Here is a 55,932-nt window from a genome sequence, read left to right as displayed (position 1 = left end):
GCGGGGCGCCCGTCGCCAGCATGACCAGCCGGTCGAAGCCGAGCGCGATGCCGCTGGCCTCGGGCATATGGGCGAGCGCGGCGAGGAAATCCTCGTCGAGCGGATAGGTCTCGCCATAGACGCGGGCTTTTTCCGCCATTTCCAGCTCGAAGCGCCGGCGCTGCTCGCCCGCATCGGTCAATTCGCCGAAGGCATTGGCCAGCTCCACCCCGCAGGCATAGAGCTCGAAGCGCTCGGCGACGCGCCGGTCCCGCGCCGCCGGGCGGGCGAGCGCGGCCTCCGCGGTCGGATATTCGCACAGGATGGTGGCGCGGCCGAAACCGAGCTGCGGCTCCACCTTTTCCACCAGCACGCGGCTGAAGAGGTCGGCCCAGGTGTCGTCCTCCGCCACGCGCAGGCCGGCCGCCCGCAGGGATGTGGCAAGGCGCGCGCGATCCGTCGCACCGTCGGGATCGATCGAGCCGAGGAGGTCGATGCCGGCATGGCGCCGGAAGGCCTCCGCCACCGTCAGCCGTTCGGGCGGCAAGGCCGGATCGCAGGTCGCGCCGCGGTAGGCGAGCATCGCGGCTCCCGCCACCCCGGCGGCCAGCGCGAGGATCTCCGCGCAATCCTCCATCAGCACGTCATAGGCCTCGCCCGCACGATACCATTCCAGCATGGTGAATTCCGGGTGGTGCAGCGGCCCGCGCTCGCGGTTGCGATAGACATGGGCGAAGCAGGCGATGCGCCTTTCCCCCGCCGTCAGCAGCTTCTTGCAGGCGAATTCCGGCGAGGTGTGCAGGTAGAGCGGCGTCCTTGCGCCGGAATGGCCGATCGCGGCGGTCTCGAAGGCGTGCAGATGCGCCTCGTTGCCGGGGGAGACCTGCAGCGTCGCGGTGTCGACCTCGATGAAATCGCGCGCGGCGAACCAGCCGCGCAGCGCCGCCTGGATGCGGTTTCGCGCAAGAAGGAACGGCCGGCGATCGGCATGGACATCGGGCGTCCACCAGGGCGAGGGCTTCAGGCTCATGGCGTTCCTGTGGCAGGTTTCTTCGCGCTTGCCGGCGGACAGACTGGTCTTTTGCCGGAATATAGGGTAGTTGCGGCCCCGAAAACACATTTTCGGCACCCGGGGAAGGCGTCTCAAGGCGGTCCTCTACGCCGTGATCCATCCAGTTACAAGGAAGACTTATGGTAAAGATCATCGCCTCTTCCGTCCGCAAGGGCAATGTCCTCGAGGTCGAAGGCAAGCTCTATGTCGTGCTGACGGCGCAGAACTTCCACCCGGGCAAGGGCACGCCGGTCACGCAGATCGACATGCGCCGCATCTCCGACGGCGTGAAGGTTTCCGAACGCTACCGCACGACCGAACAGGTCGAGCGCGCCTTCGTGGAAGACCGCGAGCACAACTTCCTCTACGAGGATGGTGACGGCTACCATTTCATGAACCCGGAGACCTACGACCAGCTGACCATGTCCCACGAGGACATCGGCGACCTGAAGGCCTATCTCCAGGAAGGCATGACGGTCATCCTGTCGGTGCATGAGGGCGTCGCCATCGCCATCGACCTGCCGCGCCACGTCACGCTCGAGATCGTCGAGACCGAACCGGTCGTCAAGGGCCAGACGGCCTCGTCCTCCTACAAGCCGGCGATCCTGTCGAACGGCGTGCGCACGCTGGTGCCGCCGCATATCACCGCCGGCACGCGCGTCGTCATCGCGACGGAAGACGGTTCCTACGTGGAACGCGCCAAGGACTGACCGGTTTTGCGGGAAGCGGCGGGCGATCGGGGTCGATGCACGCCCTGCACCAAGCCCTCCGTCATCCTCGGGCTCGACCCGAGGATCCACAATCCACGGTGGTCGGGTCAGGCCCGACCATGACGAAAGAGAGGCTTGGCGGACTTCGCCAACAATCCAAGCCGCCGCGCCGTTTCCGGCAGGCGGCTTTTTTCCTTCCAGTTTCCGGAAAAACCGTTAAGACCGACTCCCGGCTCTCACCCAACGGAGACGGAACTTTCGCATGACCAAATTCGACGTGCTGACGGTCGGCAATGCCATCGTCGATATCATCGCGCGCTGCGACGAGAACTTCATCACGGACAACGGCATCATCAAGGGCGCGATGAACCTCATCGATGCCGAACGGGCCGAACTGCTCTATTCCCGCATGGGCCCCGCGCTCGAAGCCTCGGGCGGCAGTGCCGGCAACACCGCCTCGGGTGTCGCCAGCTTCGGCGGCAGGGCCGCCTATTTCGGCAAGGTGGCGCACGACCAGCTCGGCGAGATCTTCATCCACGACATTCGCGCCCAGGGCGTGCATTTCGAGACCAAGCCGCTGGCCGGCCCGCCGCCGACCGCCCGCTCGATGATCTTCGTCACGCCCGATGGCGAGCGCTCGATGAACACCTATCTCGGCGCCTGCGTGGAACTCGGGCCGGAGGACGTGGAGGAAAGCGTCGTCGCCGAGGCCAAGGTCACCTATTTCGAAGGCTATCTCTGGGATCCGCCGCGCGCCAAGGACGCGATCCGCGACTGCGCCCGCATCGCCCATGCGAACGGCCGGGAAATGTCGATGACGCTGTCGGACAGCTTCTGCGTGCACCGCTACCGCGACGAGTTCCTCGACCTCATGCGCTCCGGCACGATCGACATCGTCTTCGCCAACAAGGCGGAAGCCCTGGCGCTCTACGAGACCGAGGATTTCGAGGAGGCGCTGTCGCGCATCGCTAAGGATTGCCGGCTGGCGGTGGTGACGATGAGCGAGGAAGGCTCGGTCATCCTGACCGGCGGCGAACGCACCAGGGTGGAGGCGATCAGCATTCCGAGCGTCGTCGACACGACGGGCGCGGGCGATCTCTACGCCGCCGGCTTCCTCTACGGTTATACGGCCGGGCGGTCGCTGGCCGATTGCGGCCGGCTCGGCAGCCTTGCCGCCGGCCTCGTCATCCAGCAGGTCGGCCCCCGCCCGCTGCTCTCGCTGGCGGAAGAGGCCAGGAAGGCCGGCCTTACTTGAAGGCCTCGCCCGGATAGGCGCCCCAGATCTCGTTCTGCGAGACCCAGCCGGCCGTGCCGTCCGCTTCGGCGCGGCACCAGTCGCCGTTGCATTCGCCGACCTTGATGACGACGCCGGGCTGGATCTTCGCGATGACCGTCGAGTTCGACATCGCCTCGCGGCGCATGTTGACGAAGATGCCCTCGCCCTTGCCGCGCATCCATGGCGCGGTGACGGCGGTGCGCTCGCCGGAGAGCAGCGCCTGGTTGACCCAGCCCTCCGTGCCATCCGCGTCGCGGATGCGGCGCCAGTTATCGTATTCCTGGATGATCTCCACCGGGACGCCGGATTTGAGATAGCGCCAGGCGACGGCATAATCGACGCTGGGCCCGACGCGCAGGTTGACGCTTTTCGCCTTGAGGCTGACGAAGCGGGGCAGCGGCAGGCCGCTCGGCCCCTTGGCCGCCTGGGCATGGGCGAGCTGGACGCCGGCAACGGAGACGAGGAGGCCCGCAAGGGCGGCAAGGCTGAGACGCAGGACAAGGTGACGCATGGACGATCCGCACAGATTGGAGGGGGCATGACGCTGCCGAACCGGTGCAAATTGGCAAATCGCAGGAACGCCAAAGAGGGCGGATTGTCTTCGCGACCGGGTCTGGTAGAAAATGCCCCTGATGAAGCAATCCTTGCCCAACTTGGTTAAGGACCCGTCAACAGGACGCCGGAACAGCCCATGACCCAGAAGAAAAAACCGAAGGTCTACATCACCCGCCGCCTGCCCGAGGTCGTGGAGACCCGGATGCGCGAACTGTTCGACGCGGAGCTCAACATCGACGACACGCCGCGCAGCCAGCCCGAGCTCGTCGCCGCCGTCAAATCGGCCGACGTCCTGGTGCCGACGCTGACGGACCGGATCGACGCCGCGCTCATCGAGCAGGCCGGCCCGCAACTGAAGCTGATCGCCTGCTTCTCCAACGGCGTCGACAATGTCGACGTGGAGGCGGCGGCACGGCGCGGCATCACCGTCACCAACACACCGAACGTTCTCACCGAGGACACGGCCGACATGACGATGGCGCTGATCCTCGCCGTCCCCCGCCGGCTGGCGGAAGGGGCGCGCATCCTGACGGACCGCAGGGGCGAATGGGCCGGCTGGTCGCCGACCTGGATGCTCGGCCGGCGCATCTGGGGCAAGCGCCTCGGCATCGTCGGCATGGGGCGCATCGGCACCGCCGTCGCCCGCCGCGCCAAGGCCTTCGGCCTCTCCATCCACTACCACAACCGCCACCGCGTGCGCCCGGACACGGAGGACGCGCTGGAGGCGACCTATTGGGACAGCCTCGACCAGATGCTGGCGCGCGTCGACATCGTCTCGGTCAACTGCCCCTCGACGCCGGCAACCTATCACCTTCTGTCGGCCCGCCGGCTCGAGCTGATGCAGCCGACGAGCTATATCGTCAACACGGCGCGCGGCGGCATCATCGACGAGACGGCGCTGATCAAGTGCCTGCGCGAAGGCAAGATGGCCGGCGCCGGCCTCGACGTCTTCGAGAACGAGCCTTCGGTCAACCCGAAGCTCCTGAAGCTCGCCGCCGAGGGCAAGGTCGTGCTCCTGCCGCATATGAGCTCGGCGACGCTCGAAAGCCGCGTCGACATGGGCGAGAAGGTCGTCATCAACATCCGCACCTTCTTCGACGGCCACCGCCCGCCGGACCGCGTGCTGCCGAACCGGGTCTAGAGCATTTCCGCGTTTCGCATTCCGGACGCAAGACCGCTTCGTCGCTGCTGTCCCCTTCTCCCCCGCGGGGAGAAGGTGGCCCGAAGGGTCGGATGAGGGGGTAGCGCAGGAGAGGGTAGGAGACGTTTGCAGCATCCCCCTCATCCCGCTGCCGCGACTTTCTCCCCGCGGGGGAGAAGGAGCAAGTGGAGAGCTATTTCTCCTAACACGGAGGGTTTACGCGTTCCGCCGCCTGTATTTCAGCGTTTCGAACCGCGCCGCCAGCCCGTCGTAAAGCAGCAGCCGCCCGACCAGCGGGTCGCCGGCGCCCGTGACGAGCTTGATCACCTCCATCGCCATCAGCGTGCCGACGACGCCGGTCAGCGCGCCGACGATGCCGGCTTCGGCGCAGGCCGGAACGACGCCGGGCGGTGGGGCCGTGGGGAAGAGGTCACGGTAGCCGGGGTGAAGCGTGCCGTCCGGCCCGGCCTCATAGGGTTTCAGCACGGTCAGCGAACCGTCGAAGCGGCCGACGGCGCCGGTGACGAGCGGAATGCGCGCAGCCTCCGCCGCATCGGCGGAGGCATAGCGCGTGTCGAAATTGTCCGAACCGTCGACGAGGAGGTCGTAACCGGCAAGAAGGCGCGCGGCCGTTCCGGCCGTCAGCCGCTCGGCGATGCCGGTGAAGGCGACATGCGGGTTGAGGCGGGCGACGGCGGCCTCGGCGCTCGCGATCTTCGGCGTGCCGAGGCCGGCCGTGTCGTGGATCACCTGGCGCTGGAGGTTGGAGAGGGAGACCGTGTCGTCGTCGAGAACGCCGATATGGCCGATGCCGGCGGCGGCGAGATACTGGATGACCGGCGCGCCGAGGCCACCGGCGCCGACGATCAGCACATGCGCCTGCTTCAGCTTCTGCTGGCCCGCGCCGCCGATCTCGGCGAGCACGATATGCCGGCGGTAGCGGTCGATCTCTTCGGGGCTGAGCGGATCGGTCATGGCACGATGCCTCCATGCGAGACGGTGAGGAACTGCGCGCGCTCGCCGAGCGCGTCGAACATCGACCGGTCGGTGCCGGTCATGAAGGCCTGGCCGCCGAGCGCATCGACCCGGTCGAACAGCGCGGCCCGGCGGCCCGCGTCGAGATGGGCGGCGATCTCGTCGAGCAGCAGCACCGGCGCATGGCCGGTCATGCCCCCGACGAGGCCGGCATGGGCGAGGATGAGGCCGACGAGCAGCGCCTTCTGCTCGCCCGTCGAGCAGCGCTCGGCCTCCATGTCCTTCTCGCGGTGGCGGATCATGAGATCGGCGCGGTGCGGGCCGTCCAGCGTGCGGCCGGCGGCGGCGTCCCGGTAGCGGCCGTCCTGCAGCATGCCGAGATAGATGTCCTCGATCTCGTAGGCCGGGCGCTGCCATTCCCCGTCGAGGAAGCCGGAAAGGCGCATGGTGGCCGAGGGGAACGGCCCGTCGTCGCGCGCCGCCTCCACGAGGCCGGAAAGGAGGCCGACGAGCTCGTGGCGGGCATGCGCCATGGCGATGCCGAGCTCCGCCATCTGCCGCTCCAGCGCCGTCAGCCAGGCGGGATCTGGCCGCGGCTCGGAGAGCAGCCGGTTGCGGCCGCGCATCGCCTTCTCGAAATCCGCCGCCCGGCGGCCGTGCTCGGGATCGAGCGACAGCACCAGCCGGTCGAGGAAACGGCGGCGATCGGCGGAGGGACCGGTGAAGAGGCCGTCCATGGACGGCGTCAGCCAGACGACGCGCAGATGGTCGAGCAGTTCGTCGACGGTGCGGGCGGGCGTGCCGTTCAGCCGGAGTTTTCGCGCCTGGCCCTCGTCGCCGCCCTCGGTACCCGTGCCGATGTCGACCTCGCCCATCATGCCGTCGAGCGTTGCGAAGACGGAAAAGCCGCCGCTTGCGCCGGCGCGCACGACATCGCCATAGGGCGCGCGGCGCAGGCCCCGGCCCGGCGACAGCAGGGAGACGGCCTCCATCAGGTTGGTCTTGCCCGCGCCGTTCTGCCCCGTCAGCACGACATGCCGGCCGTCGAGCGGCAGCGACAGGCCCGCATAGTTGCGGAAATCCGTGAGCTTGAGGCGGGAAAGGGAAACCTTGTGCGGCATGGGGTGAGAGCTAGAGCATTTTGCCGCCAAGGGGAATCACCCTGCGGCGCATAAATCGGGCAACAACAGAAAGATGGGCAGGCGCCGGGCGCCGCACAAGCCGCCCCGGCCCGCAGGGGCAGACTATCGCATATGGAGTTCGGCCCTGCCGCTCTCCCCTTCTCCTCGCGGGGAGAAGGGAATGTGGCAGCGGCTTGCTTCCATAGGCGATGGCTCTTGGGGAGAGATGCCGGCAGGCAGAGGGATCTTTGCAGCCGATCGCGCTACGCTAGCCGGAAGATGAGCCCCTGGCGACGCCGGGCCGGTTGCCTGCATGATGCGGAGCAGGTAAGCCAGAACCTCCCGCCGTGCCTTGCATTCTCCCCCTCCCAGCCCGCAGGTCCTCCGCCTTGTCCTCCTTCCTTCCCGTCTTCGACCGTTCATTCTCCGCCTTCCTCTTCGACATGGACGGCACGATCATCAACTCCATTCCGGCCACAGAGCGCGTCTGGACGCGCTGGGCGCTGAAGCACGGGCTGGACGTGGCGACCTTCCTGCCGACCATGCATGGCGTGCGCGGCATCGACACGATCACGCGGCTCGGCCTGCCGGGCGTCGATCCCGTCGCCGAGGCCAAGGAGGTCGAGCGCGAGGAGATGGAGGATGTCGAGGGCGTGCTGCCGATCCCGGGCGCGATCGCCTTCCTTTCCGCGCTGCCGGCCGGCCGCTGGGGCATCGTCACCTCGGCGCCGGTGGCGCTCGCCCATCGCCGCCTCGCCGCCGCCGGCATTCCGCTGCCCGCGGTCATCGTGACGGCCGACGACGTGACGCGCGGCAAGCCGGCACCGGACGGCTACCGGATGGGCGCCGAGCGGCTCGGCTTCGACCCGGCCGATTGCCTCGTCTTCGAGGACGTGCCGGCGGGCATTCTTGCCGGCGAGGGCGCCGGCGCCCATGTCGTGGTGATGACCGCGACGCACCATCACCCCATCGAGACTGGCCATCCGACGCTGCAGAGCTACGAGGGCATCACCACGCAAGCCGATGCGGACGGCCGGTTGACGCTGCTGCGGGCGGCGGGCTGACACGCGGGCTCCCGTTTCACGAAACAGGAAAGCCGGGATGTCTCCATCCCGGCTTCCGGCTGCTGATAACATCCGCCAAGTTCTCCTCCGTCATGGCCGTCCATAACCCATTGAAGAATGGATCCTCGGGCCAATCCCGAGGATGACGGAGCGCTTGGGGCGATGTTTTTTCACGAGAGCGGTCAGCCCTCGAAGAACTCCTTCATCCGCGCGAAGAAGCCGGCGGATTCCGGGTTGTTGTCCTTCGAGGAGATCTCCTCGAATTCCTTGAGCAGCTCGCGCTGGCGCTTGGTCAGCTTCTGCGGCGTCTCGATCTGGATCTGGATGTAGAGATCGCCGACCTGCGTGGAGCGCAGCACCGGCATGCCCTTGCCCTTGAGGCGGAACTGGCGGCCGGCCTGGGTGCCCTCGGGCACCGAGACGCGTGACTTGGTGCCGTCGAGCGTCGCCACGTCGAAGGTGCCGCCGAGCGCCGCCGTCGTCATGGAGATGGGCACGGTGCAGTAGAGGTCCGCCCCGTCGCGCTGGTAGAATTCATGCGGCTTTACCGACAGGAAGATGTAGAGATCGCCCGCAGGCCCCCCGCGCACGCCCGCCTCGCCCTCGCCGGAGAGCCGGATGCGCGTGCCGTCCTCGATGCCGGCCGGGATGTTGACCGACAGCGAGCGCTCTTCCGTGACGCGGCCATGGCCGTGGCACTTGGTGCAGGGATCGCTGATCGTCTGGCCGCGGCCATGGCAGGTCGGGCAGGTGCGCTCGATCGAGAAGAAGCCCTGTGCGGCGCGCACGCGGCCGGAGCCCTGGCAGGTGGCGCAGGTCTTCGGGCTGGTGCCGGGCTTGGCGCCGGACCCGGAACAGACGTCGCAGGTGATCGACGTCGGCACGCGGATCTGCGCCGTCTTGCCGGCATAGGCCTCTTCCAGCGAGATCTCCATGTTGTAGCGCAGGTCGCCGCCGCGCTCGCGGCCGCCGGCCGAGCGCCGCTGACGCCCGCCGCCCATCATCTCGCCGAAAATGTCCTCGAAGATGTCGGAGAAGCCGCCGCCCTGGAAACCGCCGCCGCCGAAGCCGCCGCCCATGCCGCCCTGCTCGAAGGCCGCATGGCCGTAACGGTCGTAGGCCGCGCGCTTCTGCGGGTCCTTGAGCGTGTCATACGCCTCGTTGACGTCCTTGAACTTCTGCTCGGCGGAGGCATCGCCCGGATTCTTGTCCGGGTGGTACTTCATCGCCATCTTGCGGAAGGCGCTCTTCAGCTCCTTCTCGTCGGCGCTCTTGGAAACACCCAGCGTCTCGTAAAAATCAGCTTTTGCCATTCGGGTTCACGTCCGTTTCGTGGGAACGGTCTTCTTGTTATGGACCTGGAAGCTTGCCTTAGCCTGCATGCCTGAAAAGCGCGCATGCAAAAGGCGGAAGCCGGAGCGAAGGAAAAGCCAAGACATCGTCGCCGCGGTAAACGGGAGTGATCATCTTGTCTTTTTCCCTTCGCGCTGACTTCCGCCTTCTCGCTATCCGTTGCACCGGCCGCGAGAGAGCGCGGCCGGCAGTTCAGGAGGCTCAGGCCGACTTCTTGCGGTCGTCCTCGTCCTTGACTTCCTCGTAGTCGGCATCGACGACATTGTCGCCGGCCTCGCCCGAGGCAGAAGAGGCGTTCTCCTCGGCCTGCTGGGCCTCGTAGATCGCCTGACCGAGCTTCATGGAGACTTCCATGAGCGTGTTGGTCTTCGCCTTGATGTCGTCCGCATCGGGCTCGGAAGCCTCGACGGCGGTCTTCAGCGCGGCGATGGCGTCCTCGATGGCCTTGCGGTCGGCCTCGGAAACCTTGTCGCCATATTCCTTCAGCGACTTTTCCGAGGAGTGGATCAGGCTTTCGGCCTGGTTCTTCGCCTCGACGCCCTCGCGGCGCTTCTTGTCGGCCTCGGCATTGGCCTCGGCGTCCTTGACCATCTTCTCGATGTCGGCGTCGGAAAGACCGCCGGAGGCCTGGATGCGGATCTGGTGCTCCTTGCCGGTGCCCTTGTCCTTGGCCGAGACCTGCACGATGCCGTTGGCGTCGATGTCGAAGGTGACTTCGATCTGCGGCATGCCGCGCGGGGCCGGCGGAATGCCGACGAGGTCGAACTGGCCGAGCAGCTTGTTGTCCGCCGCCATTTCGCGCTCGCCCTGCGAGACGCGGATGGTCACGGCCGACTGGTTGTCCTCGGCGGTCGAGAAGGTCTGGCTCTTCTTCGTCGGGATCGTCGTGTTGCGCTCGATCAGACGGGTGAAGACGCCGCCCAGCGTTTCGATGCCGAGAGACAGCGGGGTCACGTCGAGGAGCAGGACGTCCTTGACGTCGCCCTGCAGAACGCCGGCCTGGATGGCGGCGCCCATGGCGACCACTTCATCCGGGTTGACGCCCTTGTGCGGCTCCTTGCCGAACAGCTGCTTGACGGTTTCCTGCACCTTCGGCATGCGGCTCATGCCGCCGACGAGAACGACCTCGTCGATCTCGGCTGCCGAAACGCCGGCATCCTTGAGGGCTGCCTTGCAGGGCGCGACGGTGCGCTGGATGAGGTCGTCGACGAGCGCTTCGAACTTGGCGCGGGTCAGCTTCATCGTCAGGTGCTTCGGACCGGTCGCATCCGCCGTGATGAACGGCAGGTTGATCTCGGTCTGCTGCGAGGACGAGAGTTCGATCTTGGCCTTCTCGGCGGCTTCCTTGAGGCGCTGAAGGGCGAGCTTGTCGTTCTTCAGGTCGACGCCCTGGTCCTTCTTGAACTCGTCGGCGAGGTAGTTGACCAGACGCATGTCGAAGTCTTCACCGCCGAGGAAGGTGTCGCCGTTCGTCGACTTCACCTCGAAGACGCCGTCGCCGATTTCCAGCACCGAGATGTCGAACGTGCCGCCGCCAAGGTCGTAGACGGCGATGGTCTTGCCGTCCTTCTTGTCGAGGCCGTAGGCGAGCGCGGCGGCCGTCGGCTCGTTGATGATGCGCAGCACTTCAAGACCCGCGATCTTGCCGGCATCCTTGGTCGCCTGGCGCTGCGCGTCGTTGAAATAGGCCGGAACCGTGATGACGGCCTGGGTGACGGTCTCGCCGAGATAGGATTCGGCCGTTTCCTTCATCTTCTGCAGGATCATCGCGGAGATCTGCGAGGGGGAATAGCCCTTGCCGCGGGCATCGACCCAGGCATCGCCATTGTCGCCCTTGACGATCTTGTAGGGAACGAGGCCCTTGTCCTTCTCGACGAGCTTGTCATCGTAGCGGCGGCCGATGAGGCGCTTGACGGCGAAGAGGGTGTTTTCCGGGTTGGTGACCGCCTGGCGCTTGGCCGGCTGGCCGGTCAGCCGCTCACCGTCTTCGGTGAAGGCGACCATGGAAGGCGTCGTGCGCGCGCCTTCTGCATTTTCGATAACTTTCGCGTCCTTGCCATCCATGACGGCGACGCAGGAATTGGTCGTCCCGAGGTCGATACCGATTACTTTAGCCATGTCATTCTCTCCTTGAAGCGAACTGCCGGAACCCATTCAGGCATTCGATTGGCAGCCCCTAATGGTATGGTCTTCACGAAAGCATGGGCCGCAGCCCTGCCTTGCGGCGTATATAAGGAGCCCTCCAGACGACTGCAAGACATTGCCGGGCCGCAAAGCTCGCAAAATCAGCGCGTCCGATGGACTTGGTGTACCGCCCTCGCAACCCGCAATCAACCACAATCCTCTCCGGTGTTTCAAGCAACGGCTCGAGGTCTTGGCGGCTTCCGGAGAGATGGGATCTTAAGACCCGGAAATGTAGAACATCCGGCATGGACGGAGGTGTCGGATAGAGAGCGACGGAAGGAAACATATAATATTTTCCTTCACTTGTACGCAGTGTAAAATTTTTCTCCAGGTAAATTTATTCCCGTCTTCGACAACGCGCACACACCGCAAGTATACGAAACGGTTGAGGGACTGATACGGGCCAACGAAGCAACGGCACAGGAGGCGATGCTCCGAGCGCTCCAGTTAAAATTACCTCGGACCGGTATCGGGCCGTTTGCAAAGGAGTGGATTGCCGCACCAGCAACCAATAAGCGGCTTACCAGAGCGGAACAGGCGGATATTGATCGCATAGGCCGGGCGTACGGATGTCATTGGTGTGGTACAAAGAGGTCGGGAACGCCCACTGCTGGTGGTGCAGCAAATCACAAGGCGGCTTGATATCAAAGGGAAGTCATTGAGGTCATGTCTGTTGAAACGCTTACAATCGCTCCAGAATATCTAGTATCTATATCGCCGGTCGCACCGGTGTCGATATTCCAATGCACATGGATCGACAGGGAATCTTTGCATCGCCTCAGTGTATAAACGTTCCTGCCTATGACTGGAAGCATGGAGACACGAATGTCACTTTCGGCCCGTTCGATGAGCTGAATGAAACAGCCGAACCGGCATTTGATGGATTTCTCGAAACTTCACACAAGCGGCTTATTGTTTTTGGCGTAACAGTATCTGAGTACGCCAGCACAACAGTTCCATCAACAAAAACGCGAATCCGCATTTGGCTCGATCATCCAATTGAGTCTTCAAATGTCGTTATTGCTTGTGGATAAGAAATATATTAGTGTTCTGAGGCGCTAATATTGCAAATTACATTTAATCTATATAATATTTTTATAAATGGCACGACGTTATGACTGCATATAACCATAACATGTTTATTATCTCCTGGAGACAGAAAGGCACGCTTGGCGAGAAGATGCTGCTCAAAGGAGGCGGGACACCCTAGAATAGCTACTCTTCGCTTCAGCATCACTGCCTTAATACAGCAGAATTTATCTGGCAAACCGGGATATACGCGACATTCCTTACAATCTCAGGGAAAAAATTCATTCCATCGACTCCTGACTGCATCATGATGGCGACACCAGTTTTTCCGTTGGAGAAGCTTCGGAAATAACCATGTCGACGCCCCCGACATTCGACGGGTTTCTCGACACGCCCGACAAGAGGCTTGTCTTCTTCGATGCCAACGAGCCGGAGTTTGCCAGCGTATCGGTGCCCACCGTCAAAACGCGCATTCGGATCTGGATCGATCACCCGAGGGAGCCGGAAAATGTCGTCATCGCCTTCGGATAAACGCGACCGTCAGCCCCCCAGCAGCACGTCGAAAAGCGTCGTCCGGCGCGTGCCGGTCTGTCCCTGCTGGCCGACGTCTGCGGGCGGCGTAAGGCCGTCGTCGAGCGGAACGGCGCCCGCCTCGCCGTTCGCCATCGCCTGCCCGTCGCGGGCGGGCTCGTTGCCCAGCGTGCGGGAGATGATGTCGAAGAGCTGATCGCCTTCCGGGGCCGGTTCCGTCCCGTCCACGGCAGGCTCGCCGCCGGCCGTGCCGAAGAGCGGCGAAGGCGCAAGGCCCTCATGGGCGGCGGTCATGAACTGGCTCCAGGCCTTCGCGGGGAGCCCGCCGCCCGTCACCTTCTTCATCGACTTGCCGTCGTCGTTGCCGAACCAGACGCCGGTCGTCAGGTTGCTGGTGTAGCCGACGAAGAGCGCGTCGCGGAAGGACTGCGTCGTGCCCGACTTGCCGGCCGCCGGCCAGCCGGGAATGCGGGCGTTCTTGCCGGTGCCCTCGGTGATGACGCGCATCATCATGCCGTTCATCTGGGAGACGACGCCGGGTTCCAACACGCGCGGCGGATTGTCGTAGGTGTTCTCGTAGAGCACCCGGCCGTCGGCCGTCGAAATGCGGCGGATGATGTGCGGCGTCGCCTTGTAGCCGCCGTTCATGAAGGGCGCGTAGGCGGCGGTCAGCTCGACCAGCGTCACCTCCGACGTGCCGAGCGCGATCGAGGCGTTCGACTGAAGCTCCGATTCGATGCCGAGCCTGCGGGCGAGTTTTATAACGTCGTCCGGGCCGACCTCCATGACGAGCTGCGCGGCAATCGTGTTCAGCGACTGGGCGAGCGCAGAGGAGAGCGTCACCTCGCCGCGATATTTCTGGTCGTAGTTCTCCGGCGTCCACTTGCCGATCCTGACCGGCGCGTCGTTGCGCACGGAAAGCGGCGAGCGGCCGGCTTCCAGCGCCGCCGCATAGACGAAGGGCTTGAAGGCCGAGCCCGGCTGGCGCTTGGCCTTGGAGGCGCGGTCGAACTGGCTTTCCGCATAGTCCCGCCCGCCGACGAGGGCCCGGATGGCGCCGGTGCCGTCGATCGAGACGAGGGCGGCCTGCGAGGCGTTCGACTTTTCGCCCTCCTTGTCGAGGAGCGCGGTGATCGCCTCGTCGGCCTTCTTCTCGAGGTCGAGGTCGATCGTCGTGTCGATGACGAGGTCCTCGGTGATGTCGCCGATCATGCCCGGCAGCTGGGCCATGACCATGTCGGCGGCATAATGCTGGGCGCCGGACCAGTAGCTCTTCGCCCGCGCCGGCGTCTGCGACATGGCGGTCTTGATCTCGGTGTCGGTGACGAAGCCCTCTTCGCGCATCGCGCCGAGCACGATCTGCGCACGCGCTTCCGCCGCCTCCGGATCGCGCGCCGGGGAGAGGCGCGAGGGCGCCTTCAGGAGGCCGGCGAGAAGGGCGGCCTCGCCGAGATTGACGTCCCGCGCCGACTTGTTGAAGTAGCGCCGCGCGGCGGCCTCGACGCCGTAGGAATTCGAGCCGAAGAAGACGCGGTTGAGATACATCGCCAGGATCTGGTCCTTGGAATATTTGTGCTCCAGCCAGAAGGCGAGCAGAACTTCCTGAACCTTGCGCTCCAGCGTGCGCTCCGGCGAGAGGAACATGTTCTTGGCGAGCTGCTGGGTCAGCGTCGAGCCGCCCTGCACCATGCGGCCGGTGGTGATGTTGGTCAGCATCGCGCGGGCGAGGCCGAGCGGATCGATGCCGAAATGCGAATAGAAGCGCCGGTCCTCGATGGCGATGACGGCCTGCGGGATATAGGGCGACATGTTCTCCAGCGACAGCGCCTCGCCGCCGGTCACGCCGCGATTGGCGATGATGTCGCCGCTGACGGCGAGGATCTTCAGGTTCGGCGGCCGGTCGGGGATCGACCAGCTCGTGGCGCTCGGCATGCGCGCGCCGTAGTAGAGGACGAGGCCGCCGACACCGATGGCGCCCCAGATGCCGAGCACGACGCACCAGTAGAAGAGCCGGCGGAAAAGGCCGAAGAAACCGCCGCCGGCCGCCCGCCGGCGCCCGCCGGAGCCGCGCCCCGGCCGCTCGGCCCTCGGTGGCTTGCCGCGCCCCTTGCGGCCGCCGCCTGCCACGCGATCTCCCGCGCCGACATGGAAATCATCCTCGTCGTCGTGCCCACCCGATCCCCGGAAGGACGGTTCGATGCGCTGGGATTTGCGATTGGCTGCCATAAGCGGTCGGATACACCTCGAAAACGTCGCCGTCCGGTGGACCTTAAATGCGGCGATTTAAGGGGTCGTTAAGAAGCGGTGAACGCGCAGGCGACAGTTTGAGGGGGATTTGAGAGAAGATCGGGCGGCCTTGCGGGCCGCCCGGGATATCGCGTTCCGGTCCTGCGTCGTTGCCGGCGCAGACCGTTCAGGCACGTTTACCTTGCTCAATAGTAAGGCGAGAGGCACTCGCGGCGGCCGCCATAGTTGGGCTGGAACGTGTTGTCGTAGGCCCGGTACGAGCGGTAGCGCGCATAGCACCATTCGGTGTGGCGCGGATTGATGCCCTCGTAGCGCGGCCGGGCATAGCCGTCATTGGCGATCGCGCCGCCGATGATCGCACCCGCACCGAAGGCGGCCAGCGGATACCACCAGCCATCCGAATGGCGGCGATAGCCGCGACGTTCGTAGCGATAGCCGCGATGGCCATTGTGCCAGCCGCGGCGCTCGCGCCACTGGACCTGCTGGACATCGCTCGCCTGAGAAGCGCCGACCTTCGGCATCGGCACGGCAAAGGCCGGTGCGGATACGAATGTCGTGGCGAACATGGCGACGGCCATGGCAGCGGCAATGCCGCCCTTGATCGTTGTCTTCATGTCGGTCTCCCTTGGATTGTCACTGTTTCACAGTGATCAAGACGGATGACAGCATGAAACAATTCGACTGAATGCAGGATGAACCGAACTTCTCCATCGCCTCAGTCCTCGCCGTTGCCCAGCCGGCTGAGGAAACGCTGCCGCTCGAAGACGAGGATGACCACCAGCGCCATGATGAAGGGGATGATCAGGTAGAACAGCCGGAAGACGGCGAGCGCGGCCAGCACCGCCGCCGGATCCATGTCCGGCAGGCCGGCGATGAAGACGAGCTCCAGGACGCCGATGCCGCCCGGCGCATGGGACAGCAGCGCCACCGAGAAGGAGGCGAGGAAGATGCCGAGCACGACGAAGAAGCCCGGATTGCCCTCCGCCGGCAGCACGAAATAGATGATCGCCGCCGCGCCGATCAGCTCGATCGGCGCGATGATGAGCTGGCGGAAGACCAACGAGGGCTTGGGATATTCCAGCTTCAGCCAGCGCGTATTGATCGGCCGGAAGCCGACGAGACTGCCCACCACGTAGAGCACGACCAGCGCCAGGATGAAGACACCGGTCGAGAACGCCGCCTCGATCGGCAGGAATTCGGCGAACCGCCCGACGATCTCCGGCTCCAGCACCAGCACCAGGCCGAACAGCATGACCGTGCCGAGCGCGAAGGTGAAGGAGCAGAAGGCGACGAGGACGCCCACCTCCGATCCGGTCAGCCCCTTCGACGTATAGGCGCGGTAGCGCACCAGCGCGCCGGAGAACACCGAGGCGCCGATATTGTGCGACAGCGCATAGGTGGTGAAGGAGGTGATGGTGATGAACCACAGCGAGATGCGATGGCCGAGATGCTCGAGCGCCAGGTGGTCGTAGGCGGCGAGCGCCGCATAGGCGACGAGCGTGGCGCCGCAGGCCAGCAGCCAGCCGGAGACCGGAATGGCATGGAGGCTCGCCATGAACTCGTCGAGCGACAGGCCGCGGAGATCCTTGTAGAGGATATAGACCGACAGGATGATCGCGGCGGTGCTGACGAGCGGCCAGAAGAACTTTTTCAGCCGCTTCATCCCGCCTTCCCCCCTGCTGCCGGCGCCCCACAGCCCGGGCAGCGAGGTGTTCTCGCAATCTTTCCTGACGCCATTCTCACCCTTTCCCCATGTCCGGGCCGTCGTCGCCTGTCCGCGCGCGGTCCTTGTCTTTTGAGGAAACCAGCATTTCCGTTCCGTCCGGTTAATGCTGGCCTCCCATGTCATCACATCTGTGTCAGCGCGCCGCGAGCGCCGAAAGAATGCGCACCCACGAGCGGATGCCCTTTTCGAAGGAGCGCAACTCGTATTTCTCGTTCGGCGAATGGATGCGGTCGTCCGACAGCGCAAAGCCGACAAGCAAGGATTCCATGCCGAGCATCTTCTGGAAATCGCCAACGATCGGGATGGAGCCGCCCATGCCGATGACGACGGCGGGCTTCGGCCATTCGTCCGACAGCGCGCTCTTCGCCTTGCCGAGCAGCGCGGAATCGTAGGGAAGCTGGATGGCCGGCGAGCCGCCATGGGCATGGAACGTCACCGAGCAGTCCGCCGGGACGCGCGCCCGCACATAGGCGCGGAACGCATCGCGGATCTTCGCCGGATCCTGCTTGCCGACGAGGCGGAAGGAGACCTTTGCCGAGGCTTCGGCGGCGATCACCGTCTTGAAGCCCTCGCCCGTATAGCCGCCAGTGATGCCGTTGACCTCGGCGGTCGGGCGCGCCCAGGTGAGCTCCAGCACGGAGCGGCCCTTTTCCCCCGAGGGGATCGACAGGCCGATCTCGCCGAGGAAGCTCTCGGCCGTCTTGCCGAGCGTTTCCCACGCCGCCTTGATCTGGCTCGGCGTTTCCTCGACGCCGTCATAGAAGCCGTCGAGCGTCACGCGGCCGGTCTCGTCGTGCAGGCCGGCGAGGATATTCGACAGGATATGGATCGGGTTTGCCGCAGCCCCGCCGAAATAGCCCGAATGCAGGTCCCGGTCGGCCGCCTTGATGACGATCTCCTCGCCGACGAGGCCGCGCAGGCCCGCGGAGATGGCCGGCGTGTCGGCATCCCACATGCTGGTATCGCAGACGAGGGCGAAATCGGCCGTCAGCTCGGCAGCATTGGCCTCGAGGAACGGCTTGAGCGAGGGCGAGCCGGATTCCTCCTCGCCCTCGAAGAGGATGGTGACGCGGCAGGGCAGGCTGCCCGCCGTTTCCTTGTAGGCGCGGCAGGCTTCCACGAAGGTCAGGAGCTGGCCCTTGTCGTCCGACGTGCCGCGGCCGGTGATGATGCGCCGGCCCTTGCCGGCATCGCGCACCGCTGGCTCGAAGGGATCGTGGTCCCACAGGTTCAGCGGGTCGACCGGCTGGACGTCGTAGTGGCCGTAGAAGAGCACATGCGGCGCATCGGGCTTCGCGCCGTCGTGATGGGCGACCACCATCGGATGGCCGGGCGTGTCGCGCACCGTCGCATCGAAGCCGAGCGAGCGCAGCTCCTTGACCAGCCATTCGGCCGCCCGCCGGCACTCCGCCTTGAAGGCCGGATCGGTGGAGATGGACTTGATGCGCACCAGCTCGAACAGGCGTTCGAGGCTGGCCGGAACGCCGGCGCTGGCGCGATCGAGAACGGGCAGGATGTTGGTCATGGATGAACCCCCAGGACATGGTGCGGGCGCGCTCTTGCGGTGCAACATGCAGCAAATCAAATGAATTTCGGCGCGACATTAGACCGATCGGCTCGGTCAGGGCAAATCGTATGACGATCAGAGGCGCGGATCGCGGCCGAGATTGGCGAGCACCATGCGCATATACTCCAGGAGCAGCTCCCGCTCGAAGCGCCGGAAGCCCCGGAAGAGCGCGTCCTCGGTGGCCAAGGCCGCCGCCATCGCGGTCTCGCGCAGCGCCTTGCCGCGGCTCGTCAGGAAGACGAGCTGGGCCCGCCTGTCCTTCGGGTGGCGCCGGCGGGAGATGAGCCCGTCGCGCTGCATGCGGGCGAGCGTGCTGGCCATGGTCGCCTGTTCGATGTCGAGCCGGTCGAGAAGCTCGCGCTGGGTGAGGCCGTCGCCGCTCCACAGCTCCAGGAGGACCGGGAACTGGCCGGGCGCGAAACCGGCCCCGTCCGCCCGCGCCTGAAGGGCGCGGGACGCCGCCTTCGCCAGGAGATTGGCGAGGTACGCTGCCGACTCCTTCCGGTCAAATTCCATGAAGCGAAAGCTAAGCCGGTTTTGGGCGGAAGACAATGGATCGCAGGCGATGCTTTGGCGAGCGGGAGAGCTCCCAGCCTTTCTCCCTGCACTCGCCCCATTCAGCGACGCGGCCCCAGAAACGAGAAGCCGCCGACGACAGGAGGCTTGTCGCGGCGGCTTCTTCGAATGATGGACAAAGGCCCGGAGAGGGGGATGAGGCCTTTGTCCTTTGTCTGGCGCGGCGGGGGACAGGCCGGGTGCCAGACAACGGCTTTGATCAGGTGCCGATGAACAATATCTGTGGGTTCGAATGTGGCTTTTCAAGGGTTTCAAGCGCCCGGGAAAATTACAAATCGGTAACGTTCGTGTGAGGCTTCCCGGCCCCTGGAAAGGCCTGTTTGCCCGCAATGAAAGATGGACGCGGAAAGCCGCCCGCGCTATCCATTCACCCCATGAAAAAAGGTGATCATCTCTTCCTCGTCGACGGCTCCGGCTTCATCTTCCGCGCCTTCCACGCCATCCCGCCGCTCAACCGCAAATCGGACGGGCTGCCGGTCAATGCCGTCTCGGGTTTCTGCAACATGCTGTGGAAGCTCCTGAAGGATGCGCGCAACACCGATGTGGGCGTGACGCCGACCCATTTCGCGGTCATCTTCGACTATTCCTCGAAGACCTTCCGCAACGACCTCTACGACCTCTACAAGGCGAACCGCACGGCACCGCCCGAGGACCTGATCCCGCAGTTCGGCCTTATCCGCCACGCGACGCGCGCCTTCAACCTGCCCTGCATCGAGAAGGAAGGCTTTGAGGCCGACGACCTGATCGCCACCTATGCCCGCCTTGCGGAGGCGGACGGCGCGGATGTCACCATCGTCTCCTCCGACAAGGACCTCATGCAGCTCGTGACTGAGAACGTCTCAATGTATGACGGCATGAAGGACAAGCAGATCTCCATTCCGGAAGTCGTCGAGAAATGGGGTGTGCCGCCGGCAAAGATGATCGACCTCCAGTCGCTGACCGGCGATTCGACCGACAACATCCCGGGCGTTCCCGGCATCGGCCCGAAGACCGCCGCGCAGCTCCTCGAGGAATATGGCGACCTCGACACGCTGCTTGCCCGCGCCGAGGAGATCAAGCAGGTCAAGCGCCGCGAGAACATCATCGCCAACCGCGAGCTCGTGCTGCTCTCCCGCCAGCTCGTGACACTGAAGACCGATACGCCGCTCGACACGCCGCTCGACGACCTGATCCTGCATCCGCAGGACGGGCCGCGGCTGATCGCCTTCCTGAAGGCGATGGAATTCACCACGCTGACGCGCCGTGTCGCCGAAGCCTGCGATTGCGACGCGGGCGCCATCGCGCCGGCGGACGTGCCGGTCGAATGGGGCGCCGAGGCGCATGGCCCGGACCTCGACAAGGGCGACGTCGCCGGCCCCACCCTCGTGCTCGACGGCAAGGAGACGGCGGCCGAGGCCGCCGCGACGCTGCTGCCCACCGCCGGCGTGGATGGCGACACGCCCTCGGCGCTCGCCAGGGCCCGCGCCGAACGCTTTTCGGCCGCGCCCATCGACCATGCCGGCTACGAGACCGTGCGGGATATCGAGACGCTGGACCGCTGGATCGCCGCCGCGCGCGAGACCGGCCTCGTCGGCTTCGACACCGAGACGACCTCGCTCGACGCCATGCAGGCGGAGCTTTGCGGCTTCTCCCTTGCGATCGCCGACAATGCCAAGGACCCGACGGGCACCGTCATCCGCGCCTGCTACGTGCCGCTCAACCACAAGAACGGCGTCGGCGACCTGCTCGGCGGCGGCCTTGCCGAGGGGCAGATCCCGATCCGGCCGGCGCTGGAACGGCTGAAAAGCCTGCTGGAGGACCCTTCCGTCCTGAAGGTCGCGCAGAACCTCAAATACGATTACCTCGTCATGCGCCGCCACGGCATCACCGTTCAGGGTTTCGACGATACGATGCTGATGTCCTACGCGCTCGACGCGGGTGCCGGCACGCACGGCATGGACACGCTCTCCGAACGCTGGCTCGGCCACAAGCCGATTTCCTACAAGGACGTCGCCGGCTCGGGCAAGGGCGCGCAGACCTTCGACATGGTGGATATTTCCCGCGCCACGGCCTATGCGGCGGAAGACGCCGACGTGACGCTGCGCCTCTGGCACGTCTTGAAGCCGCGGCTCGCCGCCAACCGCATGACCACCGTCTACGAGCGGCTGGAGCGCCCGCTGGTGCCGGTGCTCGCCCGCATGGAGGAGCGCGGCATCACCATCGACCGCCAGGTGCTGTCCCGCCTTTCCGGCGAACTCGCGCAGGGCGCCGCCGGCCTTGAGGAGGAGATCTACGACCTTGCCGGCGAACGCTTCAACATCGGCTCGCCGAAACAGCTCGGCGACATCCTGTTCGGCAAGATGGGCCTGCCCGGCGCCTCCAAGACGAAGACCGGCCAGTGGTCGACCTCCGCACAGGTGCTGGAGGACCTCGCCGCCCAGGGCATTCCGCTGCCGCGCAAGATCGTCGACTGGCGCCAGCTCACCAAGCTGAAATCCACCTACACGGACGCCCTGCCCGGCTTCGTGCATCCCGACACGAAGCGCGTGCACACGTCCTACGCGCTCGCCGCCACGACGACCGGCCGCCTCTCCTCCTCCGATCCGAACCTGCAGAACATCCCGGTGCGCACGGCGGAAGGCCGCAAGATCCGCACGGCCTTCATCTCGACGCCCGGCCACAAGCTGGTCTCGGCCGACTACAGCCAGATCGAACTGCGCGTGCTCGCCCATGTCGCCGACATCCCGCAGCTGAAACAGGCCTTTGCCGACGGCATCGACATCCACGCCATGACGGCGTCCGAAATGTTCGGCGTCCCGGTGGACGGCATGCCCCCGGAGGTCCGCCGCCGCGCCAAGGCGATCAATTTCGGCATCATCTACGGCATCTCGGCCTTCGGCCTTGCCAACCAGCTCTCCATCGAGCGCTCGGAGGCCGGCGACTACATCAAGAAATATTTCGAGCGCTTCCCGGGCATCAAGGACTACATGGACCAGACCAAGGCCTTCGCCCGCGAGAACGGTTATGTCGAAACCATCTTCGGCCGCCGCGCGCATTACCCGGAGATCAAGTCGTCCAATCCCTCGGTGCGCGCCTTCAACGAACGCGCCGCGATCAACGCCCCGATCCAGGGCTCGGCCGCCGACATCATCCGCCGCGCCATGGTCAAGATGGAGCCGGCGCTCACCGCCGCCGGCCTTTCCGCCCGCATGCTGCTGCAGGTGCATGACGAACTGATCTTCGAGGTCGAGGACGGCGAGGTGGAAAAGGCGATCCCCGTCATCATCGGCGTGATGGAAAACGCCTCCCTGCCGGCGCTCGCGATGAAGGTGCCGTTGAAGGTGGATGCACGGGCGGCGCACAATTGGGACGAGGCGCACTGAGGGCAGCGAACGGCCCCTCATCCGCCTGCCGGCACCTTCTCCCCGCAGGCGGGGAGAAGGGATCGAGGAGCAAAGCTTCCTTCCCAAGGGCATTGTTTCGGGAAACCCGTGCGACATACCCCTTCTCCCCGCGGGGAGAAGGGAACACCGGCAACGTCGAATCCTATCTGCGATTGCCCTTCGGACTTCGGAAAGAAAGTCCCAGCAGCGAAATGAGGAACCCCTACGCCTCCGCGATCTCCGCATGTCCCGTCTGGATGTTCCAGAGATTGCGATAAAGCCCCGGCCGCTCCACAAGCGCGCCGTGCGAGCCCGACTGGATCACCCGGCCCGCCTCCATCACATGGATGGCGTCGGCATGCACCACCGTGCTCAGCCGGTGCGCGACGAGGATGACCGTGCGCTTGCCCTTCATCCTGGCGAGCGAGCGCTGGATCGCCGCCTCCGTCTCGTTGTCGACGGCGCTCGTCGCCTCGTCGAGGATGAGGATCGCCGGATCGATCAGCAGCGCGCGGGCGAGCGCGATGCGCTGGCGCTGGCCGCCCGAGAGCTTCTGGCCGTATTCGCCGATCTGGCTTTCGTAGCCGTCCGGAAGGTCGCGAATGAAGCCGTCGGCCTCCGCCATGCGCGCGGCGGCCTCGACCTCCTCGCGGCTCGCGCCGGGCCGGCCATAGGCGATGTTGTCGGCGATCGAGCCGGAAAACAGCGTCACCTCCTGCGGCACCCAGGCCATGCTCTTGCGCAGACATTCGCCGGACCAGTCGGCGAGCGGCACGCCGTCGAGGAGGATGCGGCCCTTCTGCGGGCGGATGAAGAGGCCGAGCAGCTTGATCAGCGTCGACTTGCCGCTGCCCGTGGGCCCGACGAGGGCGACCGTCTCGCCCGCCTTGATGGCGAGGTTGATGTCGGTGACGCCGCCGGGGCTCGTCGCATAGCGGAAGGTGACGCCGTCGACCTCGAAGCGGCCGGAGACCTTTGCCTCGTGCGTGCCGTGCGGTTCGCCGCGCGGCTCGTCGAGCAGGCGCAGGATGCGGCGCGTCGAGGCCATGGCGCGCTCGTAGAGGTCGGCGATCTCGGCAAGGCCGGTCATCGGCCAGAGCAGGCGCTGGGTGAGGAAGACGAGCAGGCCATAGGCGCCGACCTGCATCTCACCGTTCAGCGTCAGCCAGCCGCCGATCAGGAAGGTGGCGAGGAAGCCGGACAGGATCGCCATGCGGATGATCGGGATGAAGGCGGAGGAGACGCGGATCGCCGCCCGGTTCGCCTCGACATAGCCGCGGCTTTCCGCCGTCAGCGCCGCCGTCTCGCGCGCCTCCGCCCCGAAGGCGCGGATGGTCTGGAGGCCCTGCAGGTTGGTGGTGAGCCGCGCGCCGAGCCCGCCGGCCCGCGCCCGCACCGCATCGTAGCGCGCCTGCGCCCGGCGCTGGAACCAGAAGGCGCCGGCGATGATCGCCGGCACCGGCGTGAAGGCGATGACGGCGATCAGCGGGCTGACGATGAAGAACACCGCACCGACGAGGATGACGGCGGAAAAGGTCTGGATCAGCTCGTTCGCACCGCGGTCGAGGAAACGCTCCAGCTGGTTGATGTCGTCGTTCAGCACGGCGACGAGGTCGCCGGAGCGGTTCTCCTCGTAGAAGCTCGTCGGCAGGTGCTGGGCGTGGTCGTAACAGAGGATGCGCAGGCGATGCTGCACGTCCTGCGCCAGGCCCCGCCAGAGGATCTGGTAGAAATATTCAAACAGCGATTCGCCGAACCAGATGAGGAAGGTGGCGATGCCGAGCAGGGTGAGCTGGTGCACGGGATCGGTGATGCCGACCTGCGCCACGAAGGAATCCTTGCCGCGCACCACCACGTCGAGCGCGATGCCGATCAGGATCTCCGGCATGACGTCGAAGATCTTGTTGATGACCGACGAGGCGACCGCCCGCATCACGCGGCCCTTCTCGTCGCTGACGAGCGACAGGAGAACACGCAGCGGATGGCGCTTGCCGGAGGAAAGGGGAGCGGACGTCTCGGGAGCGGGCATGGAAGGAACCTGTTGTCGGGGCCGGCCGATCCATCGGACGGCCCTCCGCCTCTAGAACATTTTGCAGCGGAGTGGAATCGCCCGGGCCGCATGCCTGGGCGGATGCAGGCCGAAACGGCACCGGGACGTCGTATTCTCTCAATTCATTCCACGAAAAGACGGGCCGCCTTAACACCGCCTTAAGATCGTGTGCGTCTTGATCGGCTCCCAAGCACGGGGTGCGATACCCCACGGAACCAACCGGCGCCCGGCCGGAACGGAGGCAGGCGTGCAATCCCTATCCGGCGCGGCGGCGCGCTTTCGACTGGTGGCGGCCATGGCGGCCCTGATTCTTCCCGTTCAGGCGAGCGCGGCATGCCTCAGCGGCGTGAACCTCGCCGGCGCCGAATTCGGCGAGGGGCGCGGCACCTTCGGCAAGGACTATACCTATCCGTCCGCCGAAACGATCGCCTATTTCGCCGGCAAGGGTTTCAATGCCGTGCGCCTCCCCTTCAAATGGGAACGGCTGCAGCCGCGGCTGAACCGCGGCTTCGACAGGGCGGAGCGCAAGCGGCTCACCGACACCGTCAAGGCGCTGCGCGGCGCCGGCATGACCGTCATCCTCGACCCGCACAACTACGCCTATTACGGTGACAAGCAGGTCGGCTCGGCCGAGGTGCCCGACAGCGCCTTCGCCGATTTCTGGCGCCGGCTCGCCGAGGACTACAAGAACGACGGCGGCGTGCAATTCGGCCTGATGAACGAGCCGCACGACGTATCCGCCCCGCAGTGGCTCGCCTCCGCCAATGCGGCGATCGCGGCGATCCGCGATGCGGGCGCGAAGAACCTCGTGCTCGTGCCCGGCACGATCTGGACGGGGGCGCACAGCTGGGAAGAGGAGCGGGAGGGCGGCGCCAACGGCACCGTCATGCTCGGCATCGAGGACCCCGCCGACAACCACGCCTACGAGGTGCACCAGTATCTCGACGCCGATTTTTCCGGCAAGGCGGACACCTGCACGCGGGCGGACGACGCCGTGGCCGCGCTGGAGCGCTTCACCGACTGGCTGAAGCGCAACAACAAGCGCGGCTTCCTCGGCGAGTTCGGCGGCGCGGCGGACAAGGCCTGCCTCGACGGGCTCGCCCGTATGACCGCGCTGGTCGGCAAGGAAAGCGCGGTCTGGACCGGCTGGGCCTATTGGGCGGGCGGCGACTGGTGGCCGGCGACGGAGCCGCTCAACATCCAGCCGACCGCCGACGGCGACCGGCCCCAGCTTGCCGCGCTCATCGCCGGCGGCGGACTGCCGGCCAAGGCCGGCACCTGCGCGGCGCTTCCCTGACCCCCAGCTCCGGCACGATGGCGGAGCGGTCATGTCCCGCTGCCTTTGCCCGACCACAGGAAATCATCGATGATTTCCTGTAGCAGAGACTGTCCTGCCTCAGAAGAAGACGTGCAGCGGCCACTGGACCGGGCGGCGGGAGGAGGAGAGCCGGCTGCCCTCGAGCGGCAGCCTGTCTTCCGTCGCGCGGCCGGCCGTGTCGTCGCTTGCGGATTGCTCGTCCTTCGGCTGGAAGCCGACCGGGTAGAGGTTGAAGTAACCAAGCGTCACGCCGCCGAGATAGATCATGCGGTAGGCTCCCGTTCCGTTTAACGTCCCGGTCAACATCATGGCGGAATCGTGGCACCTGTCAATAGTCTATAGAATTGGTGCTCTATTCCGCCCTTGAAACGCACCGCGCCGAGGGAGTACGAGGCAGCCCGACGCCACCGGGAAGACGCCTTGTACACGCTGGACCAGACAGAGCTGTTCGAAGAGGAAATCCGCAAGAGCCGGTTCCGCGCGATCGCCTGCCCCGTCGAGAGCGAAGCCGAGGCGAAGGCCCGGCTGGCCGAGGTCTCGGACCCCGCGGCCAACCACAATTGCTGGGCCCTGCGCATCGGCCAGACCTACCGCTTCAGCGACGACGGCGAGCCGAGCGGCACGGCCGGAAAGCCGATCCTGCAGGCGATCGACGGCCAGGCGCTCGACCGCACGCTCGTCGTCGTCACCCGCTGGTTCGGCGGCATCCTGCTCGGCAGCGGCGGGCTCATCCGCGCCTATGGCGGGACGGCGGCCGCCTGCCTGCGCGCCGCCGCCAAGACCGAATATGTCGAGCGCGTCGCGCTGTCGGTCTCGCTCGGCTTTTCCGATCTCGCGCTGGTCAAGGCGCGGCTTTCCGCCCTTGCCGGCCTCGTGATGGACGAGGAGACCTTTCACGCGCGGGGCGCGCGCCTTGCCTTCCGCGTGCCGGCGGAAAAGGCGGAGGAGATCGGCCGGATGATCGCGGACCTGACGAGCGGGCGCGCCGGGATCGGCAAGTAGACGGTTCGGGCGCAAACCGCGGCGCTCCCTTGCCGGAATGGCGCCGGGGCCGGAAATTTGCCCTTCCGGTCAAAAGAAATCCCCTTCCATTTCCCGCCGGCTTCGCGGAACGGTTTGGCGCGTCATCCGCAAGCCGCCGAAAGCCTTCATCCCGCCGGCGCAAAGGGCGCAAAGATGCGCTTCCGCGCGGACGGCAGGCGACGGCGGGCCGCTATAGGCAAGGCGTTTTTTTCGTTCTATCTACCGCCTCGGACATATTTTCGCGGGGGCTATCCTGCGATCCCCGCATGAAAGAGAGGACGATCCCATGAGCCTGCGCATCAACGACATCGCTCCGGACTTCACCGCCGAGACCACCATCGGCCCGGTCAGCTTCCACGACTTTATCGGCGACGGCTGGGCGGTGCTCTTCTCGCACCCCAAGAACTTCACCCCGGTCTGCACCACCGAGCTCGGCGCCATGGCCGGCGTCGAGGGCGAGTTCCGCAAGCGCGGCGTGAAGATCATCGGCATCTCGGTCGATCCGGTCGACAGCCACGCCAAGTGGAAGGACGACATCCGCACCGCCACGGGCTTCGACGTCGAGTACCCGCTGATCGGCGACAAGGACCTGAAGGTGGCGAAGCTCTATGACATGCTGCCGGCCGCCGCCGGCGACACGTCGGAAGGCCGCACGCCCGCCGACAATGCCACCGTGCGCTCCGTCTTCGTCATCGGCCCGGACAAGAAGATCAAGCTGATCCTCACCTACCCGATGACGACGGGCCGCAACTTCGCGGAGATCCTGCGCGCGATCGATTCGATCCAGCTCACCAGCAAACACCAGGTGGCGACGCCCGCCAACTGGCAGCAGGGCGAAGACGTGATCATCACCGCCGCCGTCTCCAACGAGGACGCCATCACCCGCTTCGGCGCCTTCGACACCGTCCTGCCCTACCTGCGCAAGACGAAGCAGCCGGCCGCCTGATCCGGCATTGCGCCTCCGCCCTCCAGGCAGCGGAGGCCCGTGTGAAACGAGGCGTTGCCTCTTGCCCCTTCTCCCCGGCGGGGAGAAGGGAAGAGCGGGGCCGCCGCGCCGTTTCCGGGGCTGAGATGGATGCCTCCTGCCTCAGACCGGCTCCCAGCCGTCCTTCTCGCTGGCGCGGTAGATGGCGTCGATGAGCCTCTGGTTGAGGCGCGAGTTTTCCAGCGATACGACCTCCTCGTCCCCTCCGAGCGCCGCCCGGGTGAAGGCTTCGGCCTCGCGCCTGTACTGGCGGGCATCCTGGAAGCGGAAGAGCTGGCTTTCGCTGTGGCTCTGGTTGGTGAGCTCGATCTCCTCCGCCCCGTAGCGATCGGCATTGAAGGGCGACTTCACCTCGATGAAGCCCCTGTCGCCGTGGAAGACCATGACCTGGCGCTGGGCGAGCTGGGTGGAGACGTAGAAGGAGAGCTCGAAGTCGCCGAAATCGGCGCGCACGCTCGAATAGATGTCCGTGCCGAATTCCGGGTCGCGCTCCGTGCTCGCCTGCACGCGGACCGGCTCCTTGCCGGTGGAAAAGCGCGTGGTGATGGTCGGGTAGACGCCGATGTCGGGCAGGCCGCCGCCGCCGAGCGCCGGCACGTTGCGCATGTTGCCGGGGTCGCGGTTGAAATAGGTGAAGGCGCCCTGCACATGGCGCAGCCGGCCGATCGCGCCTTCGGCAAGCAGCGCGCGGACCTTGCGCCAGACGGGGCTGTAGGTGACCATGAAGGCTTCCGAGATCAGCACCCCGTTGCGGTCGCGCGCGGCGATCAGCGCGTCGATCTCCCCGGCCTTGAGCGCGATCGGCTTTTCGCACAGCACATGTTTTCCCGCATCCGCCGCCTTGATCGACCACTCCACATGCTGGGACGTCGGCAGCGGGATATAGACGGCGTCGATCGTGTCCGAGGCCAGCATCTCCTCGTAGGAGCCGAAGGCATGCGGCACCGAGAAGCGGTCGGCCATGGCGCGGGCCTTGGCGAGGTCACGGCTGGCAATGGCGGTGATGACGCAGTTTTCCGCGTCCTGGATGGCCGGCACGACGAGTTCGCGGCCGATCTTGGCCGTCGACAGGATTCCGAAACGCAGCATGGTGATCTCTCCCTGATTGCGACAGGAGACTAAAGCATGTCGCGCAAAAGTGTGCAGCGGTTTTGCGGCAACGACATGCGAAAAATCAACGACCTAAAGCGCGAGGAGCGAAGCTGAAAGATCGCGACGCGCTTTCGTCGCGAGGTACGTTCCTCGCAAGCGCGGCGGCCGGCAAAAAGTCGGATCCACGGCGTGCAAAGGCGCCGGCCGCGCCCTATGTTGCAGGAAGCTTTTTCAGCACGAACCCCTTGGAGGACCCCATGCAGTTTCGCGCCCTCGGCAAGACCGGCCTTTCGATCGCCCCCCTCGTCTTCGGCGGCAATGTCTTCGGCTGGACGGCCGACGAGAAGACCTCCTTCGACCTGCTCGACGCCTTCACCGGCGCCGGCTTCAACGCCATCGACACGGCCGACGTCTATTCGCGCTGGGCGCCGGGCAACCAGGGCGGCGAATCCGAGACGATCATCGGCAAGTGGCTGAAGCGCTCCGGCATCGCCCGCGACAGGGTGGTGGTCATCACCAAGGTCGGCTCCGACATGGGCCAGGGACGCCGGGACCTGCGCAGGCGCTGGATCGTCGAGGCGGTCGAGAACTCGCTGAAGCGACTCCAGACCGATCATATCGACCTCTATCTCTCGCACTGGCCGGATCCGCAGACGCCCTACGAGGAGACGCTGGAGGCCCATGCAGGCCTCGTGAAGGCCGGCAAGGTGCGCGCCTTCGGCGCCTCGAACCTCGATGCCGGCCAGTTGCAGGCCTCCTTCGAGGCCGCCGACAAGGCCGGCCTGCCGCGCTACGGCGCGCTGCAGCCGGAATACAATCTCTATGACCGCGCCGGTTTCGAGGGCGCGCTGGCCGACCTCTGCCGGAAGGAGGACCTCGGCGTCATCACCTATTACAGCCTCGCCTCCGGCTTCCTGACCGGCAAGTACCGCACGAAGGCGGACACCGAGGGCAAGGCCCGCGGCGAGGGCGTCGTGCGCTATCTCGACGACAAGGGCCTGCGCATCCTCGCCGCCCTCGACAAGGTGGCCGCCGAGACCGGCGCGACGCCGGCCGAAATCGCGCTCGCCTGGCTGATGGCCAAGCCTGCGGTCACCGCGCCGATCGCCAGCGCGACCAGCCTCGGCCAGCTCGCAAGCCTGATGAAGGCGGCAGCCCTCACGCTGAGCGCGGAGCAGATGGCCGCGCTCGACACGGCGGGGGCGTGAGCCATGGCCATCACCATCCGCGATGCGCTGGAGGGTGACGAGGCGGCCTGGAGAAAGCTCTGGGCCGGCTACCTCGCCTTCTACGAGACCGACGTGCCGGAGGAGGTGACCGCCTTCACCTGGGCACGCATCCTGGATCCCGGCTCGCGCGTCTCGATGCGGCTTGCCGAGGAGGACGGGACGGTGCTGGGCTTTGCCATCCATCACTACCACGATTCCACCTGGGGCATCGCACCGGAAGGCTATCTCGAGGACATGTTCGTCGACGAGGGCACGCGCGGCAGGGGCATCGGCCGGGCGCTGATCGACGACCTCGTCACCATTTCCAGGCGCAACGGCTGGCGCGGCATCTACTGGCACACCCGCCAGGACAATGCGCGCGCCCGCAAGCTCTACGACAGCTATGTCGAGGCCGACGGGCATATCCGCTACCGGCTGAAAACCTGACACAGTTCCGTTGAGCCCGGGTCAGCCGCGGAACCGGAAGAAATCGACGAAGGCGCGCAGCGCCGGGCGCATCTGCCGGCGCGAGGGATAGTAGATCGAAAAGCCGTCGAAGGCCGGGCACCAGTCTTCCAGCACCGGGACGAGCCGGCCGGCCTCGATATCCTCGTCGACGCGCTGGTCGAAGACATAGGCAAGGCCCGCGCCGTCCATCGCGGCCGCGCGCATCAGCCGCTGGTCGGAGACGATCAGCGGGCCGGCGACGTCGACCGTCACCAGCCGCCCGTCCTTTTCCAGCTCCCAGCGATAGATCCGCCCGCTGGAAAAGCGCCGCCGGATGCAGCGGTGCTGCATGAGGTCGCGCGGCTGGAGGGGTTTCGGATGACTCTCGAAATAGGCCGGCGCGCCGACGATGAGGCCGCGCCAGGGGCCGCTCGCCCGGACCGCGATCATGTCCGCCTCCAGATGTTCGCCAAGCCGCAGCCCGGCATCGAAACCCTTCTCGACGATGTCCTCGAAGCGGTCGTCGGTCCGAAGGTCCAGCTCGATCTCCGGATAGGCGGCGAGGAAGGCGCCGAGCCGCGGCATGACGATGTCCTCGGCGGCGATCAGCGGCATGGTGACGCGCAGCGGACCGGCGGGGCGGCCCTGCCGGTCGGCAAGCGCCTCCATGGCCGAACCGATGTCGGAAAGCGCCGGCGCCAGCGTGTCGAGCAGCAGGCGCCCCTCCTCGGTCGGCGCCACGGAGCGGGTGGTGCGCGCGATGAGGCGTACGCCGAGGCTCGCCTCCAGCGCCGAGACCGCATGGCTGACGGCGGAGGGCGCGATGCCGAGTTCGCCCGCGGCCTTGCGAAAGCTGCGCGTCTCCGCGACGATGGCGAGCACGGCGAGCTGGGAAAGCTGGGTCCGGTTCATTGTTCCAACAGATAGAACAAGCCGTTGGCTTTTGCAGCAATTTTCCGATGAGGCGCCGCGTCCTAGATTGGCCTTGCCCGGATGACGGCGGACCGTTCGCCGCCCGGCCGCGCGGACCTGCCTCCCGGGGTCCACAGAAGAAGGATTTCGCCATGAAACACAGACAGCTCGGTATCCTCGACGTTTCCGCCCTCGGCCTCGGCTGCATGGGCATGAGCCATGCCTACGGCCCCTCCAGCGACGAGACGGCGGCCATCGACACGCTGCACCGCGCCGTCGATCTCGGCATCACCCTGTTCGACACGGCCGAGGTCTACGGCCCCTACAGGAACGAGATCCTCCTCGGCAAGGCGCTGAAGCCGGTGCGCGACAAGGTGGTGATCGCCACCAAGTTCGGCTTCCGCATCGATCCCGCCAAACCCTCGGCCGAGATGATCACGGGCACGGACAGCCGGCCGGAAAACGTCAGGGCCGTTGCCGAGGCCGCGCTGAAGCGGCTCGGCATCGAGGTCATCGACCTCTACTACCAGCACCGCGTCGACCCGGACGTGCCGATCGAGGAGACGGTGGGCGCCATGTCGGAGCTGGTGCGCGCGGGCAAGGTGAAGGCGCTCGGCCTTTCGGAAGCCGGCAGCGAGACGATCCGCAAGGCCCATGCCGTGCACCCGATCGCCGCCGTGCAGAGCGAATATTCGCTGTGGACCCGTGACGTCGAGGAAAACGGCGTGCTGGAGACCTGCCGCACGCTCGGCATCGGCTTCGTGCCCTTCAGCCCGCTCGGCCGCGGCGTGCTCACCGGCGCGCTGAAGAAGCTGGACGGCCTTGCCGACGACGATTTCCGCCGCTCGCTGCCGCGCTTCGCCGCGGAGAATTTCGACGCCAACCTCGCGCTGGTCGCCCTCCTGGAGGAGATGGCGGCGGAAAAGGGCGTCGCCCCGGCGCAGCTCGCGCTTGCCTGGGTGCTGGCGCAGGGCGATTTCATCGTGCCCATCCCCGGCGCCAGCAAGGTGCCGCACCTGGAGCAGAACGCCGCCGCCGCAGCTATCGTCCTGACGCCGGAGGAAGCCGCCCGCCTCGGCGACCTCCTGTCGCCGGCCAAGGTGGCCGGCGGACGCTACCCGCAGCGCATGGCCTCGATGGCCAACCGCTAGCGTGTTCACAGCCGCCCCTCATCCCGCTGCCGCGACCTTCTCCCCGCAAGCGGGGAGAAGGAGCAGGAGGCAAAGCTTTCCTTGATTTCTGAAGAACATCGCCTGCGGGAAACCGGCCCGACATCCCCTTCTCCCCGCTTGCGGGGAGAAGGTGGCGGCAGCCGGATGAGGGGCTTTCCCGATGGCAAAGGGTAGCGGATCACTCCCGGCCATGTATTTAGCCGGATTCTCCCAACCCTACTGGATGAGAATGGCCCGGAAATCGTTGACATTGGTACCGGTCGGGCCGGGCACGAAGAGGTCGCCGAGCGCGTCGAAGGCGGTCCAGCTGTCGTTGCGGCCGAGGAATTCGGCGGCATCCTTGCCCTGGTCGGCGAGGCGCGCGACGGTGGTCCCGTCGGCGAAGGCGCCGGCATTGTCCTCCGAACCGTCGATCCCGTCCGTGTCGGCGGCAAGCGCAAAGAGACCCGGCAGGCCATCGATGCCGCAGGCGAGGGACAGGAGGAACTCGCCGTTGCGCCCGCCCTTGCCCTTGCCCCTGATCGTCACGGTCGTCTCGCCGCCCGACAGCACGACGACGGGCTTGCGGAAAGGCCGGTCGCGACGCACCACCTCGGCGGCGATCGCCGCATGCACGCGGCCGACCTCGGCCGCCTCGCCCTCGATGGCGTCGGAAAGGATGACGGCCTCGACGCCCGCCGCGCGCGCCGCTTCGGCGGCGGCCTCCAGCGAGACGGCGGCGGAGGCAACGAGCTTGACCGCATTGCGGGCGAAGGCGGCATCGGACGGCAGCGGCGGCTCGTCCTTGCCGTCGCGGATGTGGCGCATCACGGCTTCGGGCAGGTCGAGGCGGTAGCGCTCGATGAGGCGCAGGGCATCCGCGCGGGTGGTCTCGTCCGCGATGGTCGGGCCGGAGGCGACGAGGGCGGGATTGTCGCCGGGAATGTCGGAGACGACGAGCGAGACGACGCGGGCCGGATGAGCAAGCGCGGCAAGCCGGCCGCCCTTGATGCGCGAGACCTGCTTGCGCACGGCGTTCATGGCGCTGATCGGCGCGCCGGAGGCGAGCAGCGCCTTGTTGACGGCGATCTCGTCGGCAAGCGTCAGGTCGCCGGCCGGCGCCGGCAGCAGGGCCGAACCGCCACCACAGACGAGGGCGACGACGAGGTCGTCCTCCGTGAGGCCCCGCACGGCGGCCATCAGCCGGCCGGAGGCGAGGAGCCCGCTGTCATCCGGCACCGGATGGGCGGCCTCCAGGATCTCGATGCGCTCGCAGGCGACGGCATAGCCGTAGCGCGTGACGACGACGCCGGTGAGCGGGCCGTCCCAGAGGCGCTCGAAGGCGCGCGCCATCTGCGCCGCGCCCTTGCCGGCGCCGATCACCACCGTGCGGCCCTTCGGCTTTTCCGGCAGGTTGGCGGCCAGCACCTTGTCCGGATCGGCGGCGGAGACCGCGACGGAAAAGAGATGTTCGAGAAAGGCGCGCGGATCGGCGATGGGCGGCATGGGTTCCTCCGGGTCACGCTGCGCCGGGCCTCGAAACGAGGGATTCCGGCAGCAGATTCAAAATTCTACAGTGGCCGTCGCCGTTCGCGGGACGCGCGGCGCTTCGGGCCCGGCAATTAAGCACAGCCCCTCACCCGCCCGCCAGCACCTCCCGATGAAAAAGAGCCGCGGCGGGGGATGAGGGGCCGCGCCGCCGCCTCCGGAAGGGGTAGCCGGGCGGGGCTCCCCTCCCCGCCCGGCCAGGCCGTCATGCGACGGCGTGGTTCGCCATGCGCTCCAGCGCCTTGACGAGACCTGAGTGATCGAGGCCGGCCTCGCCATGGGCGGCGCACTGGTTGAAGAGTTCCTGCGTGGACGCGGTGTTGGGCAGGGCGACGCCGAGCGCCTTGGCGCCCTGCAGCGCGAGGTTCAGGTCCTTCTGGTGCAGCGAGATGCGGAAGCCCGGATCGAAGGTGCGCTTGACCATGCGCTCGCCGTGCACTTCGAGAATGCGCGAGGAGGCAAAGCCGCCCATCAGCGCGGCGCGCACGCGCGCCGGATCGGCGCCGGCCTTCGAGGCGAAGACGAGGGCTTCGGACACCGCCTCGATGGTCAGCGCGACGATGATCTGGTTGGCGACCTTCGTCACCTGGCCGTCGCCGCAATCGCCGACGAGGGTGATGTTCTTGCCCATCAGCTGGAAGAGCGGCAGCGCCCGGTCGAAGCTTTCCTGCGAGCCGCCGGCCATGATGGAGAGCGAGGCGTTCCTGGCGCCGACCTCGCCGCCCGAGACCGGGCCATCGACATATTCGGCACCTGTCGCACGGATCTTCCTGGCAAATTCCTTGGTGGCGATCGGCGAGATCGAGCTCATGTCGATGACGAGCTTGCCGGCCGCAAGACCGTAGGAGACGCCGTTCTCGCCGAAGAGCACGTCTTCGACCTCGGGCGTATCGGGCAGCATGAGGATGATCGTGTCGACGGTCTCGGCCAGCACCTTCGGGCTATCGACGATCTTCAGGCCGTTGTCGATGAGTTCCTGACGCGGCGGGATTGCGAATTTTGAGGTGATCACCGTGTGGCCGGCGTCCTGAAGGTGACGCGCCATGGGGGTGCCCATGATGCCGAGGCCGATGAAACCGATATTTGCCATGATCTGAACTCCCAGACTTTCAGCTTTGAATGTGTTGTGTCTTCAGCGGCCGACTTCGGCCAGCCAGCCGAGGCCTTCCTGCGTCGTGGTGCGCGGCTTGTATTCGCAGCCGATCCAGCCGTCGTAGCCGAGCGCGTCGAGCGTCTTGAATACGAAGGGCCAGGCGATCTCGCCGGTGCCCGGTTCGCCCCGGCCCGGATTGTCGGCAAGCTGCACATGGGCGATCTGCGCCTGGTGCTTCCTGAACGTGCCGATCAGCTCGCCCTCGGTGCGCTGCTGGTGGTAGAGGTCGTACTGGATGAACAGGTTGTCGCTGCCCACCTCGGCGATGATGGAGGCCGCCTGGTCCGGGGTGTTGAGGTAGAAGCCCGGAATGTCGAAGCGGTTGATCGGCTCGATCAGAAGCCGGATTCCATGCTTGCCGAGCTCGCCAGCCGCCAGCTTCAGGTTGGCGACGAAGGTGGTGCGCAGCACCTCGTCCGGAACGCCGACCGGGGCGATGCCCGACAGGCAGTTGACCTGCCTGCAGCCGAGCGCCGTCGCATAGTCGATCGCCGAGGCCACGCCGCGGCGGAACTCGTCGACCCGGTCCGGCAGGACCGCGATGCCGCGCTCGCCGCCGGCCCAGTTGCCGGCCGGCAGGTTGTGCAGCACCTGCGTCAGGCCATTGAGATCGAGCGCGGCACGCAGCGCCTCCTTGTCGAAATCGTAGGGGAAGAGATATTCCACCCCTTCGAAGCCGGCCTTGGCGGCCAGCGCGAAGCGCTCGAGGAACGGCGCCTCGTTGAAGAGCATGGTCAGGTTGGCCGCGAATTTCGGCATGGTGTTTTCCTCTCTTCGTCTCAGTCCAGGAGGGCCAGCGTCGCCGTCGGGGCGTCTTCGCCGCGTTCGGCCAGGTCCTCGAATTCGACGACGGCATTGATGTCGGCGCCCATGGCGATGTTGGTGACGCGCTCGAGGATGAACTCGATGACGACGGGGACCTGGTGCTCCTTCATCAGCGCCTGCGCGGTGTTGAAGGCTTCCTGGAACTCGTTCGGGCTGCGCACGCGGATCGCCTTGCAGCCGAGGCCTTCGGCGACGGCGACGTGGTCGACACCATAGCCGGCTTCCGAATCGCCCGATGCATTGATGTTGTCGAAGGCGAGCGAGACCTCGAAGTCCATGTTGAAGCCGCGCTGGGCCTGGCGGATGAGGCCGAGATAGGAATTGTTCACGACCACATGCAGATAGGGCAGCTTGTGCTGGGCGCCGACCGCCAGCTCCTCGATGAGGAACTGGAAGTCATAGTCGCCGGACAGGGCGACGATCGGGCGATCGGGATCGGCGGCGCGCACGCCGAGCGCGGCGGGCAGCGTCCAGCCGAGCGGGCCGGCCTGGCCGCAGTTGATCCAGTTGCGCGGCTTGTAGACATGCAGGAACTGCGCGCCGGCGATCTGGGAAAGACCGATGGTCGAGACGTAGCAGGTGTCGCGGGCAAAGGCCTTGTTCATCTCCTCGTAGACGCGCTGCGGCTTCAGCGGCGTGTGGTCGAAATGGGTCTTGCGCAGCATGGTGCGCTTGCGCTCCTGGCACTCCTCGGCCCAGGCCGACCAGTCGCGCAGCTTGCCGGCGACCTTCCATTCGGTCGCGACGTCGAGGAACATCTTCAGCGCGGCGCCGGCATCCGAGACGATGCCGAAATCCGGCGTGAAGACGCGGCCGATCTGGGTCGGTTCGATATCGACATGGACGAAGGTGCGGCCTTCCGTATAGGTCGGGATATTGCCGGTGTGGCGGTTGGCCCAGCGGTTGCCGACGCCGAGGACGAAGTCGGAGGCGAGCAGCGTCGCGTTGCCGTAGCGGTGCGAGGTCTGCAGGCCGCACATGCCGGCCATCAGCCGGTGGTCGTCCGGGATCGTGCCCCAGCCCATCAGCGTCGGGATGACGGGAACGCCGGTGATCTCGGCGAACTCGACCAGGAGGTCCGAGGCATCCGCGTTGATGATGCCGCCGCCGGCGACGATCAGCGGACGCTCGGCTGCGTTCAGCATGGCGAGGGCCTTTTCGGCCTGGGCCCGGGTGGCGGCCGGCTTGTAGGGTTCGAGCGAGGCATAGGCGTCGATGTCGAACTCGATCTCGGCGAGCTGGACGTCGATCGGCAGGTCGATCAGCACCGGGCCGGGACGGCCGGAGCGCATCGTGTGGAACGCCTTCTGGAAGACATAGGGGACGAGGCCCGGCTCCATGACGGTGACGGCCCATTTTGTGACGGGCGCGGCGATCTTGGCGATATCGACCGCCTGGAAGTCCTCCTTGTCGAGGCGGGCGCGCGGCGCCTGGCCGGTGATGCACAGGATCGGGATCGAATCGGCGGAGGCCGAATAGAGGCCGGTGATCATGTCGGTGCCGGCCGGGCCCGACGTGCCGATGCACAGGCCGATATTGCCGGCGCGGGCCCTTGTATAACCCTCGGCCATGTGGCTTGCGCCCTCGACGTGGCGGGCGAGCACGTGGCGGACCGTGCCGCGCGCCTTCAGCGCCGAATAGAAGGGATTGATCGCAGCGCCCGGAACGCCGAAGGCACAATCGATGCCTTCCTTCTCCAGAACCAGGACCGCTGCATCGACAGCACGCATTTTAGCCATGGGATTTCCTCCGTCTCTTGAGAATGAAGGTAGCGCATCTGTTCCTGCGCGCAATCATAAAATGGAAATCAATCCCATCAGATGGAAATAAACATTTTCAACGAAACTGGAACAATCGCCACGGGCCGGCTATGTCATGGATGGGGTCGACAACGGCAGTCATATCGCAATTCCCCTCATCCGACCCTTCGGGCCACCTTCTCCCCGGAGAAGATGCCGGCAGGCGGACGAGGGGTCTTGCGGCAAGCGGAAGAAGAGGCAGGGCATGGCGGAGCAGCAGGAGAAGACGCGGGGGCGGCCCGGCCGCAAGGCCGGCGAGAATGCGGCACCGTCCTCGGTGCAGGTGCTGGACCGCAGCCTGAGACTTCTCGATCTCGTGGCGCAGGCGGACGGCGCGGCGCTCACCGACCTTGCAGACCAGTCGGCCATGGCGCCCTCCACCGTGCACCGCCTGCTGACCTCGCTCGCCCAGCACGGCATGATCGCCCATGACGCGGAGACCGGCGCCTGGACGATCGGCGTGAAGGCCTTCGAGATCGGCACGGCCTATCTGCGCTTCCGCAAGCTCGGCACGATCAGCCGGCCGTTCCTCAAGCAGCTGATGGAGGGCTGCGGCGAGACCGCCAACATCGCCATCGAGGACGACGGCGACGTGGTCTTCATCTCGCAGGTGGAAAGCCATGCGCCGATGCGCGCCTTCTTCCGCCCCGGCCGACGCGGTCCGATCCACGCCTCCGGCATCGGCAAGGCGATCCTCTCCACCTGGCCGGATGCCCGCATCGAGGCGCTGCTTTCCGGCCGCACGCTGCAGCATTTCACCGACAAGACGCGCGACACGATCCCGACGCTGCTCGAGGATATCGGAAAGATCCGCGCCCGCGGATGGTCTATCGACGACGAGGAGCACACGCTCGGCATGCGCTGCGTGGCCGCACCGATCTTCGACGAATATGGCGAGGCGGTGGCCGGCATTTCCGTATCCGGCCCGGCGGTGCGCCTGCCCGACAGCAAGGTCGACGCCTTCGGCCCGGTCGTCAGGGCGGCGGCGGAGGGGTTGACCAAGGCGATGGGCGGGCGGGTGAGATAAAGCCATCCCGAGCAAACGCCCCCGCCGCATTTCTCCCGAAACCCTCTCCTCCGTCATGCTCGGGCCTGACCCGAGCATCCATGTCACAAGCGAAGAGGCGTCATGTGGATCCTCGGCTCAAGGCCGAGGATGACGATGGCGTGTGCGGCGCCGGCAGGCGAACACGTCCCCGCCATGCCGGATTTCAGGCCGTTTCGAGAACCCGCTTTTCAGAAGCGCCCGCCTTGCCCTTGCCCTTCATCGCCTTGCCGGCGACATAGACCTCGGCGACGCAGCGGTCGTCGCCCATGGTCTGCAGGATGAAGAGCTCCTCCGCCAGCGAGGTGGCGGTGCGCATGCGGTATTCCATCGCCGACTTGCCGGAGGAATCAAGCACGACGATATCCGCATCGGCCCCGGCATGCAGCGAGCCGATATGCTTCTCAAGCCCGAGCGCGCGGGCATTGCCCAGTGTCAGGCGGTAGAAGGAATTGAACGGCGTCAGCTTCTGGCCGTTGAGGTGCAGCACCTTGTAGGCCTCGTCCATCGTTTCCAGCATGGAGAAGCTGGTGCCGGCGCCGACATCCGTCGCCACCGACCAGCGCGCGCCGAGCCGGTCGAACCTGTCGCGGTCGAAGAGGCCCGAGCCGAGGAAGAGGTTGGACGTCGGGCAGAAGACGCCGACGGCGCCCGTCTCGGCGAGCACGGAAACCTCGCGGTCGCTGAGATGGATGCAATGGCCGAGCAGCATGCGGTCGTTCAGCAGGCCGTAACGGGCGTAGATGTCCGTATAGTCCTTCGCCTGCGGGTAGAGCGAGGTGGCGAACGCGATTTCGTCGCGGTTCTCGGAAAGATGCGTCTGCACGAAGCAGGTCGGGTGCTCGGCGACGAGCGCCTGGCTCATCTCCATCTGCCCGGGCGTCGAGGTGATGGCGAAGCGCGGGCTGATCGCGTAGTGCGCGCGGCCGCGGCCGTGCCATTTTTCGATGAGCCGCTTCGTCTCGTCATAGCCCTGCTGCGGCGTGTCGCGCAGGGCGTCGGGCGCGTTGCGGTCCATCATCACCTTGCCGCCGACCATGCGCATGCCGCGCGCCTCGGCCGCAGAGAAATAGGCCTCGACGCTTTCGGGATGCACCGAGCAATAGGCGACGGCGGTCGTCGTGCCGTTCGAGATCAATTCGTCCATGAAGCGGTCCGCCACGGCGACGGCATGGGCGGCCTCGGCGAACTTCTGCTCCTCGACGAAGATATAGGCGTTCAGCCATTCCAGGAGCTGCGCGCCATAGGAGGCAATCGCCTGGGTCTGCGGGAAATGCAGGTGCGTGTCGATGAGGCCCGGCAGCACGAGGTGCGGACGATGGTCGGCGACCGCAACGCCGGGGCCGGCGCGCCTGGAGACCTCGGCATGCTCGCCGATCTCGACGACCTTGCCGCCCCGCACGAAGACCGCGCCGTCCTCGATGTAGCGCCAGGCGGCCGTGTCGTCGATGCCCTGCGGTTCGGAAAGGAAGGTCAGCACGCGGCCGCGGATCAGGAGTTCGCTCATTGGGTCTTCTCCCCGCTGATGGCGCTTTCGTACCAGGCGACGAGCAGGCGGCGCTCCTCGTCGGAGATTTGGGTCACGTTGGCCGGCGGCATGGCGTGCGAGCGGCCGGCCTGCAGGTAGATCTCGCGGGCGTGGTTGGCGATCTCGCCGTCCGTTTCCAGGACGACGCCCTTCGGCGCCGTGATGATGCCCTCCCAGCCCGGCTCCCTGGCATGGCACATGGCGCAGCGGCCGAGAACGGTGTCGCGCACCTTGGGGAAGGCTTCAGCCGTGACGAAGGGCTGCTGGCTGGCCGAGACCTTCGCGTCGGCCGTCTCGCCGGTCAGCACCTTCGGCACGGTGGAGAGCCACATGACGATGACGAAGAGCAGCGCGGTGGCAAGCCAGGTCCAGGTCGGGTTGCCGGCATTGGCATGGGTGGTGTTGAAGTAGTGGCGGATCGTGACGCCCATCAGGAAGACGAGCGAGGCGATGATCCAGTTGAACTCGGTGCCGAAGGCCAGCGGATAGTGGTTCGACAGCATCAGGAACAGCACCGGCAGCGTCAGGTAGTTGTTGTGGGTCGAGCGCTGCTTGGCGATCTTGCCGTATTTCGGATCGGGCGTGCGGCCGGCGATGAGGTCGGCGACGACGATCTTCTGGTTCGGAATGATGATGAAGAACACGTTGGCCGACATGATCGTCGCCGTGAAGGCGCCGAGATGGAGGAACGCGGCGCGGCCGGTGAAGAGCTGTGTATAGCCCCAGGCGACGACGACGAGGATGAAGTAGAGCGCGATCATCAGCCGCGTGTTGTCGTTGCCGAAGGGCGACTTGCAGATCAGGTCGTACATGATCCAGCCGAAGGCGAGCGAGGCCAGCGAAATGCCGATCGCCACCGGTTTGGAGACATCGAGCACGTTCGGATCGATCAGGTAGAGGTCGGCGCCCGCGTAATACAGAAGACAGAGCATGCCGAAGCCGGACAGCCAGGTGACGTAGCTCTCCCATTTGAACCAGACGAGATGCTCCGGCATGTTGGCCGGCGCCACCAGGTATTTCTGGATGTGGTAGAAGCCGCCGCCATGCACCTGCCATTCCTCGCCATGGGCGCCCGGCGGCAGCGCGGGGTGTTTCTTCAGGCCCAGGTCGAGCGCGACGAAATAGAACGACGAGCCGATCCAGGCGATCGCCGTGATGACATGCAGCCAGCGGACGGCGAACATCAACCAATCCCAGGCTATGGCATATTCGTACATAGGGACCTCCTCCCATTTTCCATGGGCTTGTTTGCCATCAAGTGATTTTCACGGAAATCCCGGCGAATCCCGAACACTTTCAAAAAAATCTAAAAGATGGCCGCCTCTTTGCTCGGCACGCCGATGTGGTAGAAAGAGCCATGTCCTATCTCGATAATGTGCGCGTCTTCGTTCGCGTGGTCGAACTCGGTACCCTTTCGGCGGCGGGGCGCGACCAGCGCGTCACCCCCGCGGTCGCCAGCAATCGCATCAAGGAACTGGAGCGCCATCTCGGCGTGCGGCTGTTCAACCGCACGACGCGCAAGCTCTCGCCGACCGAGCACGGCCGCGTGTTCTACGAGGGCGCGGTGAAGATCATCGAGGCGGTGAACGAGGCGGAGGCGGCGATCGCGGACCTGTCGCGCAACCCCAAGGGCTCGCTCCGCATCACCGCGCCGCTCGGCATCGGCCGGCGCCTCATCGCGTCGGGCATTCCGGAATTCCACGACAAGTATCCCGACATCGAGGTGCGGGTGCGCCTGTCGGACCACAATGTCGATATCCTCGCCGAGGGCGTCGACGTCGCCTTCAAGCTCGGCGTGCTGGAGGATTCGAACCTGCGCATGCGCGGCATCCTCAATTGCGAGCGCGTGCTCTGCGCCTCGCCGGCCTATCTTTCCCGCCGCGGCACGCCGAGGACGGCCGATGCGCTGATCGCCGACAAGCACGACTGTCTGCTGCTGCGCTATCCCGGCTCGAAGGAATATTACTGGACGCTGGTGACCGCCGAGGGCGTGCGCAAGTTCGAGGTCGCCGGGCCCTATGACAGCGACGACGGCGACGTGCTGACGCAATGGGCGCTGGAAGGCCGCGGCATCATCAACAAGCCGCTCTTCGAGGTGAAGGCCCATCTTGCCGAGGGCCGCCTGGTGGAGATCCTGAAGGACAGCCCGCCCGCCTCCGTGCAGCTCGCCGCGATCTATCCGCACAAGCGTTTCCAGGATCCCAAGGTGCGGCTGATGATCGATTTCATGGCCGAGCGATGTCAGCGGCTGATCGGCCGGCTGCTCGGAGAGGAGATCGACGGCGGCAAAGCCGAGCCGGTTGAAGCAGACAGCGAGAAATAGTATATTTCTTCCAATAATGTACTAGATGGAGAAGCTCATGTCCTTCGCCTCCATGACCAGCGCCGACTTCAACCAGAATCCGAGCAAGGCGAAGAAGGCGGCAAACGAAGGCCCCCTCGTCATCACCGAGCATGGCGAGGCGCGCTATGTGCTTGTCCGCTACAGCGACTTCAAGGACCATTGGCGAAAGTCGAAAAGCCTGTATGACGCCCTCAACCACAAGGGTTCCAGGTTCGATGACGATTTTGCGCCCGAACGCGCCAGCTTCGAGGGCCGGGACGTCGAATTCTGATGGCATTCCTGCTCGATACGAACGTTGTTTCCGCATCCCGCAGGGCTGGGCGTCAGGCCGCTGAGTTCCAGGAATTTCTCCACGCGTTCGATGTCGAGACCGCTTATCTATCGACGGTAACGATCATGGAGATCGAGTTCGGCATACAACGCGAACGTCTTCGCAATCCCGATTTTGCCGATGACCTTTCCTTGTGGCTGACGGCCGTCGTGCTGCCGGAATTTTCCGCAAGGCTCCTGCCGTTCGATATGCAGGCGGCCTCGATCGCAGGTCGATTGCCGACACCCGGCAGGAGACCGACCGCCGACGGCATGATCGCGGCGACCGCACTCGCCAACGATCTGGTCCTCGTCACACGCAACCTTTCGGACTTCCAGCCGCTCGGCGTCCCATGCCTCAACCCGTGGGAAAAGGCTGCCGGGAAATAGACTGCTTCAATCCCTGACGGGAACCGCATCCTGACGCGCGCCTGCCCAGGTCAGCGCGGCCGTCATGATCTCGGCGGTCGCAAGCGCCGCGATCACCGCCGGGCGCTTGTCCTTCACGAACGTGCCGCCGATCGGGCAGACGAGGCGGGTGAAAAGGTCGGGCTGGCCGATCTCGCGCGACAGCCAGTTGCGGAAGGTGATGCGCTTGGTCTTCGAGCCGATCATGCCGACATAGGCGGCGTCGTTGCGCTTCAGCGCCTCGGCCGTGATCAGGAAATCCAGCGCGTGGTCATGGGTCAAAACGACGAAGCTGCTGCCGGCCGGCGCATCGCGCACCACGGCCTCGGGCATGGCGGTGAGGCAGGTCTCGATGCGCGGCACCGTCGAGGCGACAAGCTCGTCCTCGCGGGTATCCACCAGCACGACGCGCAGCGGGGCGAGCGACAGCGCCATGGCGAGCGCATCGCCGACATGGCCGGCGCCGAAGACGTAGACATGCGGCCTCAGGGCCATCTCGCGGTCGCTGCGGGCGATAAGGTCGCGCGCCAGCGCCGGGTTCATGGCGGTGAAGGACAGGCCGACGCGCCCGCCGCAGCACTGGCCGATCTCCGGGCCGAGCGGCACGCTCATCGGCGCGGCGGCCGCGCCCGAGCGCAGCGCGCGCCTGGCCTGGTCGATCGCCATATATTCGAGCTGCCCGCCGCCGATCGTCGCGAAGATCTCCCGTTCCGAGACCAGCATGAAGGCGTCCGTATCGCGCGGCGTGGACCCTGCCGCGCCCGTCACCTCGACCAGGATCGACCCCGGCGCCCGGCGCAGGAAATCCCGGATGTCTTCGCGCACGGCGGGCATGGCCTCACCCCTTGCTTTCTTTGCCGCAATTCCGGACGGAAAACCGCATCACACTTTTCCTGGAATTGCTCGGGCCGCCTTGAGGCGTTCGATCGCCATCAGCACGCGCTCGGGCGTCGCCGGGGCGTCGAGCCGCGGGCAGATCCTGTGGTCCGCCACGCTCGCCACCGCGTCCGACAGCGCATGCAGCACGGCAAGGCCGAGCGGCAGCGGCGGCTCGCCCACCGCCTTGGAACGGTGGATCGTCGGCTCATAGGCTTCCGACCAGTCGGTCAGCGCCACGTTGAAGATCTTCGGGCGATCCGAGGCGAGCGGGATCTTGTAGGTGGAGGGTGCGTGGGTGCGAAGCCGCCCCTTGCCGTCCCACCACAGTTCCTCCGTGGTCAGCCAGCCCATGCCCTGGATGAAGCCGCCCTCGACCTGGCCGATGTCGATGACCTTGTTCAGCGACCGGCCGGTATCGTGCAGGATGTCGGTGCGCTCGACGACATATTCGCCGGTCAGCGTATCGACCGAGACCTCCGAGCAGGCCGCGCCATAGGCGTAGTAGTAGAAGGCGTGGCCCCGGCCCTTCGAGCGGTCCCAGTGGATCTTCGGCGTCTTGTAGAAGCCGGCCGCCGAGAGCTGGACGCGGGCCATGTAGGCCTTCTTCACAAGATCGTTGAAGGCCATCTCGGCATTGCCGATGCGCACCCGGTTCGGCAGGAAGACGACCTGGTCGCGCGGCACCTGATGGCTTTCCGCGGCGAAATCGATCAGCCGGTCCTTGATCTGGCGCGCCGCGTTCTGCGCCGCCATGCCGTTGAGGTCGGCGCCGGACGAAGCCGCCGTCGGCGAGGTATTCGGCACCTTGGCCGTCGTCGTCGCCGTGATCTTCACCCGGTCGAGGTCGATCTGGAACTCTTCCGCCACCACCTGCGCCACCTTCAGGTGCAGGCCTTGGCCCATTTCCGTGCCGCCATGGTTCATGTGCACGGAACCGTCCGTGTAGACATGCACCAGCGCGCCGGCCTGGTTGGATTCCGTCTTGGTGAAGGAGATGCCGAACTTGACCGGCGTCAGCGCGAGGCCGCGCTTGACGATGCGGCTCTTCGCGTTGAACGCGCGGATCGCCTCGCGCCGGCCGGCATAGTCGGCGCTTTCCTCAAGCTCCGCGACGATACGCTGGATGATGCAGTCCTCCACCTTCTGGTGGTAGGGCGTGAGGTTGCGGGTCCCCTCGACGCCCATCGCGTCGTAGAAGTTCAGCTTGCGGATCTCGAGCGGGTCCTTGCCGACGGCGAAGGCCACCTCGTCGATGACGCGCTCGGCGCCCACCATGCCCTGCGGGCCGCCGAAGCCGCGGAAGGCGGTGTTCGAGACGGTGTTGGTGTGCAGGAGCGCCGTCCTGGCGTGCACATGCGGGAAGAAATAGGCATTGTCGCAGTGGAACAGCGCGCGGTCGCCCACCGGACCGGAGAGGTCCGCCGAAAAACCGGCCCGGAGCGCGAAGGTGTAGTCGATGCCGAGGATGCGGCCCTCGTCGTCGAAGCCGACATCGTAATCGATGGCGAAATCGTGCCGCTTGCCGGTCGCCACCATGTCCTCGTCGCGGTCGAGCCGGAGCTTGACGGCGCGGCCCAGCTTCTTGGCGGCGATGGCGGCGAGCGCGGCGCACTGGTTGGCCTGGGTCTCCTTGCCGCCGAAGCCGCCGCCCATGCGGCGCACCTCCACGGTCACGGCATGGCTCGGCACGCCGAGCGCGTGGGCGACGAGGTGCTGCGTCTCGCTCGGCCCCTGGGTGGAGCAGTAGACGGTGACCTCGTCGTCCTCGCCGGGCACGGCGAGCGAGACCTGGCCTTCGAGATAGAAATGGTCCTGTCCGCCGAGCCGCATGCGGCCCTTCACCCGGCGCGGCGCGCTATCGAGGGCGGCGGCGGCATCGCCGCGCTTCAGCGTCAGCGGCGGAAAGACCTGCCGGTGCGTCTTCTGGTCGAGGTCCCAGATGTCGATATTGGCGGGAAGCTCCTCGTATTCGACCCTGGCGAGGCGCGCGGCGCGGCGGGCCTCCTCGCGTGTCTCAGCGATGACGCAGAAGATCGGCTGGCCGTGGAACTCCACCTTGCCGGCGGCGAGCACGGGATCGTCGTGCATGCCGGAGGGCGAGATGTCGTTGTCGCCGGGAATGTCCTCGTGGGTCAGCACGTCGACGACGCCGGGGGCGGCGCGCACGGCCGAAAGGTCGAGGGATTTCACGGCGCCATGGGCGACGGTGGAAAGGCCGAGGCCGGCATGCAGCGTGCCGGCGGGCTCGGTGATGTCGTCGATATAGACGGCCGTGCCGGCGACGTGCTTGTGCGCGGAATCGTGGCGCGGGCTCGCATGCACGCCGCCGGTGATCTTTTCCGCCTTGAGGTCTGGAGTGTGCTTGTTCATGGCTTACGCAGCCTCGTATCTGGACACCTGCGCGGCTTCCCCGCTGGTCGTCGTTTCCACATAGAACCGCAGGAGCAGGTTCCTGGCCACCAGCGCGCGGTATTCCGCGGTCGCGCGCATGTCGGTCAGCGGCGTGTAGTCCTCGGCATATTTCGCCATGGCCGCTTCCACCGTCGCCTCGGTCCAGCTCTGGCCGAGCAGCGCCTTCTCGACGGCGAAGGCGCGCTTCGGCGTCGCCGCCATGCCGCCATAGGCGATGGTGATGGCGGCGACCGTGCCGTCGGCGGCAAGCGCCAGGCGGAAGGCGCCGAGCGTTGCGGTAATGTCCTCGTCGCGGCGCTTGGTCACCTTGTAGACGGCGAACTTTTCCGCCGCGGGAGGAACGGGCACCTTAAGGGATTCCACGAATTCGCCGGGCTGGCGGTCCTGCTTGCCATAGGCGATGAAGAAATCCTCGAGCGGGATGGTGCGCCGTTCCGCGCCCTTGCGCAAGGTCACCGACGCGCCGAGCGCGATCAGCGCCGGCGGCGTGTCGCCGATCGGCGAGCCGTTGGCGACATTGCCGCCGATCGTGCCCATGTTGCGCACCTGCTGGCCGCCGATGCGGGTGATGAGCGGGCCGAGCGCCGGAATGTGCCGCGAGAGCGTCGCGATGGCCTCGCTATAGGTAACGCCCGCGCCAAGGGTGATCACATCGTCCTTTACCGTGATCGCCTTCATCTCCTGGAGGCCGGCGATGAAGACGACCGGCGTGATGTCGCGCATGTGCTTGGTGACCCACAGGCCGACATCGGTGGAGCCGGCCACCACCGTGGCGGCGGGTTCGGCCTCCAGCACGGCGGCGAAATCATCGAGGTTCGCCGGCACGACGAACCGCTTCCTGCCCTCGCCGATCTCGACGCGCGCGCCGTCGGCAAGCGCCTTGAGGCGCGCGATCATCGCCTGGCGTTCGGCAAGCAACGGGTCCTTCTCCGTGCCGCCATAGCTGGAGATGGCGCGGGCGGCGCGCAGGATCGGCTCGTAGCCGGTGCAGCGACAGAGATTGCCCTGCAGCGCCGTCTCGATCTCCTGGTCGGTCGGGTTGGGCGACTGCATCCACAGCGCATAGAGCGACATGACGAAGCCCGGCGTGCAGAAGCCGCATTGCGAGCCGTGGTAATCCACCATGGCCTGCTGCACGGGGTGCAGGCGGCCGTCGCCGGCGGCGAGATGCTCGACGGTGACGACATGACAGCCGTCCAGCGAGCCGAGGAAGCGGATGCAGGCATTGACGCCCTCGTAGACAAGGCCGCCCTCGGGCGTCAGCCGGCCCACCAGCACCGTGCAGGCGCCGCAGTCGCCCTCGGCGCACCCTTCCTTGGTGCCCTTGAGCAGGCGCGCGAGGCGCAGCCAGTCGAGCAGCGTCTGGTCCGGCGCGACGTCGCTGAGCGCGACGTCGCGGCCGTTGAGGATGAAGTGCAGTTCCGAGCGGATGTTGGCGGCCGCCATGGCTTAGCTCCCGCGGTAGGTGGAATAGCTGAAGGGCGAGACGAGCAACGGTACATGGTAGTGCACGCCCTCGTCGGCAAGGCCGAAGCGGATCGGGATGAGGTCGAGGAACATCGGGCCATCCCCCGTGCGGCCGAGATAATCGCCGGCGTGGAAGCGCAGCTCGTAGGTGCCGGCCTTCATCGTCTCGCCGGCCAAGAGCGGCGCATCGCAGCGGCCGTCGTCGTTCGTCTCGGTGGTCTTGAGAAGGTGCAGCGTGTCGCCCTCCACCCTGTAGAGATCGATGCGCAGGCCTTCCGCCGGCTTGCCGCGCGCCGTGTCCAGCACATGGGTCGTGAGGCGGCCGGCCCCTTGCGAATGAGTTTGCATGTTTTTCCTCCCGAACACAGCGCTCCGATAATCACTATCCACCAGCCCCATGCCACTGAAAAGCAGCAGGATCGTTCGAGACTTTCAAAATTTCCGTGGGGAATGGCGCAGCCGATTTGCGGTTAGAAATTCCGCATCGAAAACGTTTGGAGGAGCGTTCCCATGCGATATTGCCGTGACATGCACGGATATGGACAGACACCGCCGGCCGCCCGGTGGCCGGGCGAGGCGCGCGTCGCCGTGCAGTTCGTGCTGAACTACGAGGAGGGCGGCGAGAACTGCGTGCTGCATGGCGATGCGGCATCCGAGGCCTTTCTCTCCGAGATCGTCGGCGCCGCCCAATGGCCGGGCCAGCGCCACTGGAACATGGAATCGATCTACGAATACGGCGCGCGCGCCGGCTTCTGGCGCCTGCACCGGCTTTTGACGGAAAAGAACGTGCCCGTCACGGTCTACGGCGTCGCCACCGCGCTCCGCCGTTCGCCCGCCCAGGTGGCCGCCATGCTGGAGGCCGGCTGGGAGATCGCCTCGCACGGCCTCAAATGGGTCGAGCACAAGGACATGACGGCGGAGGACGAACGCGCCGCCATCGCCGAGGCGATCCGCCTGCACACGCTCGTCACCGGCGAGCGGCCGCGTGGCTGGTATACCGGCCGCTGTTCGGTGAACACCGTCGATCTCGTCGCCGAGGCGGGCGGCTTCGACTATATCTCCGACACCTATTCCGACGACCTGCCCTACTGGTACGAGCACGGCGGCCGGCAGCAGCTCATCATCCCCTATACGCTCGACGCCAACGACATGCGTTTCGCGACGCCCCAGGGCTTCAACAGCGGCGACCAGTTCTTCAGCTACCTGAAGGACAGCTTCGATGCGCTCTATGCGGAAGGCGCCAAGGGCAGCCCGAAAATGATGAGCATCGGCCTGCACTGCCGCCTGATCGGCCGGCCGGGCCGCGTCATGGCGCTCGCCCGCTTCATCGACTATGTGCAGAGCCACGAGAAGGTCTGGATCGCGCGGCGCATCGACATCGCCGAGCACTGGGCGAAGACCCATCCGCCGCAGACGCCGGCCGAGCGCCCCTCGCAGATGACCGAAGAGGCCTTCGTCGCGCGTTTCGGCGGCGTGTTCGAACATTCCGACTGGGTCGCCCGCCGCGCCTTCGCCGACGAACTTTCGCCGGCGAACGACACGGCGACCGGCCTTGCCGCCGCCCTCACCTTCCAGTTCCGCGCGGCCAGCGATGCCGAGCGGCTTCGCGTGCTCGTCGCCCACCCGGACCTTGCCGGCAAGCTGGCCCAGGCGAAACGCCTTACCGCGAGCTCCACCGAGGAACAGGCCTCCGCCGGCCTCGACGCGCTGACCGACGCGGAGCGCGCCCGCTTCACCGAATTGAACGAGGCCTATGTGAGGAAATTCGGCTTCCCGTTCATCATCGCCGTGCGCGACAACACGAAGGCCGGCATCCTCGCCGCCTTCGAGGCCCGCATCGGCAACGACCGCGACACCGAGCTTTCCACCGCCTGCCGGCAGGTGGAGCGCATCGCGCTGCTGCGGCTCAAAGCCATGCTGCCGGCCTGAGAGCGGAACCATGTCGACCGGCGCCCTGCCCGCCTTCACGCGCGGAACGATCAACCTAGCCTCGGCGGGCCTCGGGGCAAGGGCCATCTTCGCGACGGACGAGTTCTTCGGGCCGCTGTCGCGCCTGCTGGCCGATGAACCCGCGGTCTACCGGCCGGGCGTCTACGACGACAACGGCAAATGGATGGACGGCTGGGAAACCCGCCGTCGCCGGGGACCCGGCCACGACCATGCCGTCATCGCGCTGGCAACGCCCGGCCGCATCCGCGGCTTCGACGTCGATACGGCCCATTTCACCGGCAACTTCCCGACGGCCTGCGCCATCGAGGCCTGCCATGCGCCGGAAGGGCCGGATGCACGGACATCCTGGACGGCGGTGCTGGGTCCAAGCCCGCTCGGGCCAGGCGCCCAGCATTTCTTCGACTGCGCCGACGACGGGCTCTACAGCCATGTGCGGCTGCGCATCTATCCCGACGGCGGCGTGGCGCGGCTGCGCGTCTACGGCAAGCCGGTGCTCGACCGGACGGCGATCGGCGGCGAGCCGATCGACCTTGCGGCGGCGCTCGCCGGCGGAGAGGTCCTCGCGCTTTCGAACGGGCATTACGGCCACCAGCGCTTGCTCGCGCCCGGCCGCGGCATCAATATGGGTGACGGCTGGGAGACCAGCCGCCGCCGCGTGCCCGGCCACGAATGGATCGTGGTCAGGCTCGCAGCACGGGCGACGATCGAAAGCATCGTCGTCGATACCGCCCATTTCAAGGGCAACTACCCGGATGCCTGCTCCCTGCAGGCCGCCGACCTGACGGGCGCGACGGGGGACCTCCCCACCCTTGTCACCGCCGCGTCGATGTTCTGGCAGGAGATCCTGCCCGAGCAGAAGCTCGCCGCCGACCGCATCCATACGTTCGGCGGCACTCTCGTGAAACGGGCGGGTGCCGTGACGCATGTCCGCCTGAACATCCATCCGGACGGCGGCGTGAGCCGCCTGCGTGTTTTTGGCCATCCGGCCGAGGGAGGAAAGACATGAAGACCATCGAGATCAAGCCGCTCACCCGCGAGGCCTTCGCGCCCTTCGGCCAGGTGATCGAGCAGGAAGGCGCGCATACCTTCCCGATCAATGCGGGCAAGTGCACCCGTTACCATGACCTCGCCAATATCGAGACGACGGGCGAGAAGGCCCGGCCGATGATCAGCCTCCTGCGCGGCGAGCCCTATCTGCTACCGCTGGAGCTGACGATGGTCGAGCGCCATCCGCTCGGCAGCCAGGCCTTCATTCCGCTCGGCGACGCCTCCTTCCTCGTCGTCGTCGCCGAGGAGACGGAGAACGGCCCCGCCGAGCCGATCGCCTTCCGCACCGCGCCCGGCCAGGGCGTCAATATCGGCCGCAATGTCTGGCACGGCATCCTGACGCCGCTCGACACGGTCTCGGATTTCGCCGTGGTGGACCGCGGCGGCGAGGGCGTGAACCTCGAGGAGCATTTCTACGCCGAACCCTTCCTGATCCGCTGATCCGCCCACCGGGATCACGGATCCGCCGGCCCGCCTCCACGGGCCGGCACTTTTTTATCCTCCTTGACAAATTTTCCTGTCAATGGAATCCTGCCGCATGCTCGATCTCGATATCCTCGACACGCCGGCCGCCGCGGCGCTTGCCCTCGACCCGATCAAGGCGCGCCTGCTCGCCGAGCTTTCCGCTCCCGCCTCCGCGGCGACCCTCGCCGGCCGGGTGGGCCTGACGCGCCAGAAGGTGAACTACCACCTCAAGGCGCTGGAAGACGAGAAGCTGGTGGAACAGGCCGAGGCGCGCCGATGGGGCGGCATCACGGAGCGGCTGATGGTGGCGACGGCGCGCTCCTATGTCGTCTCGCCCGCCGCGCTCGGGCCGGTCGGCGCCGATCCCGGCATTTCCGGCGACCGGTTTTCGGCAAGCTATCTCGTGGCGCTCGCCGCCCGCATCGTGCGCGAGGTCGGTGCGCTCTGGCGCGGCGCCCGCGCCGCGGACAAGCGGCTTGCCACGCTTTCCATCGACGCGACGATCCGCTTCGCCTCCCCCGCCGCGCGCGCCGCCTTCACGGCCGACCTCACCGAGGCGATCGCGACCCTCGTCGCCCGCTACCACGACGAAAAGGCCCCGGGCGGACGGGCGCACCGGCTGGTGGTCGCCGCCTATCCCGCACCGACAAACCAGGAAAGGAAGTCCGATGCCGACGAAATTTGACGCAAGCGGCAAGCGCTGGGTGGAAATGGAGTTTCTCGTCCCCGGCACGCCCGAGGAGGTCTGGCAGGCCATGGCGACCGGGCCCGGCAATGCCGCCTGGTTCACCCGGGCCGAGATCGAGGAGAAGATCGGCGGCCAGCTGACCTTCCACTTCATGCCGGGGGTCACCTCCGGCGGCACGGTCACCGGCTGGGAGCCGCCGCACCGCTTCGGCTATGTGGAGGTGGGCTGGGCGGAGAATGCCCCGCCGGTCGCCACCGAGATCTCCATCATCGCCCGCTCGGGCGACCAGTGCCTCGTGCGCATGGTGCATTCCCTCTTCAGCGCGACGGACGACTGGGACGACCAGATGGAGGGCTTCGAATCCGGCTGGCCCGCCTTCATCGAGGTGCTGCGGCTCTATCTCGCGCACCATGCCGGCCAACCTGCCGCCTCCTTCCAGCTCTCGGCCGAGGCGACGGGCGAGGCCCTCGTCGTCTGGCGCAAGCTGCTCGACGGGCTCGGCCACGAGACGGCCGATGTTGGCGAGAACTGGACCGTCGAAGCCGGCGAGACGTTTTTCGGCGAGGTCGTCGGCGTGCGGCAGGACGACAGGCAGCGTTATGTCCTCGTGCGCATCGACGGCGAGGCGCCCGGTGTCGGCCTTTTCGGCCTCTACCGCTCGGGCGAGACGATCCGCCTCAGCGTCTGCCGCTTCTTCTACGGAAAGAGGGCCGCGGAGATGGCCGCGGCAAGCGAGCCGGTCTGGCAGGCCTGGCTCGACGGCGTCGCCAAATCCTGACATGCAAAACGGGCCGCGTTCATCACGCGGCCCGTTTCCGTCGGAGAAAATCCCCTTACTCCGCGAAAAAGGCGAAGCGGATGACGAAGAGCGCCGCGACGATCGCCGTTGCCGGGTGGATCTGCTTCCACCTGCCGGTGAAGAACTTCAGCACGACATAGCTGACGAAGCCGAAGGCAAGGCCGTTGGCGATCGAATAGGTGAAGGGCATGGCGAGCGCGGTCAGCGCCGCCGGGGCCGCTTCCGTCAGGTCCTCCCACTCGATTTCCGTCAGTTCGCGCATCATCAGGCCGGCGACATAGAGCAGGGCCGGTGCCGTCGCATAGCTCGGCACGGAGCCGGCGAGCGGCGAGATGAAGAGGGCGGCGAGGAAGAGGATGGCGACGGTGAAGGCGGTGAGGCCGGTGCGTCCGCCCGCCTGCACGCCCGAGGCGCTTTCGACATAGGCCGTGGTGCTGCTGGTGCCGATCAGCGAGCCGGCGACGATCGCCGTGCTGTCGGCCAGGAGCGCGCGGCCGAGACGGCTCGGCTTGCCTTCCTGGATGAGGTTGGCGCGCTTGGCGACGCCGATCAGCGTGCCGGTCGCATCGAACACTTCGACGAGCACGAAGACGAGGATGACATGCAGGAGGCCGCCATGCAGCGCGCCGATGATGTCGAGCTGCAGGAAGGTCGGCATGATCGACGGCGGGGCGGAGACGAGGCCGCGGAACTCGCTGACGCCGAAGATCCAGGAGAGGACCGTGACGGCGAGGATGCCGATCAGGATCGCGCCCTTGACGCGCAGCGCATCGAGCACGGCGATGATGAAGAAGCCGAGGATGGCGAGCAGCGGGCCGGTCTGCTTGAGGTCGCCGAGGCCGACGAGCGTCGCCGGATTGTCGACGACGATGCCGGAGCTCTTCAGGGCGATGATGCCGAGGAAGAGGCCGATACCGGCGGCGATCGCGCTCCTCAGCGAATGCGGGATGCCGGCGATCAGCCAGCTGCGCACGCCGGTCACCGTCAGGATGACGAAGATGATCCCGGAAATGAACACCGCGCCCAGCGCCTGCTGCCAGGTGAAGCCGAGCGCCGCCACCACCGTGAAGGCGAAGAAGGCGTTGAGGCCCATGCCGGGCGCCATGCCGATCGGCCAGTTGGCGACGGTCGCCATGACCATGGAGCCGAGCGCGGCGGCAAGACAGGTCGCGACGAAGACGGCGTCCCTGTCCATGCCCGTGGTCGACAGGATGTCCGGATTGACGAAGATGATATAGGACATGGTGAGGAAGGTCGTCAGACCCGCGATCACCTCGGTGCGCACGGTGGTGCCGTGCTCACGCAGCTTGAAAAGCCGTTCGAACATGTTTTCTCCCCCTGGCGTGCGCTCGTCGGCGCCGCCGTGCAAAACTTCCGGGTCGAGTTTGCTCCTCCAGCGACCCGGGACCTGGCGTGACGTTCCGCCATGCGAACCGCCTGCCTCGCGGATGTCCTCCGCGCCCGCGCGCCGCTGTCCGCCGGAAGCCGGCCGCGGTTGATCACAGTTTCGTCATATTGCTTGTTCGAGCGGAATTGCGCCAGCCCGGCATTTCCCCGGATTTGCTTGAAACTCTTTCACGGCGGACAGGAGCAGCGCGCCTTCGCGGTCCTTTCGGCCCTGGAGCATTTCCAGCCGAAGCGAAGTCGCTTCGGCGGGATAATGCGGTAAAAGCAAGCATCTAGAGCATTTCCGATGAATCGGAGTTCACCGGAAATGCCCTAGTCGCAAACGTCGACCCATTCGCCGCGAACGAGCCTTGCCATGCGCTCGGGCGCGATGCGCACCGCCGCATTCGTGGCGCCGGCCGCCGGCACCACCTCGGCAAAGGGTTTCAGCGAGGCGTCGCAATAGACAGGCAGGGGAGAGGGCAGGCCGAAGGGGCAGACGCCGCCGACCGGATGGGAGGTGACGGCGAGGACCTCCTGCGCCTCCAGCATGCGGGGCTTTGCGGCAAAGCGGTCCTTGAACTTTCGGTTGCTGAGCCGGGCGGTGCCGGCGGCCACGAGGAGCACGATCTCCTCGCCGACGCGCAGGCAGATCGTCTTGGCGATCTGCTCGGGCGCCACGCCATGCGCGGCCGCGGCGAGGGGCACGGTCGCGGAACTCTGTTCGGTGACCAGCACGGTGATTTCGGGAGCGTTTTCGCAGAAGAAGGCACGGACGGATTCGAGCGACATGCCGTCTTATAACCACGCCTGCCTTTGTGTTGCAATATTTTGGGGTGTTGGGGGTGGGATGAAGTGCTGTCGGGTTACGGCGAGGCGGCACAGCCCATAAACGCAAAAAGCCCCACGGAGGGGGCTCTTTGGGATCGTTGGTTGCGGGGGCAGGATTTGAACCTGCGGCCTTCAGGTTATGAGCCTGACGAGCTACCGGGCTGCTCCACCCCGCGATATTCCGGTATTTCAAGAAGTGGGGTTTCCGCTTTTGCGGCCCTTGTCGGCCTTGGCCGATTTTTGTTCCGAGAAGATTGTTTCACATTGCCTTTAGCAGACCTGGCAGCGACCTACTCTCCCGCGTCTTGAGACGAAGTACCATTGGCGCTGGGGCGTTTCACGGCCGTGTTCGGAATGGGAACGGGTGCGGCCACCCCGCCATGACCACCAGGTCGGCTAAGGGCAATGTTCATGCC

The 55,932-nt window shown here is 66.3% G+C and carries 48 protein-coding genes, 1 tRNA gene and 1 rRNA gene (1 of these 50 running past the window's edge); 21 read left to right on the top strand and 29 right to left on the bottom strand.

What is annotated here, in order from left to right; all coding sequences use genetic code 11:
- Window positions 1-1,009 carry the 5' portion of an EF-P lysine aminoacylase EpmA gene (epmA, locus tag AABF56_RS19530; protein WP_272807212.1) on the bottom strand. Its footprint begins 47 nt before the window's first position, so the window shows 1,009 of its 1,056 coding nt (coding positions 1-1,009); the start codon lies at window positions 1,007-1,009; its stop codon lies off the left edge, out of view.
- A gap of 161 nt (window positions 1,010-1,170) precedes the next feature.
- Here epmA and efp point away from each other — a divergent pair, with 161 nt between their 5' ends.
- Together efp and AABF56_RS19520 are read left to right on the top strand one after the other, a co-directional pair.
- Complete coding sequence (efp, locus tag AABF56_RS19525; protein WP_064332100.1) at window positions 1,171-1,740, top strand: elongation factor P; 570 nt, start codon at window positions 1,171-1,173, stop codon at window positions 1,738-1,740.
- A 262-nt stretch (window positions 1,741-2,002) separates the two neighbouring features.
- Window positions 2,003-2,995: an adenosine kinase gene (locus AABF56_RS19520; RefSeq protein ID WP_244770407.1), complete on the top strand. Its 993-nt coding sequence runs from the start codon at window positions 2,003-2,005 to the stop codon at window positions 2,993-2,995.
- On the opposite strand, the gene AABF56_RS19515 is transcribed toward AABF56_RS19520, so the two are convergent.
- The gene (locus AABF56_RS19515) at window positions 2,988-3,527 is read right to left on the bottom strand and encodes an SH3 domain-containing protein (protein WP_272807211.1); all 540 of its coding nucleotides are present in this window, start codon (window positions 3,525-3,527) and stop codon (window positions 2,988-2,990) included. The two genes, AABF56_RS19520 and AABF56_RS19515, sit on opposite strands and share 8 nt — an antisense overlap.
- A gap of 180 nt (window positions 3,528-3,707) precedes the next feature.
- Here AABF56_RS19515 and AABF56_RS19510 point away from each other — a divergent pair, with 180 nt between their 5' ends.
- Window positions 3,708-4,712 carry a 2-hydroxyacid dehydrogenase gene (locus tag AABF56_RS19510; RefSeq protein ID WP_244770409.1) on the top strand — a complete coding sequence of 335 codons (1,005 nt, stop codon included), beginning with the start codon at window positions 3,708-3,710 and terminating at the stop codon, window positions 4,710-4,712.
- A gap of 216 nt (window positions 4,713-4,928) precedes the next feature.
- Here AABF56_RS19510 and moeB read toward each other — a convergent pair whose 3' ends face one another.
- Complete coding sequence (moeB, locus tag AABF56_RS19505) at window positions 4,929-5,687, bottom strand: molybdopterin-synthase adenylyltransferase MoeB (RefSeq protein ID WP_272807210.1); 759 nt, start codon at window positions 5,685-5,687, stop codon at window positions 4,929-4,931.
- Window positions 5,684-6,808, bottom strand: a complete 1,125-nt coding sequence (gene recF / locus AABF56_RS19500) for a DNA replication/repair protein RecF (RefSeq protein WP_272807209.1) — start codon at window positions 6,806-6,808, stop codon at window positions 5,684-5,686. The genes moeB and recF overlap by 4 nt, the downstream gene beginning before the upstream one ends.
- Window positions 6,809-7,197: 389 nt before the next feature.
- On the opposite strand from recF, the gene AABF56_RS19495 reads away from it, so the two are divergent.
- Window positions 7,198-7,872 (top strand): HAD-IA family hydrolase, encoded by a 675-nt coding sequence (locus AABF56_RS19495; protein ID WP_336314393.1) that lies wholly within the window; start codon window positions 7,198-7,200, stop codon window positions 7,870-7,872.
- Between the two features lie 182 nt (window positions 7,873-8,054).
- Here AABF56_RS19495 and dnaJ read toward each other — a convergent pair whose 3' ends face one another.
- On the bottom strand, window positions 8,055-9,185 hold the full coding sequence (gene dnaJ / locus AABF56_RS19490; protein ID WP_244770413.1) for a molecular chaperone DnaJ: 1,131 nt from the start codon (window positions 9,183-9,185) through the stop codon (window positions 8,055-8,057).
- Window positions 9,186-9,426: 241 nt separating this feature from the next.
- On the bottom strand, window positions 9,427-11,343 hold the full coding sequence (gene dnaK, locus AABF56_RS19485; protein WP_064332092.1) for a molecular chaperone DnaK: 1,917 nt from the start codon (window positions 11,341-11,343) through the stop codon (window positions 9,427-9,429).
- A 1,449-nt stretch (window positions 11,344-12,792) separates the two neighbouring features.
- On the opposite strand from dnaK, the gene AABF56_RS19480 reads away from it, so the two are divergent.
- On the top strand, window positions 12,793-12,969 hold the full coding sequence (locus tag AABF56_RS19480) for a hypothetical protein (RefSeq protein ID WP_244770415.1): 177 nt from the start codon (window positions 12,793-12,795) through the stop codon (window positions 12,967-12,969).
- A 9-nt stretch (window positions 12,970-12,978) separates the two neighbouring features.
- On the opposite strand, the gene AABF56_RS19475 is transcribed toward AABF56_RS19480, so the two are convergent.
- The 5 genes from AABF56_RS19475 to AABF56_RS19455 form a co-directional block, all read right to left on the bottom strand.
- Window positions 12,979-15,195, bottom strand: coding sequence for a transglycosylase domain-containing protein (locus tag AABF56_RS19475; RefSeq protein ID WP_272807208.1), 2,217 nt, complete (start codon window positions 15,193-15,195; stop codon window positions 12,979-12,981).
- A 206-nt stretch (window positions 15,196-15,401) separates the two neighbouring features.
- On the bottom strand, window positions 15,402-15,830 hold the full coding sequence (locus AABF56_RS19470; RefSeq protein ID WP_398432458.1) for a BA14K family protein: 429 nt from the start codon (window positions 15,828-15,830) through the stop codon (window positions 15,402-15,404).
- A gap of 101 nt (window positions 15,831-15,931) precedes the next feature.
- Window positions 15,932-16,879, bottom strand: coding sequence for a lysylphosphatidylglycerol synthase domain-containing protein (locus AABF56_RS19465; RefSeq protein ID WP_244770417.1), 948 nt, complete (start codon window positions 16,877-16,879; stop codon window positions 15,932-15,934).
- A gap of 196 nt (window positions 16,880-17,075) precedes the next feature.
- Window positions 17,076-18,467, bottom strand: coding sequence for a dipeptidase (locus tag AABF56_RS19460; RefSeq protein ID WP_244770418.1), 1,392 nt, complete (start codon window positions 18,465-18,467; stop codon window positions 17,076-17,078).
- Window positions 18,468-18,584: 117 nt separating this feature from the next.
- A complete protein-coding gene (locus AABF56_RS19455) occupies window positions 18,585-19,025 on the bottom strand; it encodes a MarR family winged helix-turn-helix transcriptional regulator (protein WP_244770419.1) in 441 nt (146 codons plus the stop codon).
- 434 nt (window positions 19,026-19,459) lie between these two features.
- Between AABF56_RS19455 and polA the strand changes: the two genes are divergently transcribed.
- Window positions 19,460-22,447 (top strand): DNA polymerase I, encoded by a 2,988-nt coding sequence (gene polA / locus AABF56_RS19450; protein ID WP_272807207.1) that lies wholly within the window; start codon window positions 19,460-19,462, stop codon window positions 22,445-22,447.
- Window positions 22,448-22,670: 223 nt separating this feature from the next.
- Here polA and AABF56_RS19445 read toward each other — a convergent pair whose 3' ends face one another.
- Entirely contained in the window at window positions 22,671-24,476 is a 1,806-nt protein-coding gene (locus AABF56_RS19445; protein ID WP_272807206.1) for an ABC transporter ATP-binding protein, read from the bottom strand.
- A gap of 316 nt (window positions 24,477-24,792) precedes the next feature.
- On the opposite strand from AABF56_RS19445, the gene AABF56_RS19440 reads away from it, so the two are divergent.
- The gene (locus AABF56_RS19440; protein ID WP_443021165.1) at window positions 24,793-25,794 is read left to right on the top strand and encodes a glycoside hydrolase family 5 protein; all 1,002 of its coding nucleotides are present in this window, start codon (window positions 24,793-24,795) and stop codon (window positions 25,792-25,794) included.
- 99 nt (window positions 25,795-25,893) lie between these two features.
- Here the strand turns inward: AABF56_RS19440 and AABF56_RS19435 are convergent, their stop codons facing one another.
- Window positions 25,894-26,082, bottom strand: a complete 189-nt coding sequence (locus AABF56_RS19435) for a hypothetical protein (RefSeq protein ID WP_244770423.1) — start codon at window positions 26,080-26,082, stop codon at window positions 25,894-25,896.
- Window positions 26,083-26,235: 153 nt separating this feature from the next.
- Between AABF56_RS19435 and AABF56_RS19430 the strand changes: the two genes are divergently transcribed.
- Together AABF56_RS19430 and AABF56_RS19425 are read left to right on the top strand one after the other, a co-directional pair.
- Complete coding sequence (locus tag AABF56_RS19430; protein WP_244770424.1) at window positions 26,236-26,817, top strand: IMPACT family protein; 582 nt, start codon at window positions 26,236-26,238, stop codon at window positions 26,815-26,817.
- 307 nt (window positions 26,818-27,124) lie between these two features.
- A complete protein-coding gene (locus AABF56_RS19425) occupies window positions 27,125-27,784 on the top strand; it encodes a peroxiredoxin (protein ID WP_272807204.1) in 660 nt (219 codons plus the stop codon).
- Between the two features lie 141 nt (window positions 27,785-27,925).
- On the opposite strand, the gene AABF56_RS19420 is transcribed toward AABF56_RS19425, so the two are convergent.
- On the bottom strand, window positions 27,926-28,912 hold the full coding sequence (locus AABF56_RS19420; protein WP_272807203.1) for a Gfo/Idh/MocA family protein: 987 nt from the start codon (window positions 28,910-28,912) through the stop codon (window positions 27,926-27,928).
- Window positions 28,913-29,172: 260 nt separating this feature from the next.
- Between AABF56_RS19420 and AABF56_RS19415 the strand changes: the two genes are divergently transcribed.
- Entirely contained in the window at window positions 29,173-30,123 is a 951-nt protein-coding gene (locus AABF56_RS19415) for an aldo/keto reductase (RefSeq protein WP_272807202.1), read from the top strand.
- 3 nt (window positions 30,124-30,126) lie between these two features.
- Complete coding sequence (locus AABF56_RS19410) at window positions 30,127-30,570, top strand: GNAT family N-acetyltransferase (protein WP_133035507.1); 444 nt, start codon at window positions 30,127-30,129, stop codon at window positions 30,568-30,570.
- 21 nt (window positions 30,571-30,591) lie between these two features.
- Here AABF56_RS19410 and AABF56_RS19405 read toward each other — a convergent pair whose 3' ends face one another.
- Window positions 30,592-31,482 (bottom strand): LysR family transcriptional regulator, encoded by an 891-nt coding sequence (locus AABF56_RS19405; RefSeq protein ID WP_272807201.1) that lies wholly within the window; start codon window positions 31,480-31,482, stop codon window positions 30,592-30,594.
- Between the two features lie 152 nt (window positions 31,483-31,634).
- On the opposite strand from AABF56_RS19405, the gene AABF56_RS19400 reads away from it, so the two are divergent.
- Entirely contained in the window at window positions 31,635-32,633 is a 999-nt protein-coding gene (locus AABF56_RS19400) for an aldo/keto reductase (protein ID WP_272807200.1), read from the top strand.
- 237 nt (window positions 32,634-32,870) lie between these two features.
- Here the strand turns inward: AABF56_RS19400 and AABF56_RS19395 are convergent, their stop codons facing one another.
- From AABF56_RS19395 to gcl, 4 genes are all read right to left on the bottom strand, one after another.
- Window positions 32,871-34,139 carry a glycerate kinase type-2 family protein gene (locus AABF56_RS19395; RefSeq protein ID WP_272807199.1) on the bottom strand — a complete coding sequence of 423 codons (1,269 nt, stop codon included), beginning with the start codon at window positions 34,137-34,139 and terminating at the stop codon, window positions 32,871-32,873.
- Window positions 34,140-34,386: 247 nt separating this feature from the next.
- On the bottom strand, window positions 34,387-35,271 hold the full coding sequence (locus AABF56_RS19390; RefSeq protein ID WP_272807198.1) for a 2-hydroxy-3-oxopropionate reductase: 885 nt from the start codon (window positions 35,269-35,271) through the stop codon (window positions 34,387-34,389).
- A 42-nt stretch (window positions 35,272-35,313) separates the two neighbouring features.
- Window positions 35,314-36,093, bottom strand: a complete 780-nt coding sequence (hyi, locus tag AABF56_RS19385) for a hydroxypyruvate isomerase (RefSeq protein WP_272807197.1) — start codon at window positions 36,091-36,093, stop codon at window positions 35,314-35,316.
- Window positions 36,094-36,113: 20 nt separating this feature from the next.
- Window positions 36,114-37,898, bottom strand: coding sequence for a glyoxylate carboligase (gcl, locus tag AABF56_RS19380; RefSeq protein WP_244770433.1), 1,785 nt, complete (start codon window positions 37,896-37,898; stop codon window positions 36,114-36,116).
- A gap of 265 nt (window positions 37,899-38,163) precedes the next feature.
- Between gcl and bhcR the strand changes: the two genes are divergently transcribed.
- Window positions 38,164-38,985: an HTH-type transcriptional regulator BhcR gene (gene bhcR / locus AABF56_RS19375; protein ID WP_272807196.1), complete on the top strand. Its 822-nt coding sequence runs from the start codon at window positions 38,164-38,166 to the stop codon at window positions 38,983-38,985.
- A 184-nt stretch (window positions 38,986-39,169) separates the two neighbouring features.
- On the opposite strand, the gene guaD is transcribed toward bhcR, so the two are convergent.
- On the bottom strand, window positions 39,170-40,510 hold the full coding sequence (gene guaD, locus AABF56_RS19370) for a guanine deaminase (protein WP_272807195.1): 1,341 nt from the start codon (window positions 40,508-40,510) through the stop codon (window positions 39,170-39,172).
- Entirely contained in the window at window positions 40,507-41,748 is a 1,242-nt protein-coding gene (locus AABF56_RS19365; protein WP_272807194.1) for a urate hydroxylase PuuD, read from the bottom strand. Before AABF56_RS19365 ends, guaD begins: the two co-directional genes overlap by 4 nt.
- A 140-nt stretch (window positions 41,749-41,888) precedes the next feature.
- On the opposite strand from AABF56_RS19365, the gene AABF56_RS19360 reads away from it, so the two are divergent.
- The 3 genes from AABF56_RS19360 to AABF56_RS19350 are packed head-to-tail and all read left to right on the top strand — an operon-like array spanning window position 41,889 to window position 43,574.
- Window positions 41,889-42,854 carry a LysR family transcriptional regulator gene (locus AABF56_RS19360; RefSeq protein WP_272807193.1) on the top strand — a complete coding sequence of 322 codons (966 nt, stop codon included), beginning with the start codon at window positions 41,889-41,891 and terminating at the stop codon, window positions 42,852-42,854.
- Between the two features lie 37 nt (window positions 42,855-42,891).
- Entirely contained in the window at window positions 42,892-43,146 is a 255-nt protein-coding gene (locus AABF56_RS19355; protein ID WP_244770438.1) for a type II toxin-antitoxin system Phd/YefM family antitoxin, read from the top strand.
- On the top strand, window positions 43,146-43,574 hold the full coding sequence (locus AABF56_RS19350) for a type II toxin-antitoxin system VapC family toxin (RefSeq protein WP_272807192.1): 429 nt from the start codon (window positions 43,146-43,148) through the stop codon (window positions 43,572-43,574). Before AABF56_RS19355 ends, AABF56_RS19350 begins: the two co-directional genes overlap by 1 nt.
- A gap of 6 nt (window positions 43,575-43,580) precedes the next feature.
- Here the strand turns inward: AABF56_RS19350 and xdhC are convergent, their stop codons facing one another.
- From xdhC to uraH, 4 genes are read right to left on the bottom strand one after another with little or no spacing between them, the layout of a single operon-like run.
- A complete protein-coding gene (gene xdhC / locus AABF56_RS19345; RefSeq protein WP_272807191.1) occupies window positions 43,581-44,426 on the bottom strand; it encodes a xanthine dehydrogenase accessory protein XdhC in 846 nt (281 codons plus the stop codon).
- Between the two features lie 48 nt (window positions 44,427-44,474).
- Window positions 44,475-46,841 carry a xanthine dehydrogenase molybdopterin binding subunit gene (gene xdhB, locus AABF56_RS19340; protein WP_272807190.1) on the bottom strand — a complete coding sequence of 789 codons (2,367 nt, stop codon included), beginning with the start codon at window positions 46,839-46,841 and terminating at the stop codon, window positions 44,475-44,477.
- A 3-nt stretch (window positions 46,842-46,844) separates the two neighbouring features.
- Window positions 46,845-48,329 (bottom strand): xanthine dehydrogenase small subunit, encoded by a 1,485-nt coding sequence (gene xdhA / locus AABF56_RS19335; protein WP_272807189.1) that lies wholly within the window; start codon window positions 48,327-48,329, stop codon window positions 46,845-46,847.
- Window positions 48,330-48,332: 3 nt separating this feature from the next.
- Window positions 48,333-48,698, bottom strand: a complete 366-nt coding sequence (gene uraH / locus AABF56_RS19330) for a hydroxyisourate hydrolase (RefSeq protein ID WP_272807188.1) — start codon at window positions 48,696-48,698, stop codon at window positions 48,333-48,335.
- A gap of 162 nt (window positions 48,699-48,860) precedes the next feature.
- Between uraH and puuE the strand changes: the two genes are divergently transcribed.
- The 5 genes from puuE to AABF56_RS19305 all read left to right on the top strand — a co-directional run bounded on the left by puuE (window position 48,861) and on the right by AABF56_RS19305 (window position 53,278).
- Window positions 48,861-50,279 (top strand): allantoinase PuuE, encoded by a 1,419-nt coding sequence (gene puuE / locus AABF56_RS19325; RefSeq protein WP_272807187.1) that lies wholly within the window; start codon window positions 48,861-48,863, stop codon window positions 50,277-50,279.
- 10 nt (window positions 50,280-50,289) lie between these two features.
- Complete coding sequence (gene alc / locus AABF56_RS19320) at window positions 50,290-51,306, top strand: allantoicase (protein ID WP_272807186.1); 1,017 nt, start codon at window positions 50,290-50,292, stop codon at window positions 51,304-51,306.
- The gene (locus AABF56_RS19315; protein ID WP_272807185.1) at window positions 51,303-51,788 is read left to right on the top strand and encodes an ureidoglycolate lyase; all 486 of its coding nucleotides are present in this window, start codon (window positions 51,303-51,305) and stop codon (window positions 51,786-51,788) included. Before alc ends, AABF56_RS19315 begins: the two co-directional genes overlap by 4 nt.
- A gap of 97 nt (window positions 51,789-51,885) precedes the next feature.
- Entirely contained in the window at window positions 51,886-52,497 is a 612-nt protein-coding gene (locus AABF56_RS19310) for a helix-turn-helix domain-containing protein (RefSeq protein WP_272807184.1), read from the top strand.
- Entirely contained in the window at window positions 52,481-53,278 is a 798-nt protein-coding gene (locus AABF56_RS19305; RefSeq protein WP_272807183.1) for an SRPBCC family protein, read from the top strand. Before AABF56_RS19310 ends, AABF56_RS19305 begins: the two co-directional genes overlap by 17 nt.
- A 55-nt stretch (window positions 53,279-53,333) precedes the next feature.
- On the opposite strand, the gene AABF56_RS19300 is transcribed toward AABF56_RS19305, so the two are convergent.
- The 4 genes from AABF56_RS19300 to rrf form a co-directional block, all read right to left on the bottom strand.
- The gene (locus AABF56_RS19300) at window positions 53,334-54,626 is read right to left on the bottom strand and encodes an NCS2 family permease (protein WP_272807182.1); all 1,293 of its coding nucleotides are present in this window, start codon (window positions 54,624-54,626) and stop codon (window positions 53,334-53,336) included.
- Window positions 54,627-55,018: 392 nt separating this feature from the next.
- Window positions 55,019-55,477 (bottom strand): YbaK/EbsC family protein, encoded by a 459-nt coding sequence (locus AABF56_RS19295; RefSeq protein ID WP_272807181.1) that lies wholly within the window; start codon window positions 55,475-55,477, stop codon window positions 55,019-55,021.
- A gap of 138 nt (window positions 55,478-55,615) precedes the next feature.
- Window positions 55,616-55,692, bottom strand: a tRNA-Met gene (locus AABF56_RS19290).
- 101 nt (window positions 55,693-55,793) lie between these two features.
- Window positions 55,794-55,908, bottom strand: a 5S ribosomal RNA gene (rrf, locus tag AABF56_RS19285).
- Window positions 55,909-55,932: the final 24 nt, after the last annotated feature.

The sequence above is a fragment of the Shinella sp. WSC3-e genome, from assembly GCF_945994535.1.
Taxonomy (GTDB): Bacteria; Pseudomonadota; Alphaproteobacteria; order Rhizobiales; family Rhizobiaceae; genus Shinella; species Shinella yambaruensis.
This window is presented reverse-complemented; position numbering and strand designations above follow the sequence as displayed.

Bases quoted from the DNA above. Each gene is read 5' to 3' on its own strand.
- AABF56_RS19470 (WP_398432458.1), bottom strand. From the start codon at position 15,830: ATGAAGACAACGATCAAGGGCGGCATTGCCGCTGCCATGGCCGTCGCC.
- polA (WP_272807207.1), top strand. From the start codon at position 19,460: ATGAAAAAAGGTGATCATCTCTTCCTCGTCGACGGCTCCGGCTTCATC.
- efp (WP_064332100.1), top strand. From the start codon at position 1,171: ATGGTAAAGATCATCGCCTCTTCCGTCCGCAAGGGCAATGTCCTCGAG.
- AABF56_RS19435 (WP_244770423.1), bottom strand. From the start codon at position 26,082: ATGATCTATCTCGGCGGCGTGACGCTTGGTTACTTCAACCTCTACCCG.
- AABF56_RS19480 (WP_244770415.1), top strand. From the start codon at position 12,793: ATGTCGACGCCCCCGACATTCGACGGGTTTCTCGACACGCCCGACAAG.
- AABF56_RS19400 (WP_272807200.1), top strand. From the start codon at position 31,635: ATGAAACACAGACAGCTCGGTATCCTCGACGTTTCCGCCCTCGGCCTC.
- guaD (WP_272807195.1), bottom strand. From the start codon at position 40,510: ATGAGCGAACTCCTGATCCGCGGCCGCGTGCTGACCTTCCTTTCCGAA.
- AABF56_RS19355 (WP_244770438.1), top strand. From the start codon at position 42,892: ATGTCCTTCGCCTCCATGACCAGCGCCGACTTCAACCAGAATCCGAGC.
- hyi (WP_272807197.1), bottom strand. From the start codon at position 36,093: ATGCCGAAATTCGCGGCCAACCTGACCATGCTCTTCAACGAGGCGCCG.
- AABF56_RS19390 (WP_272807198.1), bottom strand. From the start codon at position 35,271: ATGGCAAATATCGGTTTCATCGGCCTCGGCATCATGGGCACCCCCATG.
- AABF56_RS19360 (WP_272807193.1), top strand. From the start codon at position 41,889: ATGTCCTATCTCGATAATGTGCGCGTCTTCGTTCGCGTGGTCGAACTC.
- xdhC (WP_272807191.1), bottom strand. From the start codon at position 44,426: ATGCCCGCCGTGCGCGAAGACATCCGGGATTTCCTGCGCCGGGCGCCG.
- AABF56_RS19350 (WP_272807192.1), top strand. From the start codon at position 43,146: ATGGCATTCCTGCTCGATACGAACGTTGTTTCCGCATCCCGCAGGGCT.
- alc (WP_272807186.1), top strand. From the start codon at position 50,290: ATGTCGACCGGCGCCCTGCCCGCCTTCACGCGCGGAACGATCAACCTA.
- uraH (WP_272807188.1), bottom strand. From the start codon at position 48,698: ATGCAAACTCATTCGCAAGGGGCCGGCCGCCTCACGACCCATGTGCTG.
- AABF56_RS19440 (WP_443021165.1), top strand. From the start codon at position 24,793: ATGGCGGCCCTGATTCTTCCCGTTCAGGCGAGCGCGGCATGCCTCAGC.
- bhcR (WP_272807196.1), top strand. From the start codon at position 38,164: ATGGCGGAGCAGCAGGAGAAGACGCGGGGGCGGCCCGGCCGCAAGGCC.
- AABF56_RS19365 (WP_272807194.1), bottom strand. From the start codon at position 41,748: ATGTACGAATATGCCATAGCCTGGGATTGGTTGATGTTCGCCGTCCGC.
- dnaK (WP_064332092.1), bottom strand. From the start codon at position 11,343: ATGGCTAAAGTAATCGGTATCGACCTCGGGACGACCAATTCCTGCGTC.
- AABF56_RS19475 (WP_272807208.1), bottom strand. From the start codon at position 15,195: ATGGCAGCCAATCGCAAATCCCAGCGCATCGAACCGTCCTTCCGGGGA.
- xdhA (WP_272807189.1), bottom strand. From the start codon at position 48,329: ATGGCGGCCGCCAACATCCGCTCGGAACTGCACTTCATCCTCAACGGC.
- AABF56_RS19315 (WP_272807185.1), top strand. From the start codon at position 51,303: ATGAAGACCATCGAGATCAAGCCGCTCACCCGCGAGGCCTTCGCGCCC.
- AABF56_RS19515 (WP_272807211.1), bottom strand. From the start codon at position 3,527: ATGCGTCACCTTGTCCTGCGTCTCAGCCTTGCCGCCCTTGCGGGCCTC.
- AABF56_RS19455 (WP_244770419.1), bottom strand. From the start codon at position 19,025: ATGGAATTTGACCGGAAGGAGTCGGCAGCGTACCTCGCCAATCTCCTG.
- AABF56_RS19415 (WP_272807202.1), top strand. From the start codon at position 29,173: ATGCAGTTTCGCGCCCTCGGCAAGACCGGCCTTTCGATCGCCCCCCTC.
- AABF56_RS19420 (WP_272807203.1), bottom strand. From the start codon at position 28,912: ATGCTGCGTTTCGGAATCCTGTCGACGGCCAAGATCGGCCGCGAACTC.
- AABF56_RS19405 (WP_272807201.1), bottom strand. From the start codon at position 31,482: ATGAACCGGACCCAGCTTTCCCAGCTCGCCGTGCTCGCCATCGTCGCG.
- AABF56_RS19465 (WP_244770417.1), bottom strand. From the start codon at position 16,879: ATGAAGCGGCTGAAAAAGTTCTTCTGGCCGCTCGTCAGCACCGCCGCG.
- AABF56_RS19410 (WP_133035507.1), top strand. From the start codon at position 30,127: ATGGCCATCACCATCCGCGATGCGCTGGAGGGTGACGAGGCGGCCTGG.
- AABF56_RS19395 (WP_272807199.1), bottom strand. From the start codon at position 34,139: ATGCCGCCCATCGCCGATCCGCGCGCCTTTCTCGAACATCTCTTTTCC.
- dnaJ (WP_244770413.1), bottom strand. From the start codon at position 9,185: ATGGCAAAAGCTGATTTTTACGAGACGCTGGGTGTTTCCAAGAGCGCC.
- recF (WP_272807209.1), bottom strand. From the start codon at position 6,808: ATGCCGCACAAGGTTTCCCTTTCCCGCCTCAAGCTCACGGATTTCCGC.
- AABF56_RS19460 (WP_244770418.1), bottom strand. From the start codon at position 18,467: ATGACCAACATCCTGCCCGTTCTCGATCGCGCCAGCGCCGGCGTTCCG.
- AABF56_RS19295 (WP_272807181.1), bottom strand. From the start codon at position 55,477: ATGTCGCTCGAATCCGTCCGTGCCTTCTTCTGCGAAAACGCTCCCGAA.
- puuE (WP_272807187.1), top strand. From the start codon at position 48,861: ATGCGATATTGCCGTGACATGCACGGATATGGACAGACACCGCCGGCC.
- AABF56_RS19445 (WP_272807206.1), bottom strand. From the start codon at position 24,476: ATGCCCGCTCCCGAGACGTCCGCTCCCCTTTCCTCCGGCAAGCGCCAT.
- gcl (WP_244770433.1), bottom strand. From the start codon at position 37,898: ATGGCTAAAATGCGTGCTGTCGATGCAGCGGTCCTGGTTCTGGAGAAG.
- AABF56_RS19300 (WP_272807182.1), bottom strand. From the start codon at position 54,626: ATGTTCGAACGGCTTTTCAAGCTGCGTGAGCACGGCACCACCGTGCGC.
- AABF56_RS19310 (WP_272807184.1), top strand. From the start codon at position 51,886: ATGCTCGATCTCGATATCCTCGACACGCCGGCCGCCGCGGCGCTTGCC.
- xdhB (WP_272807190.1), bottom strand. From the start codon at position 46,841: ATGAACAAGCACACTCCAGACCTCAAGGCGGAAAAGATCACCGGCGGC.
- AABF56_RS19425 (WP_272807204.1), top strand. From the start codon at position 27,125: ATGAGCCTGCGCATCAACGACATCGCTCCGGACTTCACCGCCGAGACC.
- AABF56_RS19305 (WP_272807183.1), top strand. From the start codon at position 52,481: ATGCCGACGAAATTTGACGCAAGCGGCAAGCGCTGGGTGGAAATGGAG.
- moeB (WP_272807210.1), bottom strand. From the start codon at position 5,687: ATGACCGATCCGCTCAGCCCCGAAGAGATCGACCGCTACCGCCGGCAT.
- AABF56_RS19520 (WP_244770407.1), top strand. From the start codon at position 2,003: ATGACCAAATTCGACGTGCTGACGGTCGGCAATGCCATCGTCGATATC.
- AABF56_RS19510 (WP_244770409.1), top strand. From the start codon at position 3,708: ATGACCCAGAAGAAAAAACCGAAGGTCTACATCACCCGCCGCCTGCCC.